Source organism: Geodermatophilus sp. SYSU D00697 (assembly GCF_054050175.1).
The window spans coordinates 1-57,671 of record NZ_JBJGYV010000029.1; the positions used below are offsets into that span (position 1 = coordinate 1).

Below are 57,671 nucleotides of genomic sequence, written 5' to 3' on the forward strand. Positions count from 1 at the left end.
TTCGAAAACCCCCCACAACGCCCGCCCCGACCCCCACCCCCACCCCCCCCCCCCCCCCCCCCCCCCCCCCCCCCCCCCCCCCCCCCCCCCCCCCCCCCCCCCCCCCCCCCCCCCCCCACCGCGTGGTCAGCGCTGTGACGGAACAGCGCCGGATGGGTCAGCGCTGCGGGCCGACGCCGTTCGCGTTGAGCCCCTCGATGATCCGCGAGGACTCGTCGAACCCGATGACCGCGATGGCGTCGGGGTTGAAGTCGACCATCTGCTGCACCTCGGAGTCGAAGTTGGCAGCCTGCGGGTCGTAGATGATCGTCTGGATGTCGCCCTCGGCGAGACCGGCAGCCACCAGGTTGTTCTTCACGTTGTCCGCGAGCCCGGTGCCGTAGGGGTCGTTGAGCGCGAGGATCCCGACGGTGTTGTTGCCGTCCTCGATGATGAGGTCGGCCAGCGCCTCGGCCTGCAGGGTGTCCGGCGGCGCGGTGCGGAAGTACAGCCCGTTGTCGTTGTACGTCGTGAACTGGTCCGACGTGTTCGCCGGCGAGAACTGCATGACACCGGCACCGGTGATGGTGTCGATGACCGTCAGGCTCACGCCGGAGGACGCCGCACCGATGATCGCGTTGGCGCCGGCCTGCAGCAGGGCGTCGACCGACTGGGTCGCGATGTCGGTCGAGGTGTCACCCGAGTCGCGCTGGATGAGCTGCACCTGCTGGCCGAGGACACCGCCGGCGGCGTTGACGTCGTTGACCGCCAGCTGCGCACCGGCGATCTCGGGCGGGCCGAGGAAGGCCAGGTTGCCGGTCTGCGGCAGCAGGGTGCCGATGACCAGCGGCTCGGGGCTGGTGGTGCCGGCCGGAGCCGGGGCCGGGCCCTCGTCGGTCGCGGCGTTGGCCTCGTCACCGGGCAGGACGTAGCGGGTCGCGCTGTCGTCGATCCGGTTGTCGTCGCCGAACTGCTGGATGCCGATGCTGGCCTGGGCCGGCTCGCCGGCGTCGGTGAAGCTCAGCGGGCCGGACTGGCCGTCGTAGTCGGGGTTCCCGCCACCGTTGACGATCTCCAGGCACGAGGCGAAGTCCTCGCACTTGTCGCCCCCGACGGTCACGCCGTTGACGTAGGCCTTGAAGACGTTGGCGTCGTTGGTGCCGGCCATCTGCGCGGCCAGCGCCGTGATGACGATCGCGTCGTAGGTCTCACCCGCGTAGTTGAAGTCGACCAGGTTGGGGTCGATCTGCATCAGCCGGTCGCGGAAGTCCCCGGAGAGCTCGGTGAGGGGCAGGGTGCCCTTCATGCCGGCGAGCGCGCCCTGCTCGGTGAAGTCCTCACCGAGGGCGTTGCCCATGTTGCCGTCGGAGCCGTAGACGTTGACCTGCTTCTCGCCGCTGTCGCCGCCGCCGCCGCTCGCGCTGCCGCCCTCGTCGTCCCCGCCGCCGCAGGCGGTCAGGACGAGCAGGGCCGCAGCCGAGACAGCGGCGCTCCGGGCGAGGATGCCTGTGCGCATCAAGCCACTCCCACTGTGCTGTCGGTGGTGCACTCGGCCAGCCCGAGCCGGGCTGACCCCATCAGTGGGGGGAAGGTAACTGCTGGTCCGAGGCCCCGACCGGGGGGCGACCGGACCGTGATGAGGTCGTGACCTCCCGGATCCGGCCCCGACACACAGCGACCCGACGCGCTCACCGGGCGGAGACGCAGCTCACTCGGCCGCCGGGGCGTCGGCCACCTCCTGGTCGAGGATCCGCTGCGCCAGCGCCTTCATCGAGGTCCGCTCGTTCATCGCCGTCCGCTGGATCCAACGGAACGCCTCGGCCTCGGTCATGCCCTGGTCGGCCATGAGTCTGCCCTTGGCCTTCTCGACGACCTTGCGTGCCTCCAGCCGCTCCTCCAAGGTCCGCACCTCGCCGTCCAGCGCCGCGAGCTCGGTGAACCGGGCCCGGGCGACCTCGATCGCCGGCACCAGGTCGTTCTTGGAGAAGGGCTTCACCAGATAGGCCATGGCCCCGGCGTCGCGCGCCCGCTCGACCAGCTCCCGCTGGCTGAAGGCCGTGAGCACGATGACCGGCGCGACCCGGGCGGAGGCGATCTGCTCGGCCGCCGACAGTCCGTCGAGGACCGGCATCTGGATGTCGAGGATCACCAGATCGGGTCGCAGCTCGGTGGCGCGGTCCACGGCCTGCTGTCCGTCGCCGACCTCGGCGACGACGGTGTACCCCTCCTCCTCCAGCATCTCCTTGAGGTCGAGGCGGATGAGCGCCTCGTCCTCGGCGATGAGGACCCGGATCGTCTCGCTGCTCACGCGCGGGAGCCTATCGATGCCGGTGGGTCGGCGACTCCCCGCTAGGCTGCTCGGGCGGCCCGGGGCATCGCCCGGCGCGCCCCCGTACCCCAATCGGCAGAGGGAGCGGATTCAAAACCCGCGCAGTGTGCGTTCGAGTCGCACCGGGGGCACTGCACCGATCGTCGACCCACCGGCCGACACGGCGACCACGTGCCGTCCCCGAGCGGCGCCGAGCCCCTCCCGCCCCTCGTCGCGGAGGCCTCCGGCCCCCACTCCCCGGGCACACACCAAGGGCACCTCACACGGGTGGACGACGACCGCCATACGGTGGGCCCGTGAGTGAGCCGACGCCGTCCGCCCCGCACATGACCCCCGAGCAGTTCCGCCGGCACGGGCACGAGGTCGTCGACTGGATCGCCGACTACTGGACCCGCATCGGCTCCTTCCCGGTCCGCTCCCCCGTCGCCCCCGGGGACGTCCGCGAGTCGCTGCCCGCCGCGCCGCCCGAGCAGGGCGAGCCGTTCTCGGCCGTCCTGGCCGACCTCGACCGCGTCGTGCTGCCTGGCGTCACCCACTGGCAGCACCCGGGCTTCTTCGGCTACTTCCCCGCCAACACCTCCGGCCCCTCGGTCCTGGGTGACCTCGTGTCGGCGGGACTCGGCGTCCAGGGCATGTCGTGGGTGACCAGCCCGGCGGCCACCGAGCTCGAGCAGCACGTCCTGGACTGGTTCGCCGAGCTGCTGGGCCTGCCCGAGGCGTTCCGCTCGACCGGCCCCGGCGGGGGCGTCGTCCAGGACTCCAGCTCCGGCGCGAACCTGGTCGCGCTGCTCGCCGCGCTGCACCGGGCCAGCGGCGGCGAGACCGTGCGCTCCGGCGTCCGCCCGGACGAGTACACGGTCTACGTCTCGGCCGAGACGCACTCCTCGATGGAGAAGGCGGTGCGGATCGCCGGCCTCGGCAGCGACGCCGTCCGCATCGTCGAGGTGGACGGCGACCTGGCCATGCGACCCGAGGCGCTGAAGGTCCGGCTCGAGCGCGACACCGCCCGCGGGTTCCGGCCGGTGCTGGTCTGCGCGACGGTCGGGACGACGTCCACGACCGCCGTCGACCCGCTCGCCACGCTCGGCCCGATCTGCCGCGACCACGGCGTCTGGCTGCACGTGGACGCCGCCTACGCCGGGGTGAGCGCCGTGGCGCCCGAGCTGCGTGAGCTGCAGGCTGGGGTGGAGTGGGCAGACAGCTACACCACCGACGCGCACAAGTGGCTGCTCACCGGCTTCGACGCGACCCTCTTCTGGGTCGCTGACCGTGCGGCCCTGACCGGCGCCCTGGCGATCCTCCCGGAGTACCTGCGCAACGCCGCCACCGACGCCGGCGCGGTCATCGACTACCGCGACTGGCAGATCGAACTCGGCCGCCGGTTCCGCGCGCTCAAGCTGTGGTTCGTGCTCCGCTGGTACGGCGCCGAGGGGCTCCGGGCCCACGTGCGCTCCGGTGTCGCGCTGGCGCAGGAGCTCGCCGCACGGGCCGACGCCGACGACCGGTTCGACGTCGTCACCAAGCACCCGCTGTCGCTGGTCTGCCTGCGTCCGCGCTGGGCGGAGGACGTCGACGCCGACGTCGCGACCATGACGCTGCTGGAGCGGCTCAACGACGGCGGTGAGGTGTTCCTGACCCACACGACCGTCCGCGGGCAGGTGGTGCTGCGGGTCGCGATCGGCGCGCCGGCGACGACCCGGGCCCACGTGGAGCGCGCCTGGGCGTTGCTCTGCGAGGGCCACGACTGGCTGGCCGCCGACTTCGCCGAGTCCGCCGCCGAGCGGGCCTGCGAGGAGGCCGAGCGCCGGGCGGCGGCGCAGGAGGTCCCGTCCGCCGAGGAGGTCCCGTCCGCCGAGGAGGTCCCGGGCGCCCAGGACGAGACCGCGGCGCAGGAGGTCCCGTCCGCCGAGGAGGTCCCGGCCGCCCAGGACGAGACCGCGGCGCAGGCGGCCGCCCAGGACGGCATGGCGGCCCCGGCCGCGGGAGGGACCCCCGCAGCCGGGAGCCCGCCGCCGGGGGCCGGCGAGCGCGCCCAGGAGCCGGCTGCCGCTGCCGGCGAACCCGAGGGGGCCGCCGAGGCCCCGCAGTCCCCCGAGGAGGCCGCTGCGGCCGTCCCCGGGGACGGCGGGGGCACCGGCTCCTGAGTCAGCGCCCCACGGGGCGCAGCAGGCCCTCCTGGGCGACCGTCGCCACGTGCGTGCCGTCGGCCGACCAGATGCGGCCGAAGCAGAGGGCACGGCCGCCGCTGGCGGCCGGGCTGTCGGTCTCGTAGAGGAACCAGTCGTCGGCCCGCACCGGCGCGTGGAACCACACGGCGTGGTCGAGGCTGGCGCCGGCGTAGCGGTCCTGCCAGCCGCCCACCCGGGCGAGCCCGGCCCCCAGCAGCGTGAGGTCACTGACGAAGGTCAGCGCCGCGGCGTGCACCGCCGGGGCGTCGGGCAGCCGGCCCGAGACCCGCATCCAGACCCGGGTCGAGGTGTCCGGCGGCTGCTTGGCCACGCCGGCGAACGGGTCCTCGAGCAGCCGCTGCTCGACCGCCCGGCCGATCTCCAGCGCGCCCGAGCCCTCCTTGCCGTGCCGGGTGGCGACGTCGGCCAGGGAGGGGAGCTCCTCGGGCGCCGGCACCTCGGGCATCGGCAGCGAGTGCTCGACCACGGCCGGCTCCCCCGCGTGGAAGTCCGCGGTCAGCGCGAAGATCGCGACGTCCTCCCCCTTGCGCCGCTGGCAGCCGATGACCCGCCGGGTGGTGAACGACCGGCCGTCGCGGATGCGGTCGACGGCGTAGCGGATCTCCTCGTGCGGGTCACCCGGCCGCAGGAAGTAGGCGTGCAGGGAGTGCACGCCGCGCTCGACCGGCACCGTCCGCCCCGCCGCCATGAGCGCCTGCCCGGCCACCTGCCCGCCGAAGATCCGCTGCAGCCGCGTGGTCGGCGTCTGGCCGACGAAGACGTCGGGCTGCCGCTCCTCGAGGTCGAGCACCTGCAGGAGCGAGGCGGCCTGGCTGTCGCCGTCCCCCGCCCCCGCGCTCACGAGTCGGTCCCGACCTCGTGCACCCGGATGAGGTTGGTCGAACCTGGGGTGTTGGGCGGGCTGCCGGCCACGACGACGACCCGGTCGCCCTCCTTGAGCCGGCCGATCGCCAGCAGTGAGAAGTCGACCTGCCGGACCATGTCGTCGGTGTGCTGCACCTCGGGCACGAGGAAGGTCTCCACGCCCCACGACAGCGCCAGCTGGCTGCGCACGCGGGGGTCGACGGTGAAGGCCAGCAGCGGCTGGCGGGGGTGCAGCGCGGCCAGCCGGCGGGCGCTGTCACCGGTCTGCGTGAAGGTGGCGAGGGCGTTGACCTGCAGGCTCTCGCCGACGTCCCGGGCCGCGCGGACGATCGCGCCCGACCGGGACCGCGAGCGGCGGACGAGCTCCGGGGCGGTGACGGTGTCGCTCTCGACCGCGTCGATGATCCGCTCCATCGTGCGGACCGCGGCGATCGGGTAGCGGCCGACCGAGGTCTCCCCCGACAGCATGACCGCGTCGGCGCCGTCCAGGACGGCGTTGGCGACGTCGGAGGCCTCGGCGCGGGTCGGCCGCGAGGAGCTGATCATCGACTCCAGCATCTGGGTGGCCACGATGACCGGCTTGTTGCGCTCGCGGGCGGCCTGCACGGCGCGCTTCTGCACGAGCGGGACCTTCTCCAGCGGCAGCTCCACGCCGAGGTCGCCGCGGGCCACCATGACCCCGTCGAAGGCCTCGACGATCGCCTCGAGGTTCTCCACCGCCTCGGGCTTCTCGAGCTTGGCGATGACCGGGACGTAGACGTCCTCCTGGCGCATGATGTCGCGCACCAGCTCGACGTCGGCCGGGGAGCGGACGAACGACAGCGCCACGAAGTCCACCGACAGGTGCAGGGCGAAGCGGAGGTCCTCCTCGTCCTTCTCGGAGAGAGCCGGCACGCTGACCGCCACACCCGGCAGCGAGAGACCCTTGTTGTTGGAGACCTCGCCGCCCTCGACCACCAGGCACCAGACGTCGGGGCCCTCCACGCCGACCACCGAGAGCGCGAGCTTGCCGTCGTCCACCAGGAGGCGGTCGCCGACCTTGACGTCGGCCGACAGGCCCTTGTACGTCGTCGACACCCTCTCGGCGGTGCCCTCGACGTCGTCGACGGTGATGCACACGCGGCTGCCGGTCTCCCAGAGCACCGGCCCGTCGGTGAAGGTGCCGAGGCGGATCTTCGGGCCCTGCAGGTCGGCGAGGACGGCGACGGCGTGACCGGTCCGGTCCGACGCCTCACGGACGAGTTTGTAGGCCCGCTCGTGGTCGGCGTGCGCACCGTGGCTGAAGTTCAGCCGGGCGACGTCCATGCCGGACTCGACGAGGGCGGTGACCTGCTCCAGGGAAGCGGTCGCCGGCCCGAGCGTGCAGACGATCTTGGCGCGACGCGACATGCCGCAAACGCTATCCGCCGCGACCCGGTCCCGTGCGCCCGACCTCTGTGAGCGCTCACATCCGCCCCAGCGGCCACTCCGGACGAGCCTCCAGCCCGCCTCCCGACGAGTCGGGGCCGGGTCCCGCACGGAGCGGGACCCGGCCCCGAGCCGGCGTCCTCCTGCTAGCGCAGGGCGACGGCGGTGGGCGTGATCGGCCGCGGCAGCATCGACGCACCGGTCAGCCAGCTGTCGACGGCGCCGGCGGCGGCCCGGCCCTCGGCGATCGCCCACACGATCAGCGACTGGCCGCGGCCCATGTCACCGGCGACGAACACGCCGGGGACGGTCGACATGAACTCGCCGTCGCGGGCGACGTTGCCGCGACCGTCGATCTCCACGCCCAGCGCGTCGAGCAGGCCCTCGCGCTGCGCACCGGTGAAGCCCATGGCGAGGAACACCAGGTCCGCGGGCAGCTCGCGCTCGGTGCCCTCGACCTTCTGGAAGCGGCCGTCGACGCGCTCCACCTCGTGGATGAGCAGCGCGCGGACGTTGCCGTGGGCGGGGCCCTCCTCATGTCCGAGGAACCGCTCGGTGTTGACGCTGTAGAGCCGCTCCCCGCCCTCCTCGTGGGCGCTGGAGACCCGCATGACCATCGGGTAGGTCGGCCACGGGTTGCTCGACTGGTCCCGCCGGTCCGGCGGCGCGGGCATGATCTCCAGCTGGGTCACCGAGAGCGCGCCCTGCCGGTGCGCGGTGCCGAGGCAGTCCGCGCCGGTGTCGCCACCGCCGATGATCACGACGTGCTTGCCGTGGGCGTCGATCGGCGGCTCGTCGAGCTCGCCGAGCGCCTGCCGGTTGCCGAAAGGCAGGTACTCCATCGCCAGGTGGATGCCGCGCAGCTCCCGGCCGGGCGCCGGCAGGTCGCGGCCGACGGTGGCGCCGCCGGAGAGCACCACGGCGTCGTACTCGGCGCGCAACTGCTCGGCGGACAGGTCGCCCTCCCCGCGGCCGCCGACCTCGACCCCCGTCACGAACCGGGTGCCCTCGGCGCGCATCTGGTCCAGCCGCCGGTCGAGGACGGCCTTCTCCATCTTGAACTCGGGGATGCCGTAGCGGAGCAGCCCGCCGACGCGGTCGGCCCGCTCGTACACGGTCACCTCGTGCCCGGCGCGGGTCAACTGCTGGGCGGCGGCCAGGCCGGCCGGCCCGGAGCCGACGACGGCGACCTTCTTGCCGGTGTGCTCCTGCGGCGGGACCGGCGTGACCAGGTCCCGCTGGAACGCCTGGTCGATGATCTCCCACTCGATCTGCTTGATCGTGACCGGCGACTCCTGCAGGTTCAGCACGCAGGAGCCCTCGCACGGCGCGGGGCACAGCTTCCCGGTGAACTCCGGGAAGTTGTTGGTCGCATGCAGCCGCTCGATGGCCTCGGTCCAGTCGTCGCGGCGGGCGAGGTCGTTCCACTCCGGGATCAGGTTGCCCAGCGGGCAGCCGTGGTGGCAGAACGGGATGCCGCAGTCCATGCAGCGGGCGGCCTGCTGCCGCACCGCGGCCACGGGGAAGACGGCGTCCTCACCGCTGTCCCGGGTGAGGTAGACGTCCTTCCAGTCCAGGATCCGGACGTCCACCGGACGGCGCGGCGGCAGCGCCCGGTCGTGCTTGAGGAAACCGGTCGAGTCAGCCACGTGCGGCCTCCATCAGTGCCTTGTCCACATCCGTGCCGGCGGCCTCCGCGGCCCGCCGGGCCTCGAGCGCGCGACGGTAGTCGCGCGGCATGATCACGCTGAACCGCTCCGACCAGCGGCCCCAGTCGGCCAGCAGCGCCGCGGCCACCGGCGACTCGGTGTCGGCGGCGTAGCGGACCAGGACGTCGCGCAGCCACTGCGCGGACCCGCCGTCCAGCGGCTCGACGTCGACCATCTCGCTGTTGACCCGGTGGCGGGGCAGGTCGAGGACGTAGCCGATGCCCCCGGACATGCCGGCCGCGATGTTGCGGCCGGTCGTGCCGAGGATCACCGCGCGCCCGCCGGTCATGTACTCCAGGGCGTGGTCGCCGACGCCCTCGACCACGGCCAGCGCGCCCGAGTTGCGCACGCAGAACCGCTCGCCGACCCGCCCGCGCAGGAAGATCTCGCCCCCGGTCGCGCCGTAGCCGATGACGTTGCCGGCGATGACGTTGTCCTCGGCGGCGAAGCCGGCCTCGCGCGCCGGCCGGACGACGATCCGCCCGCCGGAGAGGCCCTTGCCGACGTAGTCGTTGGCGTCGCCGAACAGCCGCATGGTGATGCCGCGCGGCACGAAGGCGCCGAAGGACTGGCCGGCCGACCCGGTGAAGGTCAGGTCGATCGTGCCGTCGGGCAGCCCCTCGCCACCGAAGCGGCGGGTGACCATCGAGCCGAGCATCGTGCCCACGGTGCGGTTCACGTTGCGCACCGGCAGCTCGAGGCTGACCGGGCGGGCGTCGAGCAGCGCCCCCTCGCACAGCTGGATGAGGGTCTGGTCGAGCGCGACGTCCAGGCCGTGGTCCTGCTCCCGCACCCGGTGCAGCGGCGCGCCCTCGGGCAGCTCGGGCACCGCCAGCATCGGGCTGAGGTCCAGGCCCGCGGCCTTCCAGTGGTCGACCGCCTTGCGCGTGTCGAGCAGCTCGGCGTGGCCGATGGCCTCGTCGAGGGACCGGAAGCCCAGCTCGGCCAGGTACTGGCGCACCTGCTCGGCGAGGAACTCGAAGAAGGTGACCACGAACTCCGGCCGCCCGGTGAACCGCTTGCGCAGCTCCGGGTTCTGGGTGGCCACGCCGACCGGGCAGGTGTCGAGGTGGCAGACGCGCATCATCACGCAGCCGGAGACGACCAGCGGAGCGGTGGCGAAGCCGTACTCCTCGGCACCCAGCAGCGCGGCGATGACCACGTCGCGGCCGGTCTTCATCTGCCCGTCGCACTGCACGACGATGCGGTCGCGCAGGCCGTTGGCCAGCAGCGTCTGCTGCGTCTCGGCCAGGCCCAGCTCCCACGGCGAGCCCGCGTGCTTGAGCGAGGTCAGCGGCGCCGCGCCGGTCCCGCCGTCGTGCCCGGAGATCAGGACGACGTCGGCGTGGGCCTTGCTCACGCCGGCCGCGACCGTGCCGACCCCGACCTCGCTCACCAGCTTGACGTGGACCCGCGCCTGGTTGTTGGCGTTCTTCAGGTCGTGGATCAGCTGCTTGAGGTCCTCGATCGAGTAGATGTCGTGGTGCGGCGGCGGGCTGATCAGGCCGACGCCCGGCGTCGAGTGCCGGGTGCGGGCCACCCACGGGTAGACCTTCTGGCCGGGCAGCTGGCCGCCCTCGCCGGGCTTGGCGCCCTGCGCCATCTTGATCTGGATGTCGTCGGCGTTGACCAGGTACTCGCTCGTGACGCCGAACCGGCCGCTGGCCACCTGCTTGATCGCCGAGCGGCGCAGGTCGCCGTTCGGGTCGGGCTGGAAGCGGTCGGGGTCCTCGCCGCCCTCACCGGTGTTGGACTTGCCGCCCAGCCGGTTCATGGCGATCGCGAGCGTCTCGTGCGCCTCCTGCGAGATGGAGCCGTAGCTCATCGCGCCGGTCGAGAACCGCTTGACGATCTCGCTGACCGGCTCGACCTCCTCCAGCGGGACGGGCGGGCGCACACCGGTGCGGAGGGAGAACAGCCCACGCAGGGTCGCGGCCTCCTCCGACAGCTTGTCGACGGTGTCGGTGTAGCGCTGGAACACGTCGAACTGCCGGGCCCGGGTGGCGTGCTGGAGCAGGAACACCGTCTCGGGGTTGAACAGGTGCACCTCGCCCTCGCGGCGCCACTGGTACTCGCCCCCGGTCTCGAGCCGGCGGTGCGCCCGCTCGGTCGGGTTCTCGGGGTAGGCGCGGCGGTGGCGCATGGCCACCTCCTCGGCGAGGACGTCGATGCCGACACCGCCCAGCGGGCAGGAGGTGCCGGTGAAGTACTCGTCGACGACCTCCTGGGACAGGCCGACGGCCTCGAAGATCTGCGCCATCGTGTACGAGCCGACGGTGCTGATGCCCATCTTGCTCATGACCTTCAGGACGCCCTTGCCCAGCGCCTTGACGACGTTGCGGTTGGCCTGGGCGGCCTCGATGCCGGTGAGGTCACCGGCGCGGATGAGGTCCTCGATCGACTCGAAGGCCAGGTACGGGTTGACCGCGGCCGCGCCGTAGCCGAGCAGCAGGGCGACGTGGTGCACCTCGCGGCAGTCGCCGGACTCGACGACCAGCCCGACCTCCATGCGGGTCTTCTGCCGCACGAGGTGGTGGTGGACGGCGGCGGTCATCAGCAGCGACGGGATCGGGGCGCGCTTCTCGTCGCAGTCGCGGTCGGAGAGCACGATGATCCGGGCGCCGGCGGCGATCGCCTTGCTCACCTTGGCGCGCAGCTGCTCGATCGCCTCGGCGAGGGCCGTGCCGCCGCCGGTGACGTCGAAGTGGCCGGTGATCCGGACGGCGGCGTACCCGGGCAGGTCGCCGTCGTCGTCGATGTGCAGGATCTTGGCCAGCTCGTCGTTGTCGATGACCGGGTAGGGCAGGAACACCTGCCGGCAGGACGCCGGGGTGGCGTGCAGCAGGTTCTGCTCCGGGCCGAAGGTGCGGCCCAGGCTGGTCACCAGCTCCTCGCGGATGGCGTCCAGCGGCGGGTTGGTCACCTGGGCGAACAGCTGGCCGAAGTAGTCGTAGAGCAGCCGGGAGCGGTCCGACAGGGCCGCGACCGGGGTGTCGGTGCCCATCGAGCCGATCGGCTCGGCGCCGGAGGAGGCCATCGGGGTGAGCAGGACCCGCAGGTCCTCCTCCGTGTAGCCGAACAGCTGCTGCCGGCGGACGACGGAGGCGTGGCTGGGCCGGGCGCGGCGGCGCTCGGGCAGCTGCGGCAGGTGCACCAGGCCGGCGTGCAGCCAGTCCTCGTAGGGGTGCTCGCCCGCGAGCGCGCCCTTGACCTCCTCGTCGGAGACGATCTTCCCGGCGGCGGTGTCGACCAGGAACATCCGGCCCGGCTGCAGCCGGCCCTTGGCCACCACCTCGGAGTCGGGGATCTCCAGGACGCCGACCTCGCTGGCCAGCACCACCAGGTCGTCCTTGGTGTGCCACCAGCGGCCCGGGCGCAGCCCGTTGCGGTCGAGGACGGCGCCGATGAGCGTGCCGTCGGTGAAGGCGACCGCGGCCGGCCCGTCCCAGGGCTCCATGATCGAGGAGTGGAACCGGTAGAAGGCCCGGCGGGCCGGGTCCATCTCGTCGTGGTTCTCCCACGCCTCCGGGATCATCATCAGCACCGCGTGCGGCAGTGAGCGCCCGGACAGGTGCAGCAGCTCGAGCACCTCGTCGAAGGTCGCCGAGTCGCTGAAGTCGCTCGCGGTGACCGGGAAGATCCGGTCCAGCCCCAGCTCCGACGCCGGACCGGCCGGGCCGTCGAACAGCGCCGTCTCCAGCTTGGCCTCGCGGGCCCGCATCCGGTTCCGGTTGCCCTTGATGGTGTTGATCTCGCCGTTGTGCGCGATCAGCCGGAACGGGTGGGCCAGCGGCCAGCTCGGGAACGTGTTGGTGGAGAACCGGCTGTGCACCAGCGCGATCGCCGACTCGTAGCGCTCGTCGCGCAGGTCGGGGAAGAACGCGGGCAGCTGGTCGGTGGTCAGCATGCCCTTGTAGGTGATGGTCCGGGCCGAGAGCGAGGCGATGTAGAGGGAGCTGCCCGCCTCCGACGCGGCCCGCTCCGCCCGCTTGCGCAGCACGAAGGAGCGCCGCTCCAGCCGGGTGACCCCGTTGACCGCGACGTTCCCGCCGAACGCGGCGGCGTCGGCGCGGGCGCCCATGGTCTCGGCCACGAACAGCTGGGCGAAGTGCGGCATCACGGCGCGGGCGGTCGGGCCGACGTCGGCGCCGTCCGGGTCGACCGGCAGCTCGCGCCAGCCGAGGACGGTCAGGCCCTCCTCGGCGGCGAGGCGGGCGACGTCCTCGACCCGGGCGGCGCGCTCGGCCTCGTCGACGGGGAGGAAGGCGATGCCCACGGCGTACTCGCCCCGCGGGGGCAGGTCGAAGTCGACCTCGGCGCGCAGCAGCGCGTCGGGGATCTGGGTCAGGATGCCTGCGCCGTCACCGGAGTTGGGCTCCGAGCCGGCCGCACCCCGGTGGTCGAGGTTGTGCAGCGCGGTCAGGCCGGCGGCCACGATCCTGCGGGAGCGGCGCCCCTGGACGTCAGCGACGAAGGCGACGCCGCAGGCGTCCTTGTCGTTGGCCGGGTCGTACAGGCCCGTGGCGGCGGGGACCGCCGAGAAGGGGACGGCGGTCCCGCGGGGAGCGGGGGGCACCGTGCCGGAGGCGGGAGAACCGGTGGCGGGGGCGGAGATCTCGGGCATGTCACTCCCGTCGTCGGCGCACCGTCCGGGGTCCGTCGGCGGTGACGGGCGGACGGGGGGCGGAGGGCCCGGGCCGGTGGTCAGAGGGCGGAGGGGCGGCACTGCGGGAGAGCCGGGAGCGGGGGATCCGTGGATGGACCGGTCCAGCTCAGGCTCGCGAGCCTCGGGGGTGGTGCCCTCGGGGCTGTCGTCCGCGGGGCGGCACTGGCCCGGTTCCGACGCAGGTGACCCCACCAGGATCACTGGGAGGTCTGGGAAGCAGGGTACACAGCGGAAACACGAGCATCACTCGGCCAAACCCCGCTCCGGCGCGTCGTCCTCAGCTTCCCTTCCGCCGGAGCGGACCGGCCTCACCAGCGCCTTCGTCCCCCGCGTCCGCCGCGCCGTCCGGAGCAGCCGTCGGAGCGGTGGAGCCGTGCTCGGAGGGGACGGCGGAGGTGTCGGGGATCTCACGTCCGCGGGTGATGACCTCGCGGGGGCGACCGCGCTGCCAGACCAGGTACGCCACCGCGAGCAGGCCGACGACCACGGCGGTGAAGACGTTGAGCCGGATCCCGAAGAACGTCTCCGCGGGGTCGGTGCGCAGCAGTTCGACCCACAGCCGCCCGGCGCAGTAGCTGGCCACGTAGAGGGCGAAGGCGCGGCCGTGGCCGAGCCGGAACCGCCGGTCGGCCCAGATGACCAGCGCCGCCGCGGCGAGGTTCCACAGCAGCTCGTAGAGGAACGTCGGGTGGAACGTGCCCAGGACGACCGGCTGCCCGTCGGGGCCCACGACCGCGCCCGTGCCGTTCCACTCGTAGATGGTCAGCCCCCACGGCAGGTCGGTGGGACCGCCGTAGAGCTCGTTGTTGAACCAGTTGCCGAGCCGGCCGATGGCCTGGGCGACCAGCAGCCCCGGGGCGAGGGCGTCGGCGAAGGCGGGCAACGGGATGCCGCGGCGGCGGCAGGCGATCCAGGCGCCCACCCCGCCGAGGGCGATGGCCCCCCAGATGCCCAGACCGCCCTCCCAGATGGCGAAGGCGCGCATCGGGTCCCCGCCCTCGCCGAAGTACGGCCGCGGGCTGCTCACCACGTGGTAGAGCCGGCCGCCGACGATGCCGAAGGGCACGGCCCAGACGGCGATGTCCAGGACGTCGCCCTCCGCTCCCCCGCGGGCCCGCCAGCGCCGGTCGGTCAGCCAGACGGCGGCGACGATGCCGGCGATGATGCACAGCGCGTAGGCGCGGATGGGCAGCGGGCCGAGCTCCCAGACACCCTGCGTGGGACTGGGGATGGCCGCCAGCGCGCTCATGCGGCGCTCCGGCGGCGGACGCCCTCGCCCAGCTCGGTGGCCAGCGCGCGGACGCCGTCGGGGCCGGAGCCCTCGAGCAGTGCGCGCACGAACGCCGACCCGACGATCACGCCGTCGGCGAAGGCGGCGACCTCGGCGGCCTGCCCTGCGTTCGAGACGCCCAGGCCGACGCAGACCGCCAGGTCGGGAGCGACCGCACGGGTCCGCGCGACCAGCGTCTCGGCGGCGTCGCTGACCGTGGCCCGGGTGCCGGTCACGCCCATCGTGGAGGCGGCGTAGACGAACCCCCGGCAGGTGGCGGTGGTCATGGCCAGCCGGGCGTCGGTGGACGACGGTGCCACCAGGAAGACCCGGTCGAGGTCGGCCCGCTCGGCGGCGGCCAGCCACTCCCCGGCCTCGTCGGGGATCAGGTCGGGGGTGATCGCCCCCGCTCCCCCGGCCGCGGCCAGGTCGGTGGCGAACCGCTCGACGCCGTAGCGCTCGATCGGGTTCCAGTAGCTCATGACGACCGGCACCGCGCCCGCTGCGGCGACCGCCTCGACGGCCCGCAGCACGTCCCGCATCCCGACCCCGGCCCGGACGGCGACGTCCACGGCCTGCTGGATCACCGGCCCGTCCATGCCCGGGTCGCTGTAGGGGACGCCGACCTCGACGACGTCGGCCCCGCCCTCGACGGCGGCGACCATGGCCGCGATCGAGTCGTCCACCGTGGGGTACCCGACCGGCAGGTAGGCGACCAGCGCCGACCTGCCCTCTGCCCTCGCCGTGCCGATCGCGTCCGCCAGCAGGGACACGCCCCGACTCCGGTCTCGCTCCGCTCCTCGCTCGCCGGCGCTCGCTGCGATGCTCACTCGACCGTCGTCCTCGGGCCTCACGCCGTCTCCCCCGCTTCCTGGCCGGCGACCGCGTCCCCGGACGTCACCGCACCCTCGGTGGGGTTCTGGTCGGTGTCCAGCCCCGGTCCCGGGTCGACCTCCTCGCGGTCGCCCAGGCCGAACCAGCGCGACGCGGTCTCGACGTCCTTGTCGCCCCGGCCGGAGAGGTTGACCAGGAGCAGCGCGCCCGCCCCCAGCTCCCGGCCGAGGGTGAGCGCACCGGCCAGGGCGTGCGCGGACTCGATCGCCGGGATGATCCCCTCGGTCCGGCACAGCAGCGCGAAGGCCTCCATGGCCTCGGCGTCGGTGACCGCCCGGTACTCGGCCCGGCCGATGTCGTGCAGGTAGGAGTGCTCGGGACCGACGCCCGGGTAGTCCAGGCCGGCGCTGATCGAGTGCGACTCGATGGTCTGGCCGTTGTCGTCCTGCAGCAGGTAGGAGCGGGCGCCGTGGAGCACGCCCGGCGACCCGCCGGTGATCGTGGCCGCGTGCCGGCCGGTCTCCACGCCGTCGCCACCGGCCTCCAGGCCGACCAGGCGGACGTCCGCGTCGGGCACGAACGCGGTGAAGATGCCGATCGCATTGGAGCCGCCGCCCACGCAGGCCAGGACGGCGTCGGGCAGTCGCCCCTCCCGCTCGAGCACCTGGGCCCGCGCCTCGTCGCCGATGACCCGCTGGAAGTCGCGGACCATCTCCGGGAACGGGTGCGGCCCGGCCACGGTGCCGAACACGTAGTTGGTGGTCTCGACGTTGGTGACCCAGTCGCGGAACGCCTCGTTGATCGCGTCCTTGAGCGTGCGCGAGCCGGTGGTGACCGGGATGACCTCGGCGCCGAGCAGCCGCATCCGGGCGACGTTGAGCGCCTGGCGGCGGGTGTCCTCCTCGCCCATGTAGACGGTGCAGGACAGGCCCATGAGCGCCGCCGCCGTCGCGGTGGCGACCCCGTGCTGCCCCGCACCGGTCTCCGCGATCACCCGGGTCTTGCCGATCCGCTTGGTGAGCAGCGCCTGGCCCAGCACGTTGTTGATCTTGTGCGAGCCGGTGTGGTTGAGGTCCTCGCGCTTGAGCAGCACCCGGGCCCCGCCCGCGTGCGCGGCGAACTTCGGCACCTCGGTGAGAGGGCTGGGCCGGCCGGTGTAGTCGCGCTGCAGCCGCGCGAACTCCTCCTGGAAGGCCGGGTCCACCCGCATGGCGGCGTAGGCCTCGGTGAGCTCGTCGAGCGCGGCGATGAGCGCCTCGGGGACGAAGCGGCCGCCGAAGACGCCGAAGTGTCCGGTGGCGTCGGGCCAGCCCGGGCGCGCCGTAAGGAGCTGGTCCTCGGGCTGCGGTGGGCTGGTCGTCGTCATGCCCCCAGTGTCCCGCGCCGAGGGCCGGTCACGGGACAGGGGGTCGGCGTCGGGGTGGCGACGTGGGTCTCCGACAGGGCGGGGGGAGGGCGGTGCAGGACCCCCGCCTCGTGCCCGCCCTCGCGGCCGTTCCCCTCGTCCCGCGGCAGCGCAGCGCCGTGAGAGTGCACCGGGCACCGCAGGAGCCGCCCAGAGCCCGCCGCGAGGGAGGCATGCCTCAGCGAGACGTGCGGGGGGTCGCGGGGTGGGAGCCGGCCGTGACCAGGTCGGCGACCGCCTGGCGGGCGTCGCCGGCGGTGACCAGGCCCTCGCCGACGAGCACCGCGTCGGCACCGGCGGCGGCGTAGGAGATGAGGTCGTGCGGCCCGCGCACGCCGGACTCGGCGACCTTGACCACCCCCGACGGCAGGCCCGGGGCGATCCGCTCGAAGGTGGAGCGGTCCACCCGCAGCGTGGTCAGGTCACGGGCGTTGACGCCGATCACCGAGGCGCCGGCATCGAGCGCGCGGTCGGCCTCGGCCTCGGTGTGCACCTCGACCAGCGCGGTCATGCCCAGGGACTCCACCCGCTCGAGCAGGCCCACGAGGACGTTCTGCTCCAGCGCGGCCACGATCAGCAGGACGACGTCGGCACCGTGCGCCCGCGCCTCGTGCACCTGGTAGCTGGTGACCACGAAGTCCTTGCACAGGATCGGCACGTCCACCGCCGCGCGGACGGCGGTGAGGTCGGCGTGCGTGCCGCCGAACCGGCGCCGCTCGGTCAGCACGCTGATCACCCGGGCGCCGCCGTCGGCGTACTGCGCCGCCAGGACCGCCGGGTCGGGGATGTCGGCCAGCGCGCCCTTGGACGGGCTCTGCCGCTTCACCTCCGCGATCACGCCGACGCCGGGGGCGCGCAGCGCGGCGAGGGCGTCCAGCGCCGGGCGGGTGTCCCGGGCGGCGGCCTTGACCTCGGCCAGCGGCGTGACCGCCTCGCGCGCGGCGAGGTCCTCCCGGACCCCGGCGACGATCTCGTCGAGCACGGACACGCGTCCTCCCCGCTGGGAATCGTCGGCCTCGCCGTTCGCGGCCCGGTCGGGGGACCACTCTAGAGGCGGCAGGAGTCCCGGCCTCCCGCGGGGCCGTCCCGGGGCGGTTCGCCGCTCCGAGGCCGGGTACTCAGCGTGATTCGGCTCCGCCCGGCGCCGGGTCGGTGGGGTCCTCGCCCCGGTCGAGGGCCCGCCAGGCGTCCAGGGCGCGGTCCTCCTCGGACCGCGCGCGGACCGTCTCCCGGGCCGCGACGGCGCCGGCCGGGCGCTCGTAGCGGCGGCCCATGCCGGGCCAGCCCCGGCCGCGGAGGACCGTGAGCACCCCCGCGAGGACCGCGGCGACGCCGGCGAGGAGGGCGAGCACCGGCCAGGCCGGGTGCACCTCGACCGTGAGCCCACCGCCGCTGCCCGCGCCGACCGCGCCGGCCACGGCGGACCGCACGTCGCCGGCCAGCGGGCGCACCCCCGACCAACCCAGGACCCCGCCCGCGACGGACACCAGCAGGCCCACGACGACCCGGCCCGCCCCGCGGACGGCCAGCAGCGCGACCGCCGCGGCCAGCAGCAGCAGGCCGGCGGCGGGGACCAGCGGCGCGAAGGTCCCCCCGGTCAGCTCCTCGGTGACCGGCGGCAGCGGCGCGGGGCGCTGCAGTGTCGCGGTCACCCAGGTCTGCCCGCCGGTGGACAGCGCCAGCCCGCCGGCGACCGCTGCCGCGGCGACGGCGGCCCCGAGCTCCCGCCGCGCCGACCCGCTCACGGAGCCCACGGTCGGCCTCCGCGCAGCGCTCCGCTCCTCGCTCCCCGGCGCTCGCTGTCGGGCGTCCGCCGCCGTCGGCTCACGGCAGCTCCCGCATCCCCTCGGCCGTCGCGATCGCCGAGAGCACGGCGCGGGCCTTGTGCCGGGTCTCGGCCTCCTCCGTCGCCGCGTCGCTGTCGGCGACGACCCCTGCGCCGGCCTGCACGTAGGCCCGGCCCTGGTGCAGCACCGCCGTGCGGATGGCGATCGCCATGTCCAGGTCGCCGCTGGCGTCCAGGTAGCCGACCGTGCCGGCGTAGAGCGCGCGACGAGTGGGCTCCAACGACTCGATGATCTCCATCGCCCGCGGCTTGGGGGCGCCGGACACCGTGCCGGCCGGGAACGTCGCGTCGAAGACGTCCAGCGCGTCCCACTCCGGCGCGACCTCGCCCGCGACGGTGGACACCAGGTGCATGACGTGGCTGTAGTGCTCGATCCGCATGAAGTCGGGCACCTCGACGGTGCCGGGCACGCACACCCGCCCCAGGTCGTTGCGCGCCAGGTCGACCAGCATGACGTGCTCGGCGCGCTCCTTGGGGTCGGCGAGCAGGCCCTCGGCCAGCCGCACGTCCTCGTCGGGCGTGGCGCCGCGGGGCCGGGTGCCGGCCGGCGGGTGGACCACGGCCGAGCTGCCGGTCACCGTGACCAGCGCCTCGGGCGAGGAGCCCACCACGTCGAACGGGGTCTCCCGGCCCGCGAAGCGCAGCAGGTACATGTACGGCGAGGGGTTGGTCGCCCGCAGCACCCGGTAGAGGTCCAGCGCGTCGACCTCGGTCGGCGTCTCGAAGCGCTGCGAGAGCACCACCTGGAAGGCGTCCCCGGCGCGGATGTGCTCGCGCACCTGCTCGACGCCGTCCTCGAACACGCCCGGCGCCATGTTGCTGACCACCGGCGGTGGCTCGGCGGTGGCGAAGGTGGCGACCCCGGGCGGCACCGCCTTGGTGAGGTCGGCGGCCATCGCGTCGATCCGGGCGACAGCGTCGTCCCACCCGGTGCCCGGCTCCCCCTCCCCCCGCACGGCGTTGGCGATGAGCAGCACCGACCCGTCGGTGTGGTCGAGCACGGCCAGGTCGGTGACCAGCATGAGGGCGAGCTCGGGCATGCCCAGGTCGTCGACGCTGGTCATCGGCAGCCGCTCCAGCCGCCGGACCACGTCGTAGCCGAGGTAGCCCACCAGGCCACCGGTCAGCCGCGGCAGGCCCGGGGTACGCGGCGAGCGGAGCCGGCGGGCCAGGGTGCGGACGGCGTCCAGCGGGTCGGCCGGCAGGTCGTCGGTCAGCCCCGGGAGTTCCTCCCCCAGCCACTCGGTGACGCCGTCCCGCTCGGTGAGCACCCCGGCGCTGCGGACGCCGACGAAGCTGTACCGGCTCCACTGCTTGCCCTGCTCGGCGGACTCCAGCAGCACCGTTCCGGGCCGGTTGCCGGCCAGCTTGCGGTAGATGCCGACCGCGGTCTCGGCGTCGGCGAGCAGCCGCCGGGTCACCGGCACCACCGGTTGGTCGAGGGCCGCGAACTCCTCCCGGCTCGGGGACGTCTCACCGAGCCGCACGGGACACCTCCAGCTCCCGGTGGAAGCAGCTGCGCTCGCCGGTGTGGCAGGCCGGGCCCTCCTGGTCGACGAGCACCAGCAGGGCGTCGCCGTCGCAGTCGAGCCGCACGTCGCGCACCCACTGCCGGTGGCCGGAGGTCTCGCCCTTCACCCAGTACTCCTGCCGGCTGCGCGACCAGTAGGTGGCCCGGCCGGTGGTCAGCGTGCGGCGCAGCGCCTCGTCGTCCATCCAGGCGACCATGAGCACCTCGCCGGTGTCGTGCTGCTGGACGACGGCGGCGACCAGGCCCGCGGCGTCGCGACGCAACAGGTCGGCTACGGCGGGGTCCAGGGCGGACTCGGCGGCGGGGACGGCGGACATGCGTCCGATCGTCCCACCCGGCGGCGCCCGCCCCGGTCACCGGCTCGGCGCCGCCCCCTCCTCCGGGGAGCCGGCGAACCAGGCCCGGGCCGGACGGCTGCTCGCCAGGCCGAGCGCGACCGCGGGCGGGGCGGCGAAGCAGAGGATGCCGACGAGCACCACCGCTGACGGTCCCGAGCCGATCGCCGCGCCGGACAGCCCCTCCAGCCGCAGCCACCAGTACGCGGCGAGGGCGACCTGCACGGCCAGCGCGGCGACGAGCGTCCAGCGGGCGGCCGCGTTGCGCCGGTTCAGGGCCAGGACCCCGGCGACGACGAGGGCGACGACCGACGCGAGCTGCACCCCGGCCACGGTGGTGGCCTCGGTGGCCAGGGCGCCGGCGTCCGCGGGGAAGCCGACCTCGCCCTCGGCCAGCGTGAACACCGAGGCGAGCAGGAACACGTAGGCCGAGGCGAGCGCAACCACGCCCGCCTGCACGAAGGCGAGCACCGCGGCGGCCACCACCTGCCCGGGCCGCCGCGGACCGCGCGGCGGTCCCGCCCACGGCGTGCCGTACGGCGCGGGCCAGCCGTAGGCCGGCAGTGCCCCGTAGGCCGGCAATGCCCCGTAGGCCGGAGGTGGGCCGTACTGCGGCGTCCAGGGCGGGGCCGTCGGCGGCGGGCCGGCGTAGGGGGCGCCCGGCTCGGTCTCCGTCGCCGGGTCCGACCACGGGTCGCGGGGACCGCTCACAGCTGAGCCGCCAGGGCCCGCCCGGCGACCCGCCCGGAGAACAGGCAGCCGCCGAGGAAGGTGCCCTCCAGCGACCGGTAGCCGTGCATGCCGCCGCCGCCGAACCCGGCGACCTCACCGGCCGCGTAGAGGCCGGGGAAGACCTCGCCACCGGGACGCAGCACGCGGCCGGACAGGTCGGTCTCCAGCCCGCCGAGCGTCTTGCGGGTGAGCAGGTTGAGCCGCACGGCGATCAGCGGGCCGGCCTCGGGGTCGAGCAGCCGGTGCGGCGGGGCGACGCGGATCAGCTTGTCGCCGAGGTAGTGGCGGGCGCCACGGATCGCGGTGATCTGCAGGTCCTTGGTGAAGGGGTGCCCGACCTCGCGGTCACGGCAGACGATCTCCGCCTCGACGGTGGCGAGGTCCAGCTCCGGTGTCCCGCCGGTGATGCGGTTCATGCCGGCGACCAGCTCGGGCAGCGTCCGGGCGACGACGAAGTCCTCGCCCCGGTCGAGGAAGGCCTGCACCGGCCCCGCCACCCCGGCCCTGACCCGGTTGAGAAGGAGCTTGACGTCCTTGCCGGTGAGGTCGGGGTTCTGCTCGGACCCCGACAGCGCGAACTCCTTCTCGACGATCTTCTCCGTCGCGACGAACCAGGTGTGCTCGTACCCGGTCTGCCCGATGTGGGCCAGCGTGCCCAGGGTGTCGAAGCCGGGGAACAGCGGCACGGGCAGCCGCTTGCCGGTGGCGTCCAGCCACAGGGACGACGGGCCGGGGAGGATCCGGATGCCGTGCTGGGCCCACACCGGCGAGTGGTTGGCGATGCCCTCGGTGTAGTGCCACATCCGGTCGCGGTTGACCAGGTGGGCGCCCGCGGCCTCGGCGGCCAGCAGCATCCGGCCGTCGACGTGCGCCGGAACGCCGCAGAGCAGCCGCCGGGGCGCGGGGCCGAGCCGGGCCGGCCAGTTCTGGCGGACCAGGTCGGAGTTGCCGCCGATGCCGCCGGAGGTGACGACGACGGCCTGCGCGGTGAGCTCGAAGGGCGCCATCTCAGCGCGTGAGCTGGCCTCGCCGCGGGCCACGTCGCTGGGCTCGAGGACCGCGCCGCGGACCCCGGTGACCGCCCCGTCGGTGACGACCAGCTCGTCGACCCGGTGGCGGAACCGCAGCTCGACCAGCCCCCGCTGCACCGCGGCGCGCACCCGTCGGGCGAAGGGCTCCACGATGCCGGGGCCGGTGCCCCAGACGATGTGGAAGCGGGGCACCGAGTTGCCGTGACCCGTGGCCGTGTAGCCGCCCCGCTCGGCCCAGCCGACCACGGGGAAGAACCGCACGCCCTGCTCCCGCAGCCACGCCCGCTTCTCCCCCGCGGCGAACTGCAGGTAGGCCTCAGCCCACCGGCGCGGCCAATGGTCCTCCTCGCGGTCGAAGGCGGCGGTGCCGAACCAGTCCTGGCGGGCGAGCTCGAGGGAGTCGCGGACGCGCAGCCGGCGCTGCTCCGGGGAGTCGACGAGGAACAGCCCGCCGAAGGACCACCAGGCCTGGCCGCCGAAGGAGGCCTCCGGCTCCTGCTCCAGCAGCACCACCCGCGTGCCCGCGTCGGCCAGCTCCGCGGTCGCGACCAGCCCGGCCAGCCCCGCCCCCACCACCACGACGTCCGTCTGCGACACGGTCGGCACGCTAGCGGGCGGGGGCTGCCCGACGCGGCCGCTCGGGCGGTCGCGTCGCCCGGCCGGGGCGGGTCCACTCCCGGATCGGGCGGCGGAGGGTCAGCACCAGACAGCCGATCGGGCCGACCAGCAGCAGCACCGCCCACCACATCGCCGAGCCGCCGCCGAGGAGCCCGAAGAGGACGACGAGGCCGATCAGCGCCAGCAGCGGCAGCACCGCAGCGCCGGCGAGGACCAGCCAGCCGCGCCTCCACCCGAGCCAGACCGCCGCCGCGCCGACGACCGCCCAGACCGCGAGCACCAGCGGCGGCAGCACGTACCAGTGCCGGCCGCGGTCGGGGGCCCACAGCAGGTAGGACAGGTAGACGTCCTCGGCGGCCACCAGCAGCCCGAACACGGCGGCGAAGGGTGCGAGCAGCGGGCGCTCCACCGGCACCGCCGACGTCGGGACCGGCGCGGGCCGCGGGGCCGGGCGGGGCGAGCGCCGGACCGCCGCCCGGCTGCGCGAGGAGGACGACGCCATGCCCGGAGCCTAGGACGGGGAGCCGGGCGTCAGCCCGGCGCCGCAGAGGCGCGCCGGGGCCGGCCGGCGGTCCACCGGCGGACCCGCGGCGTGAGCGCCAGCGCCGCCGCCAGCACGGGCAGGGCCACCAGCAACAGCGGCCACGCCGGGCTCCCGGTGTCCTCCCGGGCCGCGGCCACGACGACCGCGCCGGTGAGCACGGCCACCGGCAGGACCGACAGCACCAGCGGCAGCCAGCCCCGGCGCAGCAGCAGCCACAGCGCGCCGGCCAGCTGGGCGACCGGGGCGAGCAGGAGCAGGTAGGTCCACGGGTCGGGACCGCTGTCGGCCGACAGCCCGCCCAGCGCGACGGCGAACACGGCGACGAAGAGCAGCGGCACCGCCCCGAGGATGCCGAGGACGCCGGCGGCGAGGGCGAGCCCGGGCGTCCGCGGGTCCGCGGGAGGGACGGCGCCCGCCCGGGCGGGATGGGAGGACACGCTGCGCAGGCTAGGACGCCGCGGCCGGTCCCGGTGACCCGGCGGCCGCGACCTCAGCCGGCCGGCTGCGGCTCCCCGGCCGACGAACGCCGCCAGGAGGCGTGCAGCCGGGCGTAGGGGCCCTCGGCGTCGACCAGCTCGGCGTGCGTACCGCGCTGGACCACCCGGCCGGCGTCGACCACCAGCACCTCGTCGGCCCGCTCGGCGGTGGACAGCCGGTGCGCGATCGTGAGCGTCGTCCGGCCCTCGGTGAGGGTGTCGAGGGCGTAGGTGAGCCGCCGCTCGGTGGCCGGGTCCACGGCACTGGTGGCCTCGTCGAGGACCAGCAGGTCGGGGTCGGCGACGTAGGCGCGGGCGACGGCGACCAGCTGCCGCTCGCCGGCCGACAGCGACTCCCCCCGCTGCCCGACCGGCGTCGCCACCCCGCCGGGCAGGCCCGAGACCCAGTCGCCCAGGCCCAGCTCGCCCAGGGCGGCCCGCACGTCGTCGTCGGACAGGCCGGGCCGGCCGTAGCGCACGTTGTCGGCGACGGTCGCGTCGAACAGGAACCCGTCCTGCGGCACCATGACCACCCGCTGCCGCAGCGAGGCGAACGAGACCTCGTCCAGGGGGACGCCGCCCAGCAGCACCCGGCCCTCGGTCGGGTCCATCAGCCGGGTGACCAGCTTGGCGAAGGTCGTCTTCCCCGAGCCGGTCTCCCCCACGATCGCCACCCGGCGACGCGGGGCGATCGCCAGGTCGACGTCGTCGAGCGCGGGGCGCGCCTCCGGCGCGTAGCGGAAGGTGACGTGCTCGAAGCGCACGCCGAGCGGCCCCGGCGGCAGCAGCCGGGCGCCCTCCGGGTCGTCCACCGCGGGGTCGCGGACGTCGGGCTCGGTCTCGAGCACGTCGAGGACGCGGCGGAACCCGGCGACCGCGTTCTGCGCCTCGTTGAGCACCTCGCTGGCCGTCTGCACCGGCGCCACGAACAAGGTCACCAGGAACAGGAAGGCCACCAGCGTGCCGGCGGTCAGGTTGCCGCCGATGCCGAGCAGGACGCCGACGACGACCACGGCGGCGTTGGCGACCGCGGCGACGAACTCGCCGGTGACGAACACCGCGGCGGTGGTCTGCTGCGCGCGGACCTGGGCGCGGTAGTGCCGGGCGATGGCGCGGTCGATGCGGGCGGCGGTGCGGTGGCGGATGCCGTAGGCCCGCACGGTCGGGGCGCCGACGACCGACTCGGAGACGGCGGCCAGCACGTCGCCGACCCGCTCGCGGACCACGCCGTAGACCACGGCCAGGCGCTTGGCGAAGAAGCGGACGGCGAAGCCCAGCGGCACGAAGCAGACCAGCACCAGCAGCGTGAGCTGCCAGGAGTAGACGGCCATGACGACGGTCGCGACCAGCAGCTGGCCCAGGCTGACCACGCCGAGCACACCGCCCCACTGCATGAACGTGGAGAGCTGGTCGACGTCGCTGGTGACCCGGGAGACCAGCGATCCGCGCCGCTGCCCCTGCTGGTGCAGGACGGAGAGGTCGTGGACGTGGCGGAAGGCCCGCGCCCGCAGCCCGGCCAGCGCGGTCTCCGTCGTCCGGAACAGCCGGACGTTCATCCGGTAGACCGCGACGGCGGTGACCAGCACGACGGCGGCGCAGACCAGCACCAGGTCGCGCACCAGGTCGAGGTCCGGGCCGCCGGGGCCGGACAGGCCGCGGTCGATCACCTGCTGGACGGCGATCGGCACGACCACCCGCCCGGCCGTGGCGACCAGCGCGAGGGCGAAGGTGGCCGGCAGCCCGCGGCGGAACTCGGGCATCATCCGCAGGCCCCGGCGCAGGGTCGCGAACGCGCCCTCCTCGCGGTGCTCGGCGACGACGGTGCTCATGCCGCCACCTCCGTCTGCGCGTAGGCGCGCACCAGCGCGGCGTAGCCCGGCACCGACGCGAGCAGCTCCTCGTGGCTGCCGCGGGCGAGCACCCGGCCGTTCTCCAGCCAGACGACCTCGTCGGCCAGCGCGATCGTGGCCTGCCGGTAGGCGACCACCACCACGGTGGAGGGCCGGTCGGCGGCGCGCAGCGCGTCGAGGATGCGGGCCTCCACGGCCGGGTCGACCGCACTGGTGGCGTCGTCGAGGACGAGCAGGCGGGGCCGGCGGACCACCGCGCGGGCCAGCGCGATCCGCTGCCGCTGCCCACCGGACAGGGTCGCGCCGCGCTCGCCGACCCGGGTGTCGAGCCCGTCGGGCAGCCGCCGCACGAAGTCCTCGGCGGCGGCCACCCGCAGCGCCGCCTCGACCTCGTCGTCGGTCAGGTCGGCGCCGAGGGTGACGTTGCCGCGGACGGTGTCGTCGAACAGGAAGGTGCCCTGCGGCACGAACGCCGCCGCGGCGCAGACCTCCCCCTCGCGCAGGGCGCGCAGGTCCACCCCGTCGAGCAGGACGGCGCCGGATCCGGGGTCGACCAGCCGCACCAGCAGGCCGGCGAGCGTCGACTTGCCCGACCCGGTCGGCCCGACGACGGCGACCGTGCTGCCGGCCGCCACGTCGAACGTGATGCCCGAGAGGGTGGGCCGCTCGGCGCCGTCGAAGCCGAACCCGACGTCCCGCAGCGCCAGGGCCGCGCCGCCCGCACCGGCCGGGGCGGGGTCGTCCCCGTGCGGGGTCTCCCCGGTGGCGTCCAGGACCGGGGTCACCCGGTCGAAGCCGGCCAGCGCGCGCGGCAGGTCCGCGAGCACCCAGCCGATCGCGCGGATCGGCAGCGCGAGCAGGGTGAACAGGTAGGCGATGGAGACCAGCTCCCCGGCGTCGGCGGCGCCGTCGGCCACCCGCCCGGCGCCGATGAGCAGCACCGCGAGGGTGCCCAGGTTGGGCAGGGCCTCCATGAGCGGGTCGAACAGCCCGCGCACCCGCCCGACGGCGACCAGCCCGTCGCGCAACTCCTCGGCGCGGGCGGTGAAGCGGGCGGTCTCGACGTCCTCCCGGCCCAGGGTCTTGACCACCAGGGCGGCGTCGAAGCTCTCGTGCGCGATCTCGCTGACCTCGGCGCGCAGCTGCTGGGCCCGGGCCATCCGCGGGCTCATCACCTGCGAGTAGACGGCGTTGGCCGCGAAGACCAGCGGGAAGACGACCAGGCCGACCAGCGCCAGCCACGGGTCGGTGGCCACGAGCGCGACGACGGTGATCCCGATCATCACGACCGCGCCGCAGGCGAAGGGCAGCGGCGCGACGAAGAACCAGGCGGCCTCGACGTCGGAGTTGGCGTTGGACAGGAGCTGGCCGGTCGGGTGGCGCTGGTGCCACGACAGCGGCAGCCGCAGGTACTGGCCGGTGACCCGGCGGCGGTAGTCGGCCTGCAGCCGGTAGCCCATGATCCCGGCGAACAGCCGCCGGCCGAGGATGCCGAGGATCTTGAGGACGGCGACGGCGAGGATGGCGACCGAGGCGAGGGTGAGCGCGGCCGCGGTGGTCGCGCCGTCGGCGAAGGCGGGGAGGACCACCCGCTCGGCGACCTCGCCGATGACGTAGGCGCTGGCGACGGTCATGCCGCCGTAGAGGCTGCTGGCCAGGAAGGCCAGCGTGAACATGCCGGGCTGCTCGGCGATCGCGCGCCCGACGTGGCGCATCCCTCGCCGGACCACGGCGTCTCGGCGGCGGGGCACAGCTCTCCTCTTCTCGGCGGCGGGGCGGTGACCTCGATGCTACTTAGAGTCGCTAACGGCCACCTCCGGTTTCCCGGACCCGCCTGACCGGTAACCCCGGACGGTGACCGCCTCTTCCCGGCCGCTGGCCGCCCGCGAGCGCGCCGCCCTCGCCGACCTCCTCGAGGAGCTCGGACCGGACGCGCCGACCTGCTGCGCGGGGTGGACCACCGGGCACCTGGCCGCGCACCTGGTGGTGCGTGACCGGCGCCCCGACGCCCTCCCCGGCTTCGGCGTGGAGCAGCTCGGGGTCGCCCGGCCCCTGACCGCCTGGTCGCACCGGCTGGAGGACCGGGTGCGGGCCTCGACCCCCTACCCCGAGCTGGTGGCGCGGGTCCGGGCCGGGGCGCCGGGGTGGTCGCCGATGGGCTGGCCGGTCGTGGGCGACGCCGTCAACACCGCCGAGTTCGCCATCCACCACGAGGACGTCCGGCGGGCGCAGCCGGGCTGGGCCCCGCGCTCCCTGCCGCGGAGCGACGCCGACCAGCTGTGGCGCGCGGCGACCTTCTTCTCGCGCCGCCGGCCCGGCGGGGTGGTGCTCCGGCGCACCGACACCGGCGCCGAGCACCGGGCCGGCGCCGGGGGGACCACGGTGGCCGGCGAACCGCTGGAGCTGTTGCTGTGGGCCGCGGGCCGGGAGGACGTCGCCCGCGTCGAGGTGACCTGAGCCCGGGGTGGACCCGTGGGGACGCGACCCGGTCAGCGCAGCGGGGTGTCGCTCTCCCGCCGGACCGGGACGCCGGCGTCGTGGAGCGCGGCCTTGACCTCGCCGATCCGCAGCTTGCCGAAGTGGAAGACGCTGGCGGCGAGGACAGCGTCGGCACCGGCCTCGACGGCGGGTGGGAAGTGCTCCGGCTCGCCCGCTCCCCCGCTGGCGATCAGCGGCACGGTGACCTCGCGGCGCACCGCCCGGATCAGCTCGAGGTCGAAGCCGGCCTGGGTGCCGTCGGCGTCCATGGAGTTGAGCAGCACCTCGCCGACGCCGAGCTCGGCGGCCTGCACGACCCACTCGACGGCGTCCCGGCCCGTGCCGCGGCGCCCGCCGTGCGTGGTGATCTCGAAGCCGGAGTCGGTCCGCGCGCCGTCGCGGCAGCGGCGGGCGTCGAGGGAGAGCACCAGCACCTGGTTGCCGAACCGGTCGGTGATCTCGCTGATCACCTCGGGGCGGGCGACGGCCGCGGTGTTGACCGCGACCTTGTCCGCACCGGCCCGCAGCAGCCGGTCGACGTCCTCCACGCTGCGCACCCCGCCGCCGACGGTCAGCGGGATGAACACGCTCTCCGCCGTCCGGCGGACGACGTCGTAGGTGGTCTCCCGGTCCCCGGAGCTGGCCGTGATGTCGAGGAAGGTCAGCTCGTCGGCGCCCTCCGCGTCGTAGACCCGCGCCATCTCGACCGGGTCGCCGGCGTCGCGCAGGTCGACGAAGTTGACACCCTTGACCACCCGGCCGGCGTCGACGTCCAGGCACGGGATGACGCGCACCGCGAGACTCACGCGCCCGCCCTCCGGACGGCGTCGGCCTCGATCTCGACCAGCATCGCGGGGTCGATCAGGGCGGCCACCTGCACCATCGAGGTCGCCGGCCGGATGTCGCCGAACACCTCACCGTGGGCGCGGCCGACCTCCTCCCAGCGGGAGATGTCGGTGACGTACATGCGGGTGCGGACGACGTCGGCGACGGTGAACCCGGCGCGCTCGAGGGCGTCGGCGAGGTTGGCCAGCGCCTGGCGGGTCTGCCCGGCGGCGTTCCCGGGGTGGACCACGGCGCCGTCGACGGTCGCGGTCGTCCCGCTCACCCAGGCCATGTCGCCGTGGACGACGACCCGGCTGTAGCCGACCACCGCCTCCCACGGGGCGTCGGAGCCGAACCGGAGGAGGCTCATGCCAGCTCCTCGGTGACCCGCAGCGCCTCGGGCAGGGTGAACGCGCCGGCGTAGAGGGCCTTGCCGACGATCGCGCCCTCGACGCCGACCGCGGTCAGGCCGGCCAGCGCGCGGACGTCGTCGAGCGAGCTGACCCCGCCGGAGGCGACCACCGGACGCGGCGTCGCGGCGCACACCTCGCGCAGCAGCTTGAGGTTGGGGCCGCGCAGCGTGCCGTCCTTGGTGATGTCGGTGACGACGTAGCGGGCGCAGCCCTCGGCGTCGAGGCGGGCGAGGGTCTCGTAGAGCTCACCGCCCTCGCGGGTCCAGCCGCGGGCGGCCAGCCGGGTGCCGCGCACGTCGAGGCCGACGGCGATCCGGTCGCCGTGCTCGGCGATGGCGCGGGCACACCACTCGGGCGACTCCAGCGCGGCGGTGCCGAGGTTGACCCGGCGGCAGCCGGTGGCCAGGGCGGCGGCGAGCGACTCGTCGTCCCGGATGCCCCCCGAGAGCTCGACGTCGACGTCGAGCTCCCCGACGACCCGGGCGAGCAGCTCGCGGTTGCTGCCGCGGCCGAAGGCGGCGTCGAGGTCGACCAGGTGCACCCACTCCGCGCCGTCCCGCTGCCACTGCAGCGCGGCCTCCAGCGGCTCCCCGTACCCGGTCTCGCTGCCGGCCTCCCCCTGCACGAGACGGACGGCCTGGCCGTCGGCGACGTCGACGGCGGGGAGCAGCTGCAGCTTGGGCACGCTCCCAGGTTAGTGAGGCGTCATCTGTAGCCCGCGTCACCGGCGGGGCGGCCGGCGTCCTGCACCTCGACGACGTAGCGCCACGCGTCGGGCCGCGTGCCGTCGACGTCGGGGAAGCCGTAGACCCGGGACAGCTCGCCGCTGGAGGTCGACCGGCCCGACCACCGGGCGCGGTCGGGGTCGGCGGCGAGCGCGGCGACCGCCCGGCCGACGAAGGCGGGGCTCTCCGAGATGCAGAAGTGCGGGTGCTCGGCGGTGGCGTCGCGCCAGGTCGCCTCGGTCACGCCGAACCCGTCGAGCATCATCTCCGAGCGCAGCCAGCCGGGGGTGAGCGCCACCGCCGTCCCGCCGTGGGGCCGCAGGTCGTGCGCCTGGGCGAACGCCAGCCGCAGCACCGACCACTTGGCCAGGTCGTAGAAGGCGTTCACCCGGAACGTGCGCGCGTTGTACTCCGCCGTCCCGTCGGTCATCTCCACGACCAGACCACCGGGCCGGCGGACGAGCAGCGGGAGCGCGAGCGCGCTGGTGACCAGGTGGGTCTCCACGCCCAGCCGGAGCAGCCGCAGGCCACGGTCGAGGTCGTGCTCCCACAGCGGCACGTCCCACTCGAACAGCGTCTCGCCGCCCCAGACGTCGTTGACCAGGACGTCGAGACGGCCGGACTCGGCGTCCATGCGCTCCACGAGTGCGGCCACCTGCGCCGGGTCGAGGTGGTCGCAGACGACCGGGATGCCGCGGCCACCGGCGGCGGTGACCAGCTCGGCGGTCTCCTCGATCGTCTCGGGCCGGTCGTACTCCGAGCGGCGTCCGGCGGTGCTGCGCCCGGTGCACCAGACCGTGGCCCCGGCCGCGCCCAGGGCGACGGCCGTCCCCCGTCCGGCACCGCGGGTGGCGCCGGCGACGAGGGCGACGGTGGCGGACAGGTCGGGAGGGGTGTGGTCCACGAGCGCACCCTGCACCCGCCCACCGACGGTTCGGCGCGGCCCGACGGGCGGCGCCGACCCTTCCGTCAGGCGGAAGGGGCGCTGCTCGGGCGGGGCACGGCTTGCTGGACTCAGCGGACCCCGTCCCCGGAGAGGACCGCCCGTGATCGACAAGTACCGCGAGGACGTCCTGTCCGTGGTGGACGCCGTGCCCTCGGGTGCCTCCATCGCGGTGGGCGGCTTCGGCAGCTCCGGCCGCCCCGACGGGCTGCTCGACGCCCTGTGCGCGCTGGACAAGCGCGACCTGCACGTCTACGTCAACAACGTCGGCCACGACTTCACCGGGGTCGGGCGGCTGCTGCACGAGGGCCGGCTGCGCCGGGTCACGGCGTCCTTCCCGATCCTGCAGGAGTTCTACGACGAGTACTTCGCCGGCAAGGTCGAGCTCGAGCTCATCCCGCAGGGCACCCTCGCCGAGCGGCTGCGCGCCGGTGGCGCCGGCATCCCCGCGTTCTTCACGCCCTCGGGCGCGGGCACGATGCTCTCCGACGGCTCCTTCACGCTGCGCTACTCCCCCGACGGCGGCGTCGCCGAGCACGTGCCGGCCAAGGAGACCCGGCTGATCAACGGTCGCGAGCACGTCCTCGAGGAGGGCATCGTCGCCGACTTCGGGTTCGTCAAGGCGCACCGGGGCGACCGCAAGGGGAACCTGCGGTTCCGCCTGTCGGCCCGCAACTTCAACCCGATGGCGGGTATGTCCGGGAGGACGACGTTCGCCGAGGTCGAGCACCTCGTCGAGGTCGACGAGCTCCACCCCGACGACGTCCACCTGCCCGGCGTGTTCGTGGACGACGTCGTGCTCTCCACGGGCAAGGCCCCGGCCGTCGACGAACCGGCCGCCGCGACGACGAGGGAGGCCTCCTGATGACCGGTACCGTCCCCGCCCCGGCCCCCGTGGCCGGGCGCACGCGCGAGGGCATCGCGCAGCGGCTGGCCGAGGACCTCCAGGACGGCTACGTCGTCAACCTCGGTGTCGGCATCCCGCTGCTGGTCCCCCGCTTCCTCCCCGAGGACAAGGAGGTCGTCCTGCACGCGGAGAACGGCGTCCTGGGCATCGGCGCCGAGGCCGCCCCCGGCGAGGAGGACCCCGACCTCACCGACGCCGGCAAGCAGCCGATCACCCTCACCAGCGGCGCGGCCATCACCGACTCGGCGCTGTCGTTCGCGATCATCCGCGGCGGCCACCTGGACTGCACCATCCTCGGCGCGCTGCAGGTGTCGGCCGCCGGCGACCTCGCCAACTGGTACGTGCCGGGCAGGAACCCCGCCGTCGGCGGCGCGATGGACCTCGTCGCGGGCACGCCGCAGGTGTGGGTCGCGATGGAGCACGTCGACCGCGCGGGCCGGCCCAAGATCGTGCCCGAGTGCACCTTCCCGCTGACCGGCAAGCGCTGCGTCACGCGGATCTACACCGACCTGGCCGTCTTCCACGTCGTCGACGGCACCCTGCGGCTGGTCGAGTGCGCCCCGGGCGTCGCCCCCGAGGTCGTCCGCGAGCGCACCGCCGCCCCCTACACCGAGGACCTCCGCAGCTGAGCGGCGCGCCGGCAGGAGATGCTCGACCCATGACCACACAGCTGCGCGCCGGCCGGACCGCGGACGGGGAGACCCCCGGGCGCGGAGCCGTACGGGGCACCGCGTCGGCGACGGCGGCCGGCCGCGTGCTGGCCGTCCTGGACGCGTTCGGCCCGGCCCACCCGACCCTGACGCTCAGCGAGATCAGCCGGCGGTCGGGGCTGGCCCTGTCGACGACGCACCGCCTGGTGGGCGAGCTCCGGGCGTGGGGAGCGCTGGAGCGGGGGCCCGACGGCCGCTACGGGATCGGGCTGCGGCTCCTGGAGCTCGGCGCCCTGGCCCCGCACGGGTTGCAGCTGCGGGAGCTGGCCGTGCCCTACGTCGACGACCTCCACCAGGCCACCCGCGCCAACGTCGTCCTCGGGGTGCGCGACGGGTCCGACGTGGTCTACGTGGAGGCGCTGCGGGCGCGGGGAGCGGTCCGGCTGATGAGCCGCATCGGCGGGCGGTGGCCGCTGCACGCCACGGGCACCGGTCAGGTGCTGCTGGCCTTCGCCGGCCCGCAGGTGCAGGAGCAGGTGCTCAGCGGTCCGCTGCGGCGCTTCACCCCGCAGACGATCGTCGACCCCGCCGCGCTGCGCCGCACGCTCGCCGAGGTCCGCCGCACCGGCGTCGCGGTCGCGGAGAACCAGCTGACCGCCGAGTCCCCGGCCCTGGCCGTCGCGGTGCCGGTGCGCGGAGCCGGGGACGAGGTGGTCGCCGCGCTGGGGGTCACCGTGGCGGCGGGGACGGCGCAGCCGCAGACGCTGGTCCCGGTGCTCAACGCCACCGCCCGCGGCATCTCCCGCGCCCTCGGCGCCCCCTCCGCGGAGCCGGCCGTCCGCCGTCGTCCCTGAGCGCCGGTCCCCGCGCGCGGGCCGGGTGGCAGGGTGGCCGCCGTGGAGTTCGCGAACGTCGTCCGCCGGCGCCGGATGGTGCGCGACTACGACCCCGACCGCCCGGTGCCCCCGGAGGTGCGCGAGCGGCTGCTCGAGCACGCGATCCGCGCGCCGTCGGCCGGGTTCAGCCAGGGCTGGGCGTTCCTGGTCCTGGAGGACGCTGCCGACCGCGAGCTGTTCTGGTCGGTGACCACGTCGCCCGGCGCCCCTGACTCCTGGCTGACCCGGATGCGGCGGGCCCCGCTGCTGATCGTGCCGCTGTCGTGCAAGACCGCCTACCTCGACCGCTACGCCGAGCCGGACAAGGGCTGGACCGACCGGGACGAGTCGCGCTGGCCGGTCCCCTACTGGGACGTCGACACCGGCATGGCCGCGCTGCTGGTGCTGCTGACCGCCGTCGACGAGGGGCTGGGCGCCTGCTTCTTCGGCGTGCCCGCCGAGCGGGTGGACGCCTTCCGCGCGACCTTCGGGGTGCCCGCGGACCACCGGCCGGTGGGCTGCGTGTCGGTCGGCTACCCGGGCGGCGAGGACCGCCGGTCGCCGTCCCTGCGCCGGGGCCGCCGCGGCGTCGAGGAGGTCGTGCACCGCGGCCGGTGGTGAGGACCCCGCCTGGTTGACTGCCCGGCGTGGCAGACGACGACGAGTCCCGGCCGGTCCTGGTCACCGGCGGTTCCCGCGGCATCGGGCGGGCCATCGCGCACGCCTTCGCCGCCCGCGGGGACCGCGTGGCCGTGCACTGGGGCAGTTCCCGCGAGCGCGCCGAGCAGGTGCTGGCCGAGCTCCCCGGGGACGGGCACGTGCTGGTGCAGGCCGACCTCGCCGACGCCGACGCGGTGGGCCGGATGGTCGACGAGGCCGCCGCGGCCCTCGGTGGGCTGCGGGTGCTGGTCAACAACGCCGGGGTGTTCACCGCGCACCCGCCGCTGTCGACGTCCTACGAGCAGTGGCAGGCGGCGTGGTCGCGGACCCTCGCGGTCAACCTCGTCGGCGCGGCCAACGCGACCTTCCGGGCGGTTCCGCACCTGCGGGCCGCCGGCGGCGGCGCGGTGGTGAACGTCTCCAGCCGCGGCGCCTTCCGCGGCGAGCCCGACACCCCCGCCTACGGCGCCGCCAAGGCCGGGCTCAACGCCTTCGGCCAGTCCATGGCCCTCGCGCTGGCGCCGCACGGCATCGCGGTGGGCACCGTCGCGCCCGGCTTCGTGCAGACCGAGATGGCCCGCGAGGTGCTCGACGGGCCCGGCGGGGACGCCGTCCGGGCGCAGTCGCCCTACGGCCGGGTGGCCCGGCCCGAGGAGGTCGCCTCGGCCGTGCTGTGGCTGGCCTCCCCCGACGCGCGGTTCTCCACCGGCACGATCATCGACGTCAACGGCGCGTCCTACCTGCGCAGCTAGGCGGGGCGGGGGGCTCCCGCGGTCCGGGAGGACCGCGGTGTCACAGCGTCTGCAGCCAGTTGGTCAGCAGCTGCGCGCCGGCGTCGCCGCTCTTCTCGGGGTGGAACTGGGTGGCCGAGAGGGCGCCGTTCTCCACGCCTGCGACGAACCGGTCGCCGTGCTCGGCCCAGGTGACCAGCGGCGGGGCCAGCGGGGACGGCGCACCGTCGGCGCCCAGCGGGAAGTCGCGCACCCCGTAGGAGTGCACGAAGTAGAAGCGCTGGTCCTCGAGCCCGGCGAACAGGACGCTGTGCTCCGGCGCCTGGACGGTGTTCCAGCCCATGTGCGGCAGCACCGGGGCTTGGAGCTGCTCGACGACGCCGGGCCACTCCCCGCACCCCTCGGCGTCCTGACCGTGCTCCACGCCGCGCTCGAAGAGGACCTGCATGCCGACGCAGACGCCGAGCACCGGGCGGCCGCCCGCGAGCCGGCGGCCGATCACCCGCGGGCCGTCGACGGCGCGCAGCCCGGCCATGCACGCGGCGAAGGCGCCCACGCCGGGGACGACGAGCCCGTCGGCCTCGAGGGCCGCCTGCGGGTCGCCGGTCACGGTGACGTCGGCGCCGACGCGGGTCAGCGCCCGCTCCGCCGAGCGCAGGTTGCCCGACCCGTGGTCGAGGACGACGACCTTCTTCACAGCGCTCACGGTAGTAGGGAGCGTCGGCCGGACCGCCCGGTGTTCCCGCTGGCCGGCACGGGCGACGGGGGTCACGCTGGGGACACCCGAGAGGCGGAGGTGGCGTGGACCGGGACGGCCTCCGTCAGGGCGCGGTGCTCGCCGCGGTGGTCGGCGGGCTGGTGGGCGGCGTGACCGAGGACCACGGCGACTCCGACGAGAGCCCGAGCCCGGTGCTGCCCGCCGACTGGGCATTCGGGATCTGGGGACCGGTCCACGCGGGGACCCTCGCCTACGCAGTGCAGACGCTGCGCCCCTCGCGCCGCAGCGATCCCCTGCTGCGGCGCGAGGGGTGGCCGGTCGCGCTGGCCAACGCCGCGGCCGGCGCGTGGGTCCGCCTGCCGGGCCGGCAGCGCCGCCGGCTGCCCGCGATCGCGGCGACCGTGGCCGGCGCGGCGACCGCCTACGGTCGCGCCCGCCCGGCCGGCACCGCCGAGGCGGTCTCGGCGGTCGACCGCTGGACCGTGCGCGCACCGCTGGTGCTGTTCACCGGCTGGGTCACGGTGGCCTCCGCCGCCGGCGCCACCGAGGTGCTCCTCGCCGAGGGGGTCGACGCCCGCCCGCGCGGCCGGGACGCCTGGGCGGTCGCCGTCCTCGCCCTGGTCGCCGGCGCCGCCGCGGCCGTGACGAGCCGCGTGCCCGTGTCGGCGGGGTACCCGGCCGCGGTCGTCTGGGGGCTGGGTGCCACGGCGGCCCGGTCCCTCCCCCGCCACCGGGTCCCCGGGATCGCGGCTGCGACCGGAGCGGCAGCGGTCGGCGCGGCCGCGGGAGCGACCGCCCGCCGCTAGACCATCCGGAGGATGCCGGACGCCGTCGCCAGCAGGGCCGCCGCCAGCAGGACCACGGCGAAGAACACCTGCGGACCGGTGCGGCCGCGGGTGTCGGAGTCGGCCTTCCAGATGCTCCAGGCCCCCCCGAGCAGGAAGCCGCCCAGGACGAGCAGCAGGACGGCGAAGGTCATGCGGGGAACCGGCCCGGGGTCACCTAGAGAGCGCCCTTGGTCGAGGGGACGTCGGTGACCCGGGGGTCGAGGGCGACGGCCGCCCGCAGCGCCCGGGCCAGCGCCTTGAACTGGCCCTCGACGATGTGGTGGGCGTCGCGGCCGGCGTAGAGCACCCGCACGTGCAGGCTGATCCGCGCGTTGAACGCGAAGGACTCCAGCACGTGCTTGGTCAGGCTGGTCGGGTAGTCCGGCCCGATCATCGGCGTCATGTCCTCGGGCTCGGCGTGCACGAAGTACGGCCGGCCGGAGAGGTCGACCGCCGCCTGGGCGAGCACCTCGTCCATGGGGATCGTGGCGTCGCCGTAGCGGGTGATGCCCTTCTTGTCACCGAGCGCCTGCGCGAAGGCCTGGCCCAGCGCGATGGCGACGTCCTCCACCGTGTGGTGGGCGTCGATGTGCAGGTCGCCGTCGGCCCGGACGGTGAGGTCGATGCCGCTGTGCTTCGACAACGCGGTCAGCATGTGGTCGTAGAACCCGACCCCGGTGCTGATCGAGCTCGTCCCGGTGCCGTCGAGGTCGAGCTCGACGACCAGCTTGGTCTCGCTGGTCTCGCGCTCGACGCGTGCGGTGCGACTCATGGCGGTCAGTCTCCCAGGCGGTGGTCGGGCGCGACCTCACCCAGCGCGGTGAGGAACGCCTCGGTCTCCTCCGGCGTACCGGCGGTCACCCGCAGCCAGCCGGGCAGCCCGACGTCGCGGACGAGGACGTCGCGGTCGAGCAGCGCCTGCCAGGCGGCGGGGGCGTCGGCGAAGCGACCGAACAGGACGAAGTTGGCGTCGCTGGGCACGCTGGTCAGGCCCATGCCGGGCAGCGCCGCGACGATCCGGTCGCGCTCGGCCTTGACCGCGTCCACGGTGGCCAGCAGGGCGTCGGTGTGCGCCAGCGCCGTCCGGGCCGCGGCCTGGGTCAGCGAGCTGAGGTGGTAGGGCAACCGGACCAGCTGCAGCGCGTCGACGACGGCGGGGTCGGCGGCCAGGTAGCCCAGCCGCAGCCCGGCCATGCCGAAGGCCTTGCTCATGGTGCGGCTGACGATCAGCCGCGGCCGGCCCGGGAGCAGGGTGAGCGCCGAGGGCGTCCCGGTGCGGGCGAACTCGGCGTAGGCCTCGTCCACGACCACCACGCCGGACGTCGCGTCGTGGAGGGCCTCGATCGTCGCGAGGTCCACCGCGGTGCCGGTGGGGTTGTTCGGGCTGGTCACGAAGACCACGTCGGGCGCGACCTCCCGCACCTGCGCGGCGGCGGCCTCCGGGTCGATGGTGAAGTCCGGCCGTCGCCGTCCGTCGACCCAGGCGGTGCCGGTGCCGGCGGAGATGATCGGGTGCATCGAGTACGACGGCGTGAAGCCCAGCGCCGTCCGGCCCGCGCCGCCGAAGGCCTGCAGCACCTGCTGGAGGATCTCGTTGCTGCCGTTGGCCGCCCACACCTGCGCGGCGTCCAGCCGTTGGCCGCCGGTGCGGGTCAGGTAGGCGGCGAGGTCGCGGCGCAGGTCCAGGGCGTCGCGGTCGGGGTAGCGGTTGAGCTCGAGCGCCGCCTGCCCGAGGGCCGCGCCGAGGTCGGCCAGCAGCTCCTGCGGCAGCGGGTGCGGGTTCTCGTTGGTGTTGAGCCGGTACTTGGCCGGCAGCTGGGGGGCGCCGTAGGGCGTGCGACCCCGCAGCTCCGGCCGCAGCGGGAGCTCGTCGAGACGTGTCATCAGCGCTGCCGGACCCGGACGGCGGCGGCGTGCGCGGGCAGGTCCTCGGCGCCGGCGAGGGCGTCGATGTGCCCGGCCACCTCGGCGAGGGCCTGCTCGTCGTACTCCACCACGTGGATGCCCCGGAGGAACGACTGCACCGACAGTCCGCTCGAGTGCCGCGCGCAGCCGCCGGTGGGCAGCACGTGGTTGGAGCCGGCGCAGTAGTCGCCCAGCGACACCGGCGACCAGGCGCCGACGAAGACCGCGCCGGCGTTGCGCACCCGCGAGGCCACCTCGCGGGCGTCCCGCGTCTGGATCTCCAGGTGCTCGGCCGCATAGGCGTCGACCACCCGCAGGCCCGCCTCCACGTCGTCGACCAGGACGATGCCGGACTGGCTGCCCTCCAGCGCCGTGCTGATCCGGTCGGAGTGCTTGGTGGCGGCCACCTGCCCGGGGACCAGCCCGAGGACGGCGTCGGCCAGCTCCTCGCTGGTCGTCACCAGCACCGCGCCGGCCAGCGGGTCGTGCTCGGCCTGGCTGATGAGGTCGGCGGCCACGTGGGCGGGGTCGGCGGTGTCGTCGGCGAGGATCGCGACCTCGGTGGGGCCGGCCTCGGAGTCGATGCCGATCAGCCCGCGCAGCAGCCGCTTGGCCGCCGTCACGTAGACGTTGCCGGGGCCGGTGACCATGTCGACCGGCTCGCAGGAGCCCGCGCCGTAGCCGAAGACCGCGATCGCCTGGGCACCGCCGACGGCGTGGACCTCCGTGACACCCAGCAGGGCGCAGGCGGCGAGGACGCCGGGGTCGGGCAGTCCGCCGTGGTCGCGCTGCGGCGGGGAGGCGACGGCGATCGACTCGACGCCGGCGATCTGCGCCGGGACGACGTTCATGACCACGCTGGACAGCAGCGGCGCGAGGCCGCCGGGGACGTAGAGGCCCACCCGGCGCACCGGCACCCAGCGCTCGGTCACCGTGCCGCCGCGGACCACCTGGGTGGTGACGTCGGTGCGCCGCTGGTCGGCGTGCACCTTCCGGACCCGGGTGATCGCCTCCTCCAGCGCAGCCCGGACGGCGGGGTCGATCTCGGCCAGCGCCCGCTCGATGGCCTCGGCGGGGACGGTGAAGTCCTCGAGGTCGACACCGTCGAGCCGGGCGGTGATCTCACGGACCGCCTGGGCGCCGCGGATGCGGACGTCCTCGCACAGCGGCCGGACCGTCGCCAGGACCGAGTCGATGTCGGTCGCGGCGCGCGGGAGCAGGGCGGAGAGCTCACGCACCCCCGGCAACGCGGACCCACGCAGGTCGATGCGGGCGAGCACGGCGGACCTCCGGGCGGTTCCGAGGCGGGGAACGGGAACACCCCAGGGTAGACGGGGCTCCCGGGCGCACCGGCGTCGTGCCCGGTCCGGGGCCCGCCGCTCCCCCGTAGGCTCGGCGCACACGATCGAGCGGACGAGCTCGTGGCCGGGGCGCGGGGACACCGGCCGCGCGGCCGACGAGCGCCGGCGAGGAGGGTGCATGGGCGAGGTGATCCCGCTGTTCCCGCTCTCGACGCCGCTGTTCCCCGGGGTGGTCCTGCCGCTGCAGGTCTTCGAACTCCGCTACCGGCGGCTGGTGCGCGACCTGCTGGCCCGCTCCGACACCGACGGCCGGTTCTTCGGCGTGGTCGCCATCCGGCAGGGCTGGGAGGTCGAGCAGGTGGCTCCCGCGGAGGCGCTCTACGACGTCGGCTGCACCGCCCGCCTGCAGGCGGTGCGCCCGCAGCCCGACGGCGGCTTCCGCATCGTGACCGTCGGCGGCGACCGGTTCCGGCTGCTCGACGTCGTCGTCGCCGAGGACCCGCCCTACCTGCAGGCGGAGGTGGAGTGGTTGGCCGACGAGGAGGCCGCCGGTGACACGGAGGGCCTGGCGCCGACCGACGGGCCGGCGCCCGATGCGGCGCTCGACGACCTCGTGTCCGACGTCGCCCGAGGCTCGCTGGACGTGCTGGTCCGGGGGGTGGGCGAGCTCTTCGCCGAGTACGTCGGCGCGGTCGCCGGGCTCACCGGGGAGGCCGACGACGAGCCGGACCCCGAGGCGCTGCTGGACGCCGTCTCCGGGGACCCGCGGGCGCTGTCCTACCTGGTGGCGTCGGCGGCCCTGCTGACCACCGAGGACCGCCAGGCGCTGCTGGCCGAGTCTGCCACCCGGCGCCGGCTGCGGGCGGAGTCACGGCTGCTGCGCCGAGAGCTGACCCTGCTGGAGACCGTGGGCGCGGTGCCCGCGCCGCTGCAGCGGTTCGCCGGCCCGCGCAGCGTCAACTGAAGCGGACGTCCTCGCGGGGCGGCGCCGGGACCGGTGCGCCCGGCAGCGGCGGCAGGGCCACGGCGGGTGACGGGTCGGGGCGGTCGAGGTCCTCGGCGGGCGCGAACAGGGTGCCCAGCACGTAGGCCAGCACGGCGGAGAAGGGACCGACGGCCAGCGCCGCGATCGAGTTCAGCCGCAGGCCGGTGGTGACCTCGGTCCCGACGTCGGCCAGTTGCGCCCGCGTCGGCCCGGCGCCGAGCAGCTCACCGAGCTGCCAGGCCAGGACCCCGGCGAGCAGGGCGCCGACGGCGAGCGCGAGCAGCACCGCCACGCCGCGGCGGCGGCGCATCCGCCAGGCGAGGATGCCGGCCAGCAGGCCGAGGCCGGCGAGCACCAGGGTGAAGACGCCGTCGTCGGCCACCAGCAGCTCGGCCGAGGGGCGCCCGATCGGCACGGGGCCGTCCCGGGTGACCTGGAACCGGGCCCGCGGCGCCAGCGCCCACCACAGCAGGCCGGCGGGCAGGCCGCAGAGCAGCAGCAGGCCGGCCACGCCGAGCGCGCTGCGCAGGTCGGCCCGCAGCTCGGCGGCACCGGGCCAGCGCGGCCCGCCGGCCCGCAGCACCCGCCGGGGAGCGCCCAGCGGCTCGACGGGACCGGTAGCTGCGGGACCGTGCACGTCCCCAGTCAACCCCGGACGGCCGGGAAACACTTCCCGGGTCGCCGGCCGGCCGCTCCCGGCCCCGGGACGGCGGCCCTCCCGCACGGCCCCGCCGGACGCCTGCGCGTGGCGGGGGGCGGGAGGGTCCTCCTCACAGCAGCGCCACGCTGGTCGGGCCGAGCAGCGCCTTGATGTCGCCCATCAGGGCGGTGCTCGGCCGCACCCGCAGGCCCTGGTCGAGCCGGAGCACCGTCTCCCGGCTGCCGTTGACCAGCTTCAGCTGCACCTCGGTCGTGCCCGGGTGGCTGCCCAGGACCTCCCGCAGCCGCTCGACGACCGGCGGTGTGCAGCGAGCCGCGGCCATGGACACCATGACCGGTCCGCGCGGGCCCTCCGTGAGCTCGGGGATCGTCACCTCGGCGCCGAACAGCGAGGGCTGGTCGTCGCGCCGGCTGATCCGTCCCTTGACCACGACGATCTGGTCGCGGACGACCTTCTCCGAGACCTCGGCCCAGGTCTTGGGGAAGAACAGCACCTCGATGCCGGACTCGAGGTCCTCCAGCGTCGCGAGCGCCCAGGGCGCACCCTGCTTGTTGGTGCGGGGGGCGACCGACGTGAGGATGCCCGCGATCGTCACGTTCGCGCCGTCCTCCACACCGCCGGCGTTGATCTCGGCGATCGGGGTGTCGGCGTGCGCGGTGAGGACGTGCTCGACCCCGTGCAGCGGGTGGTCGGAGACGTACAGGCCGAGCATGTCGCGCTCGAACATCAGCCGCTCGCTCTTGGACCAGTCGGCGGTCGGGATGGCGATGTCCAGGGCCCCGCCGAACGGGTCGTCGTCCGCGGCACCGTCGCCGCCGAAGCTGCCGAACAGGTCGAACTGCCCTTCCGCCTCCTTGCGCTTCAGCGACATCGCCGAGTCGACGGCCTGGGCGTGGACGGCGACGATCCCCTGGCGGGAGTGGCCGAGGGAGTCGAACGCGCCGGCCTTGGCCAGGGACTCGATGACCTTCTTGTTGCAGGCCACCGTGTCGATCTTGCGCATGAAGTCCGCGAAGTCCTTGAACGCGCCCTTCTCCTCGCGGGCCCGGCGGATCGAGTCGACGACGTTGTGCCCCACGTTGCGGACCGACGCCAGACCGAAGCGGATGTCGGTGCCGACGGCGGTGAAGTCCCAGGAGGACTCGTTGACGTCGGGAGGGAGCACCTTGATGCCCATCCGCCGGCACTCGGCCAGGTAGATCGGCCGGCGGTCCTTGTCGTCGCCGACGCTGGTGAGCAGACCGGCCATGTACTCGGCCGGGTAGTTCGCCTTGAGGTAGGCGGTCCAGTACGACACCAGGCCGTAGGCCGCCGAGTGGGCCTTGTTGAAGGCGTAGTCGGCGAACGGGACGAGGATGTCCCACAGCGTCTTGATCGCCGCGTCGGAGTAGCCGCGCTCCTTCATGCCGGCCTCGAAGCCGACGAACTCCGCGTCGAGGACCGACTTCTTCTTCTTGCCCATCGCGCGGCGCAGCAGGTCGGCCTTGCCGAGGGAGTACCCGGCGACCTTCTGCGCGATCGCCATGACCTGCTCCTGGTAGACGATCAGGCCGTAGGTCGTGCCGAGGATGTCCTCCAGCGGCTCGGCCAGCTCCGGGTGGATCGGCGTGATCTCCTGCTGGCCGTTCTTGCGCAGCGCGTAGTTGGTGTGCGAGTTCGCGCCCATCGGGCCGGGCCGGTAGAGCGCGCCGACGGCGGAGATGTCCTCGAAGTTGTCCGGCCGCATGAGCCGCAGCAGCGACCGCATCGGGCCGCCGTCGAACTGGAAGACGCCCAGGGTGTCACCGCGGGCCAGCAGGTCGTAGGTGGCCTTGTCGGTGAGGTCCTTGCTGATCTCGTCGAGGTCGACGGGCTCCTTGCCGTTGGCGACGATGTTGCGCAGCGCGTCGTCGATGACCGTGAGGTTGCGCAGGCCCAGGAAGTCCATCTTCAGCAGGCCGAGCGTCTCGCAGGTCGGGTAGTCGAACTGCGTGATGATCGCGCCGTCGTTCTCCCGGCGCATGATCGGGATGCTGTCGATCAGCGGGTACCGGCCGATGATGACCCCGGCGGCGTGCACGCCCCACTGCCGCTTGAGCCCCTCGAGCTTGCGGGCCTGGTCGACCACCTCGGCCGCGCCCGGGTCGGACTCGTAGCGGGCGCGGAACTCCGAGGCCTCCTTGTAGCGGGGGTGGGCCGGGTCGAAGACCCCCGACAGCGGGATGCCCTTGCCCATCACGTCCGGGGGCATCAGCTTGGTCAGCTCGTCGCCCACCGAGTAGGGCCGGTCGAGCACGCGGGCGGCGTCCTTGATGGCGGCCTTGGCCTTGATCGTCCCGTAGGTGACGATCTGGCTGACCCGCTCCTCGCCGTACTTCTGCGAGACGTACTGGATGACCTCACCGCGGCGGCGGTCGTCGAAGTCGATGTCGACGTCGGGCATGGAGACGCGCTCGGGGTTGAGGAACCGCTCGAAGATCAGCCCGTGCGCCAGCGGGTCGAGGTCGGTGATGCCCATGGCGTAGGCGGCCAGCGACCCGGCGGCCGACCCGCGGCCCGGGCCGACGCGGATGCCGTTGTCCTTGGCCCAGTTGATGAAGTCGGCGACCACGAGGAAGTACCCCGGGAAGCCCATCTGGGTGATGATCCCGACCTCGTAGTCGGCCTGCTTGCGGACGTGGTCGGGGATGCCGTTCGGCCAGCGCTTGTGCAGGCCGCGCTCGACCTCCTTGACGAACCAGGAGGTCTCGTCCTCCCCCGGCGGGAGCGGGAAGCGCGGCATGAGGTCGGCGCCCTCGGTGAAGGACACCTCGCACTGCTCGGCGACCAGCAGCGTGTTGTCGCAGGCCGCCGCGAGCTCACCGGGGAACAGGGCCCGCATCTCCGCGGCGCTCTTCAGGTAGTAGCCGTCGCCGTTGAACTTGAAGCGGTTGGGCTCGTTGAGCCGCGACCCGGTCTGGATGCACAGGAGCGCGTCGTGGGCCTCGGCGTCCTCCTTGTGCGTGTAGTGCAGGTCGTTGGTGGCCAGCAGCGGGATCCCGAGGTCCGCCGCGATGGCCATGAGCTGCGGACGGGTCTTCTTCTCGATGGACAGCCCGTGGTCCATCAGCTCGGCGTAGAAGTTCTCCTTGCCGAAGATGTCCTGGAAGTCGGCGGCGGCCTGGCGGGCGCGGTCCTCCTTGCCCGCCCGCAGCCACATGTTGACCTCCCCCGAGGGGCAGCCGGTGGTGGCGATCAGGCCCTTGCCGTACTTCTCCAGCAGGTCCCGGTCGAAGCGCGGCTTGCGGTACTGACCCTCGAGGCTGGCCAGGGAGGAGATGCGGAAGAGGTTGTGCATCCCCTCGGTGGTGCGGGCCAGCAGCGTCATGTGGGTGTAGGCGGCCTTGCCCCGCGAGGACCCGCCCTCGCCGTCCTCGTCGATGAGGTTGTCGCCGAAGTCGAACGGCGCACGGTCGAACCGCGACCCGGGGGTGTAGTAGCCCTCCATGCCGATGATCGGCTTCACGCCGGCCGCCTTGGCCTGCTTGTAGAAGTCGTAGGCGCCGAAGACGTTGCCGTGGTCGGTCATCGCCAGCGCCGGCATGCCCTGCTCCGCCGCGGCCTTGGTGACCTCGGGCAGCTTGGCCGCGCCGTCGAGCATCGAGTACTCGGTGTGGACGTGCAGGTGCACGAACGAGTCGGTCGACGGGGTGCTGCTCACGGGGGTGCGTGCTCCTCACAGGTCGTGCGTGCCCGGCCGTCGGGGATCGGAGCGGGCGACCGGCGGGGAAGACCGGCGGTGCTGTGTCCGGGGTGCGGGCCGGGGGACGACCCGATCCTCGCACCACGGAGGTCTACTCCGGGGCACCGACAGAAGGGTGTCTCGCCACAGGCGGACCGATCCGTCACGGCCGCCCCGCGGCCGCGTCAGGGGAGGGCGCGTCGCATCGTGACGTGCACGATCCCGGCCTCCACGTACTCGTCCCCGACGGGGGTGTAGCCGGCCCGCTCGTAGAACCCGCGCGCGCTGACCTGGGCGTGCAGCTCGACCTCCGGCAGCCCGCGCAGCACCGCCTGCCGGTGCAGCTCGGCCAGGACGGCGGCGCCGTACCCGCGGCCGCGCGCCGCCGCGTCGACGGCCATCCGGCCGATCACGGCCCGGCCCCCGCGGGCCAGCAGCCGGCCGGTGGCCACCACCGACCCCGCGTCGTCCCGCACGAGCGCGTGCACGGCCGCGGCGTCGAGGGCGTCCTGCTCGATCTCGGCCGGCACCCCCTGCTCCTCGACGAACACCCGGGTGCGCAGGGCCACCACCTCGGGCCAGTCCTCGGCGGTGGCGACCCGCGCCGTCCCGCCATCCGGCCCGCTCACCGGCTGCTCTCCGGCAGCGCGCTGGCGGGGACCAGGAGGAAGCGGAGGTCGATGAGCACGTGCAGGACGACCGGCAGGAGCAGCGAGCCGGTGTCGAGGTACAGCGCGGCCAGCACGCCGCCGAGGACGCCGGTGGTGAGCACCCCGGCCACCCCCTGGTAGGCGTGCGCCAGGCCGAACGCGGCGGCGGCGACGGCGACCAGCGCGGCGGTGGACAGCCCGCCGGCGACCGCGGCGACGACGGCGAGGAAGAACCCGCGGTAGAGCCACTCCTCGCAGACGCCGGCGGTGACCCCGACGACGGTGAACAGCCGCCGCTCGGCGCGGGTCCGTGGCAGCAGCGCCAGCGTGGCGTGCGCCTGCGGCTCGGCGTGCCGCCCCTCCCCCGGCCGGCGCACCTGCGCAGCCGCGACCAGCGCGCCCGAGCGCAGTGCCCGCGTGGACAGGACGACGAAGGCCACCACCAGGACCGCGGCCGCGCCCGACAGCGGGCCCGGCAGGGACTGCGGCCACCGCAGACCCACCTCCCCCGCGGTCACACCCGGCGCGGCGAGCCACACGACGGCCGCGACGAGCGCCAGCCCCCACTCCAGGACCAGCAGTCGCCGGTAGAAGGACCGGCGGGCGCCGCCGTCGGAGCGCAACCGTCCCTCGAACCGCCGATGCAGCACGTGCCCGACCACGGGCTCGCCGGCCACCAGGTAGCCGGCGACGACGACCGCCGACAGCGCCGCCGGGCCGTACTCGGTCAGAGACCCGGGCAGGTCCATCAGGAGCCCGGGTTCACGCCTCTGCGCGCAGGACGTCCAGCGCGCCGGCGAGGTCGGGCGGGTACGGGCTGGTGAACTCCATCCACCGCCCGTCGGCCGGGTGCGGGATCCCCAGCCGGACGGCGTGCAGCCACTGCCGCGCCACCCCGAGGCGGGCGGCGAGGGTCGGGTCGGCGCCGTAGGTCGTGTCGCCCACGCACGGGTGGCGCAGGGCGGAGAAGTGCACCCGGATCTGGTGCGTGCGGCCGGTCTCCAACTCGATGTCGACCAGGCTGGCGGCCGGGAACGCCTCGATGACCTCGTAGTGGGTCACCGACGGCCGGCCGCCCTGCACGACGGCGAACCTCCAGTCGTGCCGCGGGTGCCGGTCGATGGGGGCGTCGATCGTGCCGCGCGAGGGATCGGGGTGGCCCTGGACCAGCGCGTGGTAGCCCTTCTCGACGGTGCGCTCCTTGAACGCCGCCTTGAGCAGGGTGTAGGCGCGCTCGCTCTTGGCCACCACCATGAGCCCGGTCGTGGCGGCGTCCAACCGGTGGACGACGCCCTGCCGCTCGGCGGCTCCGGAGGTGGAGATGCGGTAGCCGGCCGCGGCCAGGCCGCCGACCACGGTGGGCCCCTCCCAGCCGGGGCTCGGGTGCGCCGCGACGCCCACCGGCTTGTCGACCACCACGATGTCGTCGTCGTCGTGCACGACGGTGAGGCCGGAGACCGGTTCGGGGGCGACCGGCTCCCCGGGCGGCCCGGGCAGCTCGACCTCCAGCCAGCTCCCGCCGCTCACCCGGTCACCCTTGCCGCGGACCCGCCCGTCGATCAGCACCACGCCGGCGTCGGCGAGGTCGGCCGCGGCGCTGCGGGAGAGGCCGAAGAGCCGGGACAGCGCCTGGTCGACCCGCTGGCCCTCCAGCCCGTCCGGCACCGGGAGGGCCCGGTGCTGGCCCGCGGGACTGGTCACGGCTCCATCGTGACAGAGCAGGGCCCCCCTCCTCCCCACCCCTCGCGAACCCGGGGCGGCGCCCCGGAGGGGACCGGGTCAGTCGCCCGCAGGGCCCGCGTCGCGCGCCGCCCGCCCGGGCGCCGACCGGGAGCCGTCGAACTCGACGCCGCGCAGGGCCAGCACGGCCCCGAGGACGCCGCCGCACACGATCGCCGAGTCGGCCACGTTGAAGATCGGGTACACCCGGCCGTCGGGCGCGAAGACGGAGACGAAGTCGACGACGCCGCCGCGCAGGAAGCCCGGGGCCCGGAAGACGCGATCGACCAGGTTGCCCACCGCCCCGCCGAGGACCAGCCCCAGAGCCACCGCCCAGCCGGCCGAGGACAGCCGGCGCGCGGTGCGCACGATGACGACCGCCACGGCGACCGCGATCAGCGTGAAGACGACGGTGAAGCCCTCCGCGAAGGAGAACGCCGCACCGGTGTTGCGCGCGTGGGTCAGGTAGACGACGCCCCCCAGGACGCGGACGTCCTCCCCCGGGGCGATCGTGGCGACCACGAGCAGCTTGCTGCCGAGGTCGAGGGCCAGGACCACGACGGCCAGCAGGAGCAGCAGCCGGGTGCGCGGACGCCGCGGTGCCGGGACCGCTGGGGCGCCGTCCTGCCGGGCGTCACGGGGTTCGGACAGCAGGGCTCCTCGGTCGGTCCGGTCGCGGCCGGTCACCGCCGCCCGACCGACGATAGCCGCGGCGCCGGCCCCTCCGGCCGCCGCCGGGAGCGGGGCGCAACTCGAACGAGGTGTGATCCATCTCATGACTCCGTGCGACACAACTCACCACGGCGGGTGACATGTTCGGGCTGTCAGTGGCCGTTACCTGGTAGGTACAGCTCCTCCCCCGAGCACGGAAGGCCGTCGTGTCCACCGATCTCGCCCCCGCCACCGACCCCGACGTAGTCCTGGTCGGCGGCGGCATCATGAGCGCGACCCTGGCGTCGCTGCTCGGTGTCGTCGCTCCCGACTGGAGCGTCACCGTCTTCGAGTCCGGGCCCGGGGTCGCCGGGGAGAGCTCCGACGCCTGGAACAACGCCGGGACCGGTCACGCGGCCCTCTGCGAGCTCAACTACACGCCCGCCGGGCCGGACGGCACGGTCGACGTCACCAAGGCCCTCACCATCAACGAGCAGTTCCAGGTGTCTCGGCAGTTCTGGTCGCACCTGGTCCGCGCCGGCCTCACCGGGTCGCCCAAGGAGTTCATCACCCCGGTCCCGCACATCAGCTTCGTCACCGGCGAGGCGGGCCGCACGTACATGCGGACCCGCTACGAGGCCATGGCCGCCCAGCCGCTGTTCGCCGGCATGGAGTACACCGACGCCGCCGCCGAGCTGGCCGAGTGGGTGCCGCTGATGATGGCCGGGCGCCCGGCCGACCAGGTGGTGGCCGCGACGCGGGCCACTGCCGGCACCGACGTCGACTTCGGCTCGCTGACCCGGCTGCTGTTCGCCGCCGCCGAGGACCGTGGCGTGCACGTGCACGTCAACCAGCGGGTCACGGCCGCGGAGCGGCGCACCGACGGCCGGTGGACGGTCACCGTCCGCGACACCGTCAGCGGCGAGGAGCGCACCGTCCGCACCCGCTTCGTGTTCGTCGGTGCCGGCGGCGGCGCGCTGCCGCTGCTGCAGAAGGCCGGCATCCCGGAGATCCGCGGCTTCGGCGGCTTCCCGGTGAGCGGCATGTTCCTGCGCACCCGGTCCCTGGAGCTGGTCTCGGCGCACCAGGCGAAGGTCTACGGCCAGGCGGCCGTCGGGGCCCCGCCGATGTCGGTCCCGCACCTGGACCTCCGGCTGATCGACGGGGACCACTCGCTGCTGTTCGGTCCCTACGCGGGCTTCTCCCCGAAGTTCCTCAAGGCCGGCTCGGTGTTCGACCTGCCGCTGAGCGTCAAGCCGAACAACCTGGGGTCGATGCTGGGCGTGGCGCGCACCGAGATGGCGCTGACCCGGTACCTCGTCGGCGAGCTGCTCCAGTCGCGCAGCGCCCGGCACGAGACGCTGACCGCGTTCGTGCCGCTGGCCGAGCAGCAGGACTGGGAGATGATCACCGCCGGCCAGCGGGTCCAGGTCATCAAGCAGGACCCGAAGACCGGCCGCGGCGTCCTCCAGTTCGGCACCGAGCTGGTCGTCGGCGGCGAGGGCACCATCGCCGGCCTCCTGGGCGCCTCCCCCGGCGCCTCGACGGCGGTCTCGGCGATGCTCACCGTGCTCGAGCGCTGCTTCCCCGAGCGGGTGGACCGCTGGCGGCCGCTCCTGCAGGAGGCGATCCCGTCCTACGGCCGCCGCCTGGCCGACGACCCGGCCCTGCTCGCCGAGGTCCGCGCCGAGACGACGCAGACCCTGGAGCTCAACGGCTGAGCCCGCTCTCCTCGACCGAGGCCCCCCTCGCACACCGCGAGGGGGGCCTTCGTTCGTCCGGCCGCGTGAGCACTCGGGAACGGCACGTGGTCTCGGGGGTCCGGAGGACCTCCCGACGGGCACACGGGGTGGGCTCCGCGGCGGCCGGGAACGGCACCTGGTGGCGGTGTCGGCCGGTGGGCCGACAGGTCAATCGGCCTCGGTGGCGCGGCCGGTCTCCCCGCGCCAGGTGGCCAGCCGCCCGGCGCGGCTCACCGCGCGCAGCCGGCGTTCGGCCTCGGGGCGTGACCGGCGGGCCGACACCAGCAGCGCCTGGTCCCCGCGGATCAGCCGGGTGGTCGGGCCGGGCACGAAGGACCGGCCGTCGCGCACGATGAGCACCACGGCGGCGTCCTCGGGCAGCCGCAGCTCGGGCAGGTACACGCCGTGCAGGCGGGACCCGGCGGGCACGGTCAGCTGCAGCAGGTCGGCGTCCAGCTCGTCCAGCGGTGCGGACTCCACGTCGATGTCCCGCGGGGTCACCGGTGCTGCGATCCGCAGCCGCCGGGCCACCCAGGGCAGCGACCAGCCCTGGATCAGGGTGAAGACGACGACCAGCACGAAGACCGTGTCGAAGATGCGGGTCGCGCCGTCCACCCCCGCGGCGACCGGGAAGGTCGCCAGCACGATGGGCACCGCGCCGCGCAGCCCGGCCCAGGAGATGAACGCCTGCTGGGCCAGCGGGATCCGGAACCACACCAGGCTGGCCAGCACCGACGCGGGCCGCGCGACGAGCAGCAGCGCCCCGCCGACCAGGAGCGCCGGCAGCAGCGCCTCGTCCAGGCGGGTGGGCGACACGAGCAGCCCCAGCAGGACGAACAGGCCGATCTGCGCCAGGGAGGCCATGCCCTCCGCGAAGCCGATGCTCGCCGACCGGTGCGGCAGCGCACGGTTGCCCAGCGCCACCCCGGCCAGGTACACGGCGACGAACCCCGACGCGTGCGCCAGGTCGGCCAGGGCGAAGGCCAGCACGCACAGCGCGAGCGTGGCCAGCGGGTAGAACCCGGCCAGCGGCAGCGCGACCCGGCGCAGCAGCTCCGCGCCCCCGAGCCCGACGGCGACCCCGATCGCCGCGCCCCCGACGAGCTCGGCGACGATCTCCACCCCGACGAGCCACCACGGCTCGCTGCGCTCGCCGGTCAGGTAGGTCGCCAGCGCCGTCACCAGCAGGATGGCGGGGGCGTCGTTCAGCCCGCTCTCGGCCTCGATGGAGGCCGCCAGCCGGCGCGGGAGGGGCAGCCGGCGCAGCGCGGCGAACACCGCCGCCGCGTCGGTGGACCCGATCACCGCCCCGAGGAGCAGGGCGAAGGCCCAGGAGAAGTCCAGCAGCCAGACGGCGATCGCCGCGGTGACGCCGACGCTCACCAGGACGCCGATGGTGGCCAGCGACAGCCCGGGACCGATCGCCCGCCGGACGTCGTTCCACCGCGTGGTCAGGCCACCCTCGGCGAGGATGACCACGAGCGCGGCCACGCCGAGGGTCTGGGTGAGCTGCACGTCCTCGAACTCGACGCCCAGGCCGTTCTCGCCGAGGAGGACGCCGAGGGCCAGGTAGAGGAGCAGGCTGGGCAGGCCCAGCCGGTCGGCCAGGCGCAGCGCGACGGCGGCCACCAGGACGACGACGGCGCCGAGGGCCAGCCCGAGGGTGACCGTCGTGTTCACCGCGCGCCCCTGACCACCTCCGCAGTCTCCCGTACCCCCGTTGCGGAGCCGTTCCACGACCCGGTCGACGCCTCGGGGACAATGGGGGGCGTGAGCTCTCCCGGTCCCTTCCGCGCGCTGCCCCCGCAGGTCGACCTGCCCGCCCTCGAGCAGGACGTCCTGGGCCGCTGGGAGGCCGACAAGGTCTTCGCCCGCTCCCTGGAGGCATCCGCCGGCCGCCCGCAGTGGAACTTCTACGAGGGCCCGCCCACCGCGAACGGTCGGCCGGGCACCCACCACATCGAGGCCCGCGCGTTCAAGGACGTCTTCCCCCGCTTCAAGACCATGCAGGGCTGGCACGTGCCCCGCCGGGCCGGCTGGGACTGCCACGGCCTGCCGGTGGAGATCGCCGTCGAGCAGGAGCTGGGCTTCGCCGGCAAGCCGGACATCGAGCGGTACGGCATCGCCGAGTTCAACGCCCGCTGCCGCGAGTCGGTCGAGCGGCACGTCTCCGACTTCTCCGACCTCACCCGCCGGATGGGCTACTGGGTCGACCTGTCCACCGCCTACTGGACGATGGACCCGGCCTACATCGAGAGCGTCTGGTGGTCGCTCAAGCAGGTCTTCGACAAGGGCCTGCTGGTCGAGGACCACCGGGTCGCGCCCTACTGCCCGCGCTGCGGCACCGGCCTGTCCGACCACGAGGTCGCCCAGGGCTACGAGTCGATCACCGACCCGTCGGTCTACGTGCGGCTGCCGGTCACCAGCGGCGAGTGGGCGGGCCGGGCCGACCTGCTCGTCTGGACGACGACGCCCTGGACGCTGCCGTCGAACACCGCCGTCGCCGTCCACCCCGACGTCACCTACGTCGTCGCCCGGCGTGGCGAGGACACCCTCGTCGTCGCCGAGCCGCTGCTCGGCGCCGTCTTCGGCGACACCGACGACGTCGAGGTCCTGGCCCGCACCACGGGCCGGGAGTGGGAGCGGGTGCACTACCAGCGGCCGTTCGAGCTGGTGGACTTCCCCGAGGGCGAGGACGCGCACTTCGTCGTCCTGGCCGACTACGTCACCACCGACGACGGCACCGGCCTGGTGCACCAGTCCCCCGCGTTCGGCGCCGACGACCTCGCGGTCTGCCGCGGCTACGGGCTGCCGGTGGTCAACCCGATCGACTCCACCGGGCACTTCCTGCCCGACGTGCCGATGGTGGGCGGCCGGTTCTTCAAGGCCGCCGACGACGAGCTGGTGGCCGACCTGGCCGGGCGCGGGGTGCTGTGGCGCGAGCAGCGCTACGAGCACAGCTACCCGCACTGCTGGCGGTGCCACACGCCGCTCATGTACTACGCGCAGCCGTCCTGGTACATCCGGACCAGCGCGGTCAAGGACCAGCTGCTCGCGGAGAACCAGAAGACCTCCTGGCACCCCGAGCACATCCAGTGGGGCCGCTACGGCGACTGGCTGCGCAACAACGTCGACTGGGCGCTGTCGCGCGACCGGTACTGGGGCACGCCCCTGCCCATCTGGCGCAACGACGCCGACCCGAGCCGCATGGTCGTCGTCGGGTCCCTGGCCGAGCTCTCCGAGCTGACCGGCCGCGACCTGTCCGGCCTGGACCCGCACCGGCCGTTCATCGACGAGGTCACCTTCACCCGCCCCGGCGAGGAGGGCACCTACCGGCGGGTGCCGCAGGTGATCGACGCCTGGTACGACTCCGGCTCCATGCCCTTCGCCCAGTGGGGCGCGCCCTACCGCAACCAGGCCGAGTTCGAGGCGGCCTACCCGGCGCAGTTCATCTGCGAGGCGATCGACCAGACCCGCGGCTGGTTCTACTCGCTCATGGCCGTCGGCACGCTGGTGTTCGACCGGAGCTCGTACGAGAACGTGCTGTGCCTGGGCCACATCCTGGCCGAGGACGGCCGGAAGATGAGCAAGCACCTGGGCAACATCCTCGAGCCGATCCCGCTGATGGACCGGCACGGCGCCGACGCCGTCCGCTGGTTCATGCTCGCCGGGGGTTCGCCGTGGTCGGCACGGCGCGTGGGTCACGAGACGCTGTCCGAGGTGGTCCGCAAGGTCCTGCTGACCTACTGGAACACGGCGAGCTTCTTCACCCTCTACGCCGAGACCAACGGCTGGGACCCGGCCGGCGACCCGGCCCCGCCGCGGGCCGAGCGGCCGCTGCTGGACCGCTGGGCGCTCGCCGAGCTGGCGGCGGTCACCGACGGCGTGACCGCGGCGCTGGAGGACTTCGACACGCAGGGCGCCGGCCGGCTGCTCGCCCAGTTCGTCGACGACGTCTCCAACTGGTACGTGCGCCGTTCCCGCCGCCGGTTCTGGGACGGCGACCCGGCCGCGCTGGCCACCCTGCACGAGGTGCTCGACGTCCTCACCCGGCTCATGGCCCCCTTCACGCCGTTCGTGACCGAGGAGGTCTGGGCACGGGCGGTCGCGCCGGGCCTGGCGGACGCGGTCGACAGCGTGCACCTGGCGTCCTGGCCGCAGGTGGACGCCGCGGCCCGCGACGACCGGCTGGTCGAGCAGGTGGCGCTCGTGCGCCGGCTGGTCGAGCTGGGCCGCTCGGCGCGGACGTCGGCCAAGGTGCGCACCCGCCAGCCGCTGGCCCGCGCCGTGGTCTCCGCGCCGGGCTGGTCGGACCTCCCCCGGGACCTGGTGGCCGAGGTGGCCGACGAGCTCAACGTGGCCGCGCTGATGGACCTCTCCGCGGTCGGCGGCGACCTCGTCGACGTGAGCGTGAAGGTCGACTTCCGGGCCGTGGGCCGTCGGCTGGGCAAGCAGGTGCAGGCCGTCGCCAAGGCCGTCGCCGCGGCCGACGCGACCGCGCTGGTGGCGGCCTACCGGGCCGGGACGGCGACCGTCGACGTCGACGGGGCCCCCGTGCCGTTGGAGGAGGGCGACCTCGTCGTCACCGAGACCCCCCGGGAGGGGTGGACCGTGGCCAGCGGCGGCGGGCTCACCGTGGCGCTGGACCTGGAGCTGACCCCGGAGCTGGAGCGGGCCGGCCTGGTCCGCGAGGCGGTCCGGCTGGTCCAGGAGGCTCGCAAGAGCAGCGGCCTGGCCGTCAGCGACCGCATCGAGCTGTGGTGGACCGCCGGGGACGCCCCCGACTCCCCCATGGCCCGGGCCCTCACCGAGCACGGCGCCCAGGTGGCCGACGAGGTGCTCGCCGTCCGCGTGCACGCCGGCACCGCGGGCGACGGCGAGGGGGTCGAGGGCCCGTCCGGGTCGCGCTTCTGGATCTCCCGCGCCGCGAGCTGAGCCGGCCGCGTCCAGGGCACCGCCGCGAGCTCGCGAGCGGTTCGAAGGCCGCGTCCAGGGGACGCCGCGAGCGTGCGAGCGGTGGGTGGGACGGGGTCCTTCCGGGGGTCGGTCCTCAGTGCCCGCGGGTGGACCGGCGGGAGCGCTCGGTCTGCGCCAGGTGGTGCACCGGCCCGCAGGTGGCGCACGGGGTGAAGCCGTCGGCGCGCGCCTCGGTCATGGGCAGCGGCACCGCCGTCCGCCCGGCCAGGTGCGGGCAGCCGGGCAGGTGGTAGCGGGGGTGCTCGTCGACCACCAGCACCTCGTCGAGCAGGTCCACCACCAGGAGCAGGTCGGTCACCTCGACGTCCTCCTCGGCCGGCTCACCGTCGGCCGTCGCCTGGCGCGGGACGGCGGCGTGTGCGCCGGTGGACGGGCCGTCGTCGTCGAACTCCGCCATCGGCTGGGCGACCGGGGCCTCCTCGGAGGGCAGCCGGTCCTGGGCCCGCACCGCCGGCCGGCCGTGCGCCGGCGTCCGCGGCTCCTCCCGGACCCACCGGTCCGGCTCCGGTGAGCGGGGCGGGGCGTCGAGCTCGCGGGCGTCGGGGGCGGCCGCCTCCCGGGCCGTCCCGACCCGCAGCAGCACCAGCAGGACGGCGGCGAGGGCACAGGCCGCCACGCAGGCCCAGTACAGGGCCGTGACGCCGGTGGCGAGCCCGCCGACGAGCGCCCCGAGGCCGATGAGCACCAGCAGGCCCGCTGCCAAGATCACGCGCAGACTGTAGCCGGGCCCGCACGCGGTGCGCCCGGCCCCCACCGACACAGCGAACGACGACGGGCCCCCGGACGTCGTCCGGGGGCCCGTCGGTCACCCCTCACCGGGAGGGGCGGGTGCTCAGGCGGGGGCGTGCTGGTTCTGCCGGCTGTTGGAGGCCGGCTCGGCCGAGCCGCGGCTGTCGAGGTCGCGCAGGTGGGACTCGAGGTAGGACCGCAGCCGGGTGCGGTACTCGCGCTCGAAGGTGCGCAGCTCCTCGATCTTGCGCTCCAGGCTGCTGCGCTTCTCCTCCAGCGAGCCCATGACCTCGGTGTGCCGCCGCTCGGCGTCCTGGTCCAGGGCGGCGGCCTTGGCGCGGGCCTCACGCTCCATCGTGTCGGCGCGCGTGCGGGCGTCGCTGATCATCGAGTCGGCCCGCATCTTGGCCTCGCTGACCATCTGCTCGCTCTTGGCCCGGGCGTCGGTGACCATCCGCTCGCTGTTGGTGCGCGCGGAGACGACCATCTGGTCGGCCTGGGCCTTGGCCTCGTTGACGTACCGGTCGGCGGTCTCGGTGGCCAGGGCGAGCATGCGCGAGGCCCGGGCGCTGTCGTCCTCCCGGGGAGCGGCGGCGGGCGGGGGCGGCGGCGCGGCGGCCGGCGCGGGCGGCTCGGGGGCCTCCGCGCGCGGCGTGCGCCCGGTGGCCGAGCCCGAGCGGAGCTCGTTGTTCTCCTCGATCAGCCGCGCCAGCTCGGCCTCGACCACGTCGAGGAACGCGTCCACCTCGTCCTCGTCGTAGCCCCGCTTGCCGATCGGCGGCTTCTTGAAGACGACGTTGTGCACGTCGGCAGGCGTCAGTGGCATCGGGGTCACCTCGGGTCGGACAGCGGGAACAGGGACGTTCTCGGGCGAGCGACGGCGGACCGCACCCAGCCCCCGGCGTCGCCCTCCCCGGCAGGTTCAGGGGTCACGCGGTGGCGGCGAGTGAGGTCGTGATGCCACGCAGGATGTACACGGCAATCAGGAGCACCATAAACCCGAGGTCCAACCGGATGGTGCCCAGGTTCAGGGGCGGGATGACCTTCCGGACGGCCTTCAAGGGCGGGTCGGTGGTCGCGTACACGACCTCGAGACCGGCGGCGACGATGCCGGAGGGACGCCAGCTGCGCGCCAGCACCATCACCCAGTCGACGACGAACCGCGCGAAGAGCAGGACGAGGAAGACGAGCAGCACCGACGAGACGATCTGCCAGAAGAGAGCCACGGTCCTCGCTCGTTCAGGGCACCACGCGTGCCGGTCCAGTCCTGCCGGTGGCCTCAGGACTCGTCGAAGAACCCACCCTCGCGGATCCGCGCCTTGTCCTCGGCCGTCACGTCGACGTCCCTCGGGCTGAGGAGGAACACCTTGTTCGTGACGGGCTCGATGCTACCGCGCAACCCGAAGATCAGTCCCGCAGCGAAGTCGACGAGCCTCCGCGCGTCGGCGTGGTCGAGCTCGGTGAGGTTCATGATGACCGGGCTGCCGTCCCGGAACGCCTCCCCGATCTGGCGGGCCTCGTTGTAGGTCTTCGGGTGCAGGGTGGTGATCCGATAGGGCTGCGGCGCCGGAGCGGGTGCGGGCGCGGGCGCCGGGGCGGGCGCCGGCTCCGCAGCGGCCGCGGTGGCCAGGCCGGCCGCGGTGGACCCGCCGGGCCCGGTGCCGGAGGTGCCGCCGGCGCCCGTGCCGGACAGGCCCCCGAGACGGGAGGGGCCGGGGGTGGCCGGCGCGAGACCGAGGTTGCGCGTGGACCCGACGCGGCGCGGCAGGGCGACCGGCTCGGGGTCGGGCTCGGGCAGGTCGGCCGGGCGGTCGGCGTCGTAGTCGCCCTTGCGGAAGTCGGGGTCGCGGAAGTCGGGGTCGCGGTAGTCGGGGTCGCGGTAGTCCGAGTCCCGGAAGTCCGACTCGCGGTAGCCCTCGGACCGGTAGTCGGTGTCGGTGTAGCGGTCGCCGACCTCCGCGTAGCGGTCGTCGTAGCGGTCCTCCGAGGCGTACCGGTCGTAGCGGCGGCCGTCCATGCGGTCGTACCGGTCGGCGTGGTCCGACTGCCGGGCGTCGTACCGGCCGTAGGCGCGGGCGTCGTCGTCCTCGACGAGCCCGAGGTAGATGCCCATCTTCCGCATGGCTCCGGCCATCGGCCCTCCCCCTCCGGTTCCACGAGCGGTGCTCGCGTCGATCACGCGGGCTGGTGAGGCCCGTGTGACTGGTGTGACTCGTCCTCCGGGGAGGGTAGGGGTCGCTCCCCGAAGAGCGCGGTTCCGACACGCACGAGGGTGCTGCCGGCC

Annotated in this window: 51 protein-coding genes and 1 tRNA gene (1 of these 52 running past the window's edge); 12 read left to right on the forward strand and 40 right to left on the reverse strand. The window is 74.6% G+C overall.

Annotated features, from left to right (window positions below; genetic code table 11):
- Positions 1 to 157: 157 nt before the first annotated feature.
- Entirely contained in the window at positions 158 to 1,495 is a 1,338-nt protein-coding gene (locus tag ACI79C_RS20180; RefSeq protein ID WP_456947472.1) for an ABC transporter substrate-binding protein, read from the reverse strand.
- A 192-nt stretch (positions 1,496 to 1,687) separates the two neighbouring features.
- Entirely contained in the window at positions 1,688 to 2,287 is a 600-nt protein-coding gene (locus ACI79C_RS20185) for an ANTAR domain-containing response regulator (RefSeq protein WP_456947473.1), read from the reverse strand.
- Between the two features lie 78 nt (positions 2,288 to 2,365).
- Here ACI79C_RS20185 and ACI79C_RS20190 point away from each other — a divergent pair.
- Positions 2,366 to 2,439, forward strand: a tRNA-Leu gene (locus ACI79C_RS20190).
- Between the two features lie 165 nt (positions 2,440 to 2,604).
- Positions 2,605 to 4,452: a pyridoxal-dependent decarboxylase gene (locus ACI79C_RS20195; protein ID WP_456947474.1), complete on the forward strand. Its 1,848-nt coding sequence runs from the start codon at positions 2,605 to 2,607 to the stop codon at positions 4,450 to 4,452.
- A 1-nt stretch (position 4,453) separates the two neighbouring features.
- Here ACI79C_RS20195 and ACI79C_RS20200 read toward each other — a convergent pair whose 3' ends face one another.
- The 17 genes from ACI79C_RS20200 to ACI79C_RS20280 form a co-directional block, all read right to left on the reverse strand.
- Positions 4,454 to 5,338 carry an acyl-CoA thioesterase gene (locus tag ACI79C_RS20200; protein WP_456947475.1) on the reverse strand — a complete coding sequence of 295 codons (885 nt, stop codon included), beginning with the start codon at positions 5,336 to 5,338 and terminating at the stop codon, positions 4,454 to 4,456.
- Positions 5,335 to 6,750 (reverse strand): pyruvate kinase, encoded by a 1,416-nt coding sequence (gene pyk / locus ACI79C_RS20205; protein WP_456947476.1) that lies wholly within the window; start codon positions 6,748 to 6,750, stop codon positions 5,335 to 5,337. The genes ACI79C_RS20200 and pyk overlap by 4 nt, the downstream gene beginning before the upstream one ends.
- A 164-nt stretch (positions 6,751 to 6,914) precedes the next feature.
- On the reverse strand, positions 6,915 to 8,417 hold the full coding sequence (locus ACI79C_RS20210; protein ID WP_456947477.1) for a glutamate synthase subunit beta: 1,503 nt from the start codon (positions 8,415 to 8,417) through the stop codon (positions 6,915 to 6,917).
- A complete protein-coding gene (gltB, locus tag ACI79C_RS20215) occupies positions 8,410 to 13,101 on the reverse strand; it encodes a glutamate synthase large subunit (protein ID WP_456947478.1) in 4,692 nt (1,563 codons plus the stop codon). The genes ACI79C_RS20210 and gltB overlap by 8 nt, the downstream gene beginning before the upstream one ends.
- A gap of 319 nt (positions 13,102 to 13,420) precedes the next feature.
- Positions 13,421 to 14,392: a prolipoprotein diacylglyceryl transferase gene (gene lgt / locus ACI79C_RS20220; protein ID WP_456947479.1), complete on the reverse strand. Its 972-nt coding sequence runs from the start codon at positions 14,390 to 14,392 to the stop codon at positions 13,421 to 13,423.
- Complete coding sequence (gene trpA / locus ACI79C_RS20225) at positions 14,389 to 15,186, reverse strand: tryptophan synthase subunit alpha (protein WP_456947480.1); 798 nt, start codon at positions 15,184 to 15,186, stop codon at positions 14,389 to 14,391. The genes lgt and trpA overlap by 4 nt, the downstream gene beginning before the upstream one ends.
- A gap of 77 nt (positions 15,187 to 15,263) precedes the next feature.
- Positions 15,264 to 16,613, reverse strand: a complete 1,350-nt coding sequence (gene trpB, locus ACI79C_RS20230; protein WP_456947481.1) for a tryptophan synthase subunit beta — start codon at positions 16,611 to 16,613, stop codon at positions 15,264 to 15,266.
- 217 nt (positions 16,614 to 16,830) lie between these two features.
- Positions 16,831 to 17,640 carry an indole-3-glycerol phosphate synthase TrpC gene (gene trpC / locus ACI79C_RS20235; protein WP_456947482.1) on the reverse strand — a complete coding sequence of 270 codons (810 nt, stop codon included), beginning with the start codon at positions 17,638 to 17,640 and terminating at the stop codon, positions 16,831 to 16,833.
- 130 nt (positions 17,641 to 17,770) lie between these two features.
- A complete protein-coding gene (locus tag ACI79C_RS20240) occupies positions 17,771 to 18,397 on the reverse strand; it encodes a Trp biosynthesis-associated membrane protein (protein ID WP_456947483.1) in 627 nt (208 codons plus the stop codon).
- Between the two features lie 79 nt (positions 18,398 to 18,476).
- The gene (locus ACI79C_RS20245; RefSeq protein WP_456947484.1) at positions 18,477 to 19,985 is read right to left on the reverse strand and encodes an anthranilate synthase component I; all 1,509 of its coding nucleotides are present in this window, start codon (positions 19,983 to 19,985) and stop codon (positions 18,477 to 18,479) included.
- Entirely contained in the window at positions 19,972 to 20,346 is a 375-nt protein-coding gene (gene hisI / locus ACI79C_RS20250; protein ID WP_456947485.1) for a phosphoribosyl-AMP cyclohydrolase, read from the reverse strand. The genes ACI79C_RS20245 and hisI overlap by 14 nt, the downstream gene beginning before the upstream one ends.
- Before the next feature lie 36 nt (positions 20,347 to 20,382).
- Complete coding sequence (locus ACI79C_RS20255; protein ID WP_456947486.1) at positions 20,383 to 21,075, reverse strand: hypothetical protein; 693 nt, start codon at positions 21,073 to 21,075, stop codon at positions 20,383 to 20,385.
- Complete coding sequence (locus ACI79C_RS20260) at positions 21,072 to 22,724, reverse strand: FAD-binding dehydrogenase (RefSeq protein WP_456947487.1); 1,653 nt, start codon at positions 22,722 to 22,724, stop codon at positions 21,072 to 21,074. Before ACI79C_RS20260 ends, ACI79C_RS20255 begins: the two co-directional genes overlap by 4 nt.
- Positions 22,725 to 22,734: 10 nt before the next feature.
- On the reverse strand, positions 22,735 to 23,247 hold the full coding sequence (locus ACI79C_RS20265) for a hypothetical protein (RefSeq protein ID WP_456947488.1): 513 nt from the start codon (positions 23,245 to 23,247) through the stop codon (positions 22,735 to 22,737).
- Positions 23,248 to 23,276: 29 nt separating this feature from the next.
- Entirely contained in the window at positions 23,277 to 23,726 is a 450-nt protein-coding gene (locus ACI79C_RS20270; RefSeq protein WP_456947489.1) for a hypothetical protein, read from the reverse strand.
- A gap of 53 nt (positions 23,727 to 23,779) precedes the next feature.
- A complete protein-coding gene (locus tag ACI79C_RS20275) occupies positions 23,780 to 25,594 on the reverse strand; it encodes an ABC transporter ATP-binding protein (protein WP_456947490.1) in 1,815 nt (604 codons plus the stop codon).
- Complete coding sequence (locus ACI79C_RS20280) at positions 25,591 to 27,366, reverse strand: ABC transporter ATP-binding protein (protein ID WP_456947491.1); 1,776 nt, start codon at positions 27,364 to 27,366, stop codon at positions 25,591 to 25,593. Before ACI79C_RS20280 ends, ACI79C_RS20275 begins: the two co-directional genes overlap by 4 nt.
- A 103-nt stretch (positions 27,367 to 27,469) precedes the next feature.
- Here ACI79C_RS20280 and ACI79C_RS20285 point away from each other — a divergent pair, with 103 nt between their 5' ends.
- On the forward strand, positions 27,470 to 28,072 hold the full coding sequence (locus ACI79C_RS20285; protein ID WP_456947492.1) for a TIGR03085 family metal-binding protein: 603 nt from the start codon (positions 27,470 to 27,472) through the stop codon (positions 28,070 to 28,072).
- A 32-nt stretch (positions 28,073 to 28,104) separates the two neighbouring features.
- Here ACI79C_RS20285 and hisF read toward each other — a convergent pair whose 3' ends face one another.
- From hisF to ACI79C_RS20305, 4 genes are read right to left on the reverse strand one after another with little or no spacing between them, the layout of a single operon-like run.
- Positions 28,105 to 28,899 (reverse strand): imidazole glycerol phosphate synthase subunit HisF, encoded by a 795-nt coding sequence (gene hisF / locus ACI79C_RS20290; protein WP_456947493.1) that lies wholly within the window; start codon positions 28,897 to 28,899, stop codon positions 28,105 to 28,107.
- Positions 28,896 to 29,288 (reverse strand): RidA family protein, encoded by a 393-nt coding sequence (locus ACI79C_RS20295; protein WP_456947494.1) that lies wholly within the window; start codon positions 29,286 to 29,288, stop codon positions 28,896 to 28,898. The genes hisF and ACI79C_RS20295 overlap by 4 nt, the downstream gene beginning before the upstream one ends.
- Positions 29,285 to 30,016 carry a bifunctional 1-(5-phosphoribosyl)-5-((5-phosphoribosylamino)methylideneamino)imidazole-4-carboxamide isomerase/phosphoribosylanthranilate isomerase PriA gene (gene priA, locus ACI79C_RS20300; protein WP_456947495.1) on the reverse strand — a complete coding sequence of 244 codons (732 nt, stop codon included), beginning with the start codon at positions 30,014 to 30,016 and terminating at the stop codon, positions 29,285 to 29,287. The genes ACI79C_RS20295 and priA overlap by 4 nt, the downstream gene beginning before the upstream one ends.
- Positions 30,017 to 30,036: 20 nt before the next feature.
- Positions 30,037 to 30,960: an SDR family oxidoreductase gene (locus tag ACI79C_RS20305; protein ID WP_456947496.1), complete on the reverse strand. Its 924-nt coding sequence runs from the start codon at positions 30,958 to 30,960 to the stop codon at positions 30,037 to 30,039.
- Between the two features lie 142 nt (positions 30,961 to 31,102).
- Between ACI79C_RS20305 and ACI79C_RS20310 the strand changes: the two genes are divergently transcribed.
- From ACI79C_RS20310 to ACI79C_RS20330, 5 genes are read left to right on the forward strand one after another with little or no spacing between them, the layout of a single operon-like run.
- Positions 31,103 to 31,864 (forward strand): CoA transferase subunit A, encoded by a 762-nt coding sequence (locus ACI79C_RS20310; RefSeq protein ID WP_456947497.1) that lies wholly within the window; start codon positions 31,103 to 31,105, stop codon positions 31,862 to 31,864.
- On the forward strand, positions 31,864 to 32,535 hold the full coding sequence (locus tag ACI79C_RS20315; RefSeq protein ID WP_456947498.1) for a 3-oxoacid CoA-transferase subunit B: 672 nt from the start codon (positions 31,864 to 31,866) through the stop codon (positions 32,533 to 32,535). Before ACI79C_RS20310 ends, ACI79C_RS20315 begins: the two co-directional genes overlap by 1 nt.
- 29 nt (positions 32,536 to 32,564) lie before the next feature.
- Entirely contained in the window at positions 32,565 to 33,410 is an 846-nt protein-coding gene (locus ACI79C_RS20320) for an IclR family transcriptional regulator (RefSeq protein WP_456947499.1), read from the forward strand.
- A gap of 42 nt (positions 33,411 to 33,452) precedes the next feature.
- On the forward strand, positions 33,453 to 34,052 hold the full coding sequence (locus ACI79C_RS20325; protein ID WP_456947500.1) for a nitroreductase family protein: 600 nt from the start codon (positions 33,453 to 33,455) through the stop codon (positions 34,050 to 34,052).
- Positions 34,053 to 34,078: 26 nt separating this feature from the next.
- A complete protein-coding gene (locus ACI79C_RS20330; RefSeq protein WP_456947501.1) occupies positions 34,079 to 34,843 on the forward strand; it encodes an SDR family NAD(P)-dependent oxidoreductase in 765 nt (254 codons plus the stop codon).
- A 40-nt stretch (positions 34,844 to 34,883) separates the two neighbouring features.
- On the opposite strand, the gene hisH is transcribed toward ACI79C_RS20330, so the two are convergent.
- Positions 34,884 to 35,528: an imidazole glycerol phosphate synthase subunit HisH gene (gene hisH / locus ACI79C_RS20335; protein WP_456947502.1), complete on the reverse strand. Its 645-nt coding sequence runs from the start codon at positions 35,526 to 35,528 to the stop codon at positions 34,884 to 34,886.
- A gap of 95 nt (positions 35,529 to 35,623) precedes the next feature.
- Here hisH and ACI79C_RS20340 point away from each other — a divergent pair, with 95 nt between their 5' ends.
- Entirely contained in the window at positions 35,624 to 36,346 is a 723-nt protein-coding gene (locus ACI79C_RS20340; RefSeq protein ID WP_456947503.1) for a hypothetical protein, read from the forward strand.
- Here ACI79C_RS20340 and ACI79C_RS20345 read toward each other — a convergent pair.
- The 4 genes from ACI79C_RS20345 to hisD are packed head-to-tail and all read right to left on the reverse strand — an operon-like array spanning position 36,343 to position 39,552.
- Complete coding sequence (locus ACI79C_RS20345) at positions 36,343 to 36,519, reverse strand: hypothetical protein (protein ID WP_456947504.1); 177 nt, start codon at positions 36,517 to 36,519, stop codon at positions 36,343 to 36,345. The two genes, ACI79C_RS20340 and ACI79C_RS20345, sit on opposite strands and share 4 nt — an antisense overlap.
- Positions 36,520 to 36,542: 23 nt before the next feature.
- Positions 36,543 to 37,139, reverse strand: coding sequence for an imidazoleglycerol-phosphate dehydratase HisB (gene hisB, locus ACI79C_RS20350; RefSeq protein ID WP_456947505.1), 597 nt, complete (start codon positions 37,137 to 37,139; stop codon positions 36,543 to 36,545).
- Between the two features lie 5 nt (positions 37,140 to 37,144).
- Positions 37,145 to 38,251 (reverse strand): histidinol-phosphate transaminase, encoded by a 1,107-nt coding sequence (locus ACI79C_RS20355; protein WP_456947506.1) that lies wholly within the window; start codon positions 38,249 to 38,251, stop codon positions 37,145 to 37,147.
- Entirely contained in the window at positions 38,251 to 39,552 is a 1,302-nt protein-coding gene (gene hisD, locus ACI79C_RS20360) for a histidinol dehydrogenase (RefSeq protein ID WP_456947507.1), read from the reverse strand. Before hisD ends, ACI79C_RS20355 begins: the two co-directional genes overlap by 1 nt.
- A 199-nt stretch (positions 39,553 to 39,751) precedes the next feature.
- Between hisD and ACI79C_RS20365 the strand changes: the two genes are divergently transcribed.
- On the forward strand, positions 39,752 to 40,537 hold the full coding sequence (locus ACI79C_RS20365) for an LON peptidase substrate-binding domain-containing protein (protein WP_456947508.1): 786 nt from the start codon (positions 39,752 to 39,754) through the stop codon (positions 40,535 to 40,537).
- Here ACI79C_RS20365 and ACI79C_RS20370 read toward each other — a convergent pair.
- The 6 genes from ACI79C_RS20370 to lspA form a co-directional block, all read right to left on the reverse strand.
- Entirely contained in the window at positions 40,530 to 41,195 is a 666-nt protein-coding gene (locus ACI79C_RS20370) for a DUF2567 domain-containing protein (RefSeq protein WP_456947509.1), read from the reverse strand. The two genes, ACI79C_RS20365 and ACI79C_RS20370, sit on opposite strands and share 8 nt — an antisense overlap.
- Before the next feature lie 133 nt (positions 41,196 to 41,328).
- Complete coding sequence (gene dnaE / locus ACI79C_RS20375) at positions 41,329 to 44,898, reverse strand: DNA polymerase III subunit alpha (RefSeq protein WP_456947510.1); 3,570 nt, start codon at positions 44,896 to 44,898, stop codon at positions 41,329 to 41,331.
- A gap of 206 nt (positions 44,899 to 45,104) precedes the next feature.
- A complete protein-coding gene (locus ACI79C_RS20380; protein WP_456947511.1) occupies positions 45,105 to 45,548 on the reverse strand; it encodes a GNAT family N-acetyltransferase in 444 nt (147 codons plus the stop codon).
- Positions 45,545 to 46,318, reverse strand: coding sequence for a CPBP family glutamic-type intramembrane protease (locus ACI79C_RS20385; protein ID WP_456947512.1), 774 nt, complete (start codon positions 46,316 to 46,318; stop codon positions 45,545 to 45,547). Before ACI79C_RS20385 ends, ACI79C_RS20380 begins: the two co-directional genes overlap by 4 nt.
- A 13-nt stretch (positions 46,319 to 46,331) precedes the next feature.
- Positions 46,332 to 47,270, reverse strand: a complete 939-nt coding sequence (locus tag ACI79C_RS20390; protein ID WP_456947513.1) for an RluA family pseudouridine synthase — start codon at positions 47,268 to 47,270, stop codon at positions 46,332 to 46,334.
- 78 nt (positions 47,271 to 47,348) lie between these two features.
- Entirely contained in the window at positions 47,349 to 47,975 is a 627-nt protein-coding gene (gene lspA, locus ACI79C_RS20395) for a signal peptidase II (protein WP_456947514.1), read from the reverse strand.
- A 191-nt stretch (positions 47,976 to 48,166) separates the two neighbouring features.
- Here lspA and mqo point away from each other — a divergent pair, with 191 nt between their 5' ends.
- Positions 48,167 to 49,660 (forward strand): malate dehydrogenase (quinone), encoded by a 1,494-nt coding sequence (gene mqo / locus ACI79C_RS20400; RefSeq protein WP_456947515.1) that lies wholly within the window; start codon positions 48,167 to 48,169, stop codon positions 49,658 to 49,660.
- Positions 49,661 to 49,849: 189 nt separating this feature from the next.
- Here the strand turns inward: mqo and ACI79C_RS20405 are convergent, their stop codons facing one another.
- Positions 49,850 to 51,361, reverse strand: coding sequence for a potassium/proton antiporter (locus tag ACI79C_RS20405; RefSeq protein WP_456947516.1), 1,512 nt, complete (start codon positions 51,359 to 51,361; stop codon positions 49,850 to 49,852).
- Positions 51,362 to 51,451: 90 nt separating this feature from the next.
- Here ACI79C_RS20405 and ileS point away from each other — a divergent pair, with 90 nt between their 5' ends.
- Positions 51,452 to 54,616, forward strand: coding sequence for an isoleucine--tRNA ligase (gene ileS / locus ACI79C_RS20410; RefSeq protein WP_456947517.1), 3,165 nt, complete (start codon positions 51,452 to 51,454; stop codon positions 54,614 to 54,616).
- A 115-nt stretch (positions 54,617 to 54,731) separates the two neighbouring features.
- On the opposite strand, the gene ACI79C_RS20415 is transcribed toward ileS, so the two are convergent.
- The 5 genes from ACI79C_RS20415 to ACI79C_RS20435 form a co-directional block, all read right to left on the reverse strand.
- Entirely contained in the window at positions 54,732 to 55,367 is a 636-nt protein-coding gene (locus ACI79C_RS20415) for a hypothetical protein (protein ID WP_456947518.1), read from the reverse strand.
- A gap of 123 nt (positions 55,368 to 55,490) precedes the next feature.
- Positions 55,491 to 56,213, reverse strand: coding sequence for a DivIVA domain-containing protein (locus ACI79C_RS20420; RefSeq protein ID WP_456947519.1), 723 nt, complete (start codon positions 56,211 to 56,213; stop codon positions 55,491 to 55,493).
- A 103-nt stretch (positions 56,214 to 56,316) separates the two neighbouring features.
- Positions 56,317 to 56,613, reverse strand: a complete 297-nt coding sequence (locus tag ACI79C_RS20425; protein WP_456947520.1) for a YggT family protein — start codon at positions 56,611 to 56,613, stop codon at positions 56,317 to 56,319.
- A 53-nt stretch (positions 56,614 to 56,666) separates the two neighbouring features.
- Positions 56,667 to 57,521 carry a cell division protein SepF gene (locus ACI79C_RS20430; protein ID WP_456947521.1) on the reverse strand — a complete coding sequence of 285 codons (855 nt, stop codon included), beginning with the start codon at positions 57,519 to 57,521 and terminating at the stop codon, positions 56,667 to 56,669.
- A gap of 41 nt (positions 57,522 to 57,562) precedes the next feature.
- Positions 57,563 to 57,671, reverse strand: the end of a protein-coding gene (locus tag ACI79C_RS20435) for a YggS family pyridoxal phosphate-dependent enzyme (protein WP_456947522.1). Its footprint extends 632 nt past the window's final position; only the last 109 of its 741 coding nucleotides appear in the window; its start codon lies beyond the right edge, outside the window; the stop codon is at positions 57,563 to 57,565.

Excerpts from the sequence above, each read along its gene's own strand:
- ACI79C_RS20275 (WP_456947490.1), bottom strand. The coding sequence starts at position 25,594 with ATGAGCACCGTCGTCGCCGAGCACCGCGAGGAGGGCGCGTTCGCGACC.
- ACI79C_RS20345 (WP_456947504.1), bottom strand. The coding sequence starts at position 36,519 with ATGACCTTCGCCGTCCTGCTGCTCGTCCTGGGCGGCTTCCTGCTCGGG.
- ACI79C_RS20180 (WP_456947472.1), bottom strand. The coding sequence starts at position 1,495 with ATGCGCACAGGCATCCTCGCCCGGAGCGCCGCTGTCTCGGCTGCGGCC.
- lgt (WP_456947479.1), bottom strand. The coding sequence starts at position 14,392 with ATGAGCGCGCTGGCGGCCATCCCCAGTCCCACGCAGGGTGTCTGGGAG.
- hisB (WP_456947505.1), bottom strand. The coding sequence starts at position 37,139 with ATGAGTCGCACCGCACGCGTCGAGCGCGAGACCAGCGAGACCAAGCTG.
- ACI79C_RS20420 (WP_456947519.1), bottom strand. The coding sequence starts at position 56,213 with ATGCCACTGACGCCTGCCGACGTGCACAACGTCGTCTTCAAGAAGCCG.
- gltB (WP_456947478.1), bottom strand. The coding sequence starts at position 13,101 with ATGCCCGAGATCTCCGCCCCCGCCACCGGTTCTCCCGCCTCCGGCACG.
- ACI79C_RS20365 (WP_456947508.1), top strand. The coding sequence starts at position 39,752 with ATGGGCGAGGTGATCCCGCTGTTCCCGCTCTCGACGCCGCTGTTCCCC.
- ACI79C_RS20320 (WP_456947499.1), top strand. The coding sequence starts at position 32,565 with ATGACCACACAGCTGCGCGCCGGCCGGACCGCGGACGGGGAGACCCCC.
- ACI79C_RS20430 (WP_456947521.1), bottom strand. The coding sequence starts at position 57,521 with ATGGCCGGAGCCATGCGGAAGATGGGCATCTACCTCGGGCTCGTCGAG.
- hisI (WP_456947485.1), bottom strand. The coding sequence starts at position 20,346 with ATGTCCGCCGTCCCCGCCGCCGAGTCCGCCCTGGACCCCGCCGTAGCC.
- ACI79C_RS20385 (WP_456947512.1), bottom strand. The coding sequence starts at position 46,318 with ATGGACCTGCCCGGGTCTCTGACCGAGTACGGCCCGGCGGCGCTGTCG.
- pyk (WP_456947476.1), bottom strand. The coding sequence starts at position 6,750 with ATGTCGCGTCGCGCCAAGATCGTCTGCACGCTCGGGCCGGCGACCGCT.
- ACI79C_RS20295 (WP_456947494.1), bottom strand. The coding sequence starts at position 29,288 with ATGAGCCTCCTCCGGTTCGGCTCCGACGCCCCGTGGGAGGCGGTGGTC.
- ACI79C_RS20355 (WP_456947506.1), bottom strand. The coding sequence starts at position 38,251 with ATGACACGTCTCGACGAGCTCCCGCTGCGGCCGGAGCTGCGGGGTCGC.
- ACI79C_RS20315 (WP_456947498.1), top strand. The coding sequence starts at position 31,864 with ATGACCGGTACCGTCCCCGCCCCGGCCCCCGTGGCCGGGCGCACGCGC.
- trpB (WP_456947481.1), bottom strand. The coding sequence starts at position 16,613 with ATGACGACGACCAGCCCACCGCAGCCCGAGGACCAGCTCCTTACGGCG.
- ACI79C_RS20265 (WP_456947488.1), bottom strand. The coding sequence starts at position 23,247 with ATGGCGTCGTCCTCCTCGCGCAGCCGGGCGGCGGTCCGGCGCTCGCCC.